Annotated in this window: 49 protein-coding genes and 2 tRNA genes (1 of these 51 running past the window's edge); 18 read left to right on the top strand and 33 right to left on the bottom strand. The window is 67.1% G+C overall.

Translation table 11 applies throughout. From position 1 onward, the window contains the following. The 14 genes from lpxB to rpsB form a co-directional block, all read right to left on the bottom strand. A protein-coding gene (gene lpxB, locus HW466_RS13940) for a lipid-A-disaccharide synthase (RefSeq protein WP_059547264.1) crosses the window boundary here: on the bottom strand, positions 1-953 show its 5' portion. It extends 217 nt beyond the left edge of the window; the window shows 953 of its 1,170 coding nt (coding positions 1-953); its start codon is at positions 951-953; its stop codon lies beyond the left edge, outside the window. Positions 954-956: 3 nt separating this feature from the next. Beyond that, positions 957-1,745, bottom strand: coding sequence for an acyl-ACP--UDP-N-acetylglucosamine O-acyltransferase (gene lpxA, locus HW466_RS13935; protein WP_059450015.1), 789 nt, complete (start codon positions 1,743-1,745; stop codon positions 957-959). 67 nt (positions 1,746-1,812) lie between these two features. Beyond that, a complete protein-coding gene (fabZ, locus tag HW466_RS13930; RefSeq protein ID WP_006495559.1) occupies positions 1,813-2,280 on the bottom strand; it encodes a 3-hydroxyacyl-ACP dehydratase FabZ in 468 nt (155 codons plus the stop codon). Between the two features lie 129 nt (positions 2,281-2,409). After that, positions 2,410-3,489: a UDP-3-O-(3-hydroxymyristoyl)glucosamine N-acyltransferase gene (gene lpxD, locus HW466_RS13925; RefSeq protein ID WP_059450016.1), complete on the bottom strand. Its 1,080-nt coding sequence runs from the start codon at positions 3,487-3,489 to the stop codon at positions 2,410-2,412. A gap of 16 nt (positions 3,490-3,505) precedes the next feature. Continuing rightward, complete coding sequence (locus tag HW466_RS13920; RefSeq protein WP_040144479.1) at positions 3,506-4,003, bottom strand: OmpH/Skp family outer membrane protein; 498 nt, start codon at positions 4,001-4,003, stop codon at positions 3,506-3,508. 64 nt (positions 4,004-4,067) lie between these two features. Then, the gene (bamA, locus tag HW466_RS13915; RefSeq protein WP_059450017.1) at positions 4,068-6,374 is read right to left on the bottom strand and encodes an outer membrane protein assembly factor BamA; all 2,307 of its coding nucleotides are present in this window, start codon (positions 6,372-6,374) and stop codon (positions 4,068-4,070) included. A gap of 64 nt (positions 6,375-6,438) precedes the next feature. Continuing rightward, positions 6,439-7,827 carry an RIP metalloprotease RseP gene (rseP, locus tag HW466_RS13910; protein ID WP_151003809.1) on the bottom strand — a complete coding sequence of 463 codons (1,389 nt, stop codon included), beginning with the start codon at positions 7,825-7,827 and terminating at the stop codon, positions 6,439-6,441. 11 nt (positions 7,828-7,838) lie between these two features. Next, positions 7,839-9,035 carry a 1-deoxy-D-xylulose-5-phosphate reductoisomerase gene (locus tag HW466_RS13905; RefSeq protein ID WP_151003811.1) on the bottom strand — a complete coding sequence of 399 codons (1,197 nt, stop codon included), beginning with the start codon at positions 9,033-9,035 and terminating at the stop codon, positions 7,839-7,841. Positions 9,036-9,050: 15 nt separating this feature from the next. Next, on the bottom strand, positions 9,051-9,872 hold the full coding sequence (locus HW466_RS13900) for a phosphatidate cytidylyltransferase (RefSeq protein WP_151003813.1): 822 nt from the start codon (positions 9,870-9,872) through the stop codon (positions 9,051-9,053). Beyond that, positions 9,866-10,648: a polyprenyl diphosphate synthase gene (uppS, locus tag HW466_RS13895; protein ID WP_059450021.1), complete on the bottom strand. Its 783-nt coding sequence runs from the start codon at positions 10,646-10,648 to the stop codon at positions 9,866-9,868. Before uppS ends, HW466_RS13900 begins: the two co-directional genes overlap by 7 nt. Before the next feature lie 49 nt (positions 10,649-10,697). Further along, entirely contained in the window at positions 10,698-11,258 is a 561-nt protein-coding gene (gene frr, locus HW466_RS13890) for a ribosome recycling factor (RefSeq protein WP_006483822.1), read from the bottom strand. A gap of 102 nt (positions 11,259-11,360) precedes the next feature. Next, a complete protein-coding gene (pyrH, locus tag HW466_RS13885; RefSeq protein ID WP_011885142.1) occupies positions 11,361-12,074 on the bottom strand; it encodes a UMP kinase in 714 nt (237 codons plus the stop codon). A 156-nt stretch (positions 12,075-12,230) separates the two neighbouring features. Then, a complete protein-coding gene (tsf, locus tag HW466_RS13880) occupies positions 12,231-13,112 on the bottom strand; it encodes a translation elongation factor Ts (RefSeq protein ID WP_059503276.1) in 882 nt (293 codons plus the stop codon). 162 nt (positions 13,113-13,274) lie between these two features. Continuing rightward, positions 13,275-14,015 carry a 30S ribosomal protein S2 gene (rpsB, locus tag HW466_RS13875; protein WP_059450023.1) on the bottom strand — a complete coding sequence of 247 codons (741 nt, stop codon included), beginning with the start codon at positions 14,013-14,015 and terminating at the stop codon, positions 13,275-13,277. A gap of 389 nt (positions 14,016-14,404) precedes the next feature. On the opposite strand from rpsB, the gene map reads away from it, so the two are divergent. The 3 genes from map to HW466_RS13860 are packed head-to-tail and all read left to right on the top strand — an operon-like array spanning position 14,405 to position 19,770. Further along, a complete protein-coding gene (gene map / locus HW466_RS13870; protein ID WP_059450024.1) occupies positions 14,405-15,220 on the top strand; it encodes a type I methionyl aminopeptidase in 816 nt (271 codons plus the stop codon). A gap of 55 nt (positions 15,221-15,275) precedes the next feature. Beyond that, positions 15,276-17,852, top strand: a complete 2,577-nt coding sequence (locus tag HW466_RS13865) for a [protein-PII] uridylyltransferase (RefSeq protein ID WP_151006712.1) — start codon at positions 15,276-15,278, stop codon at positions 17,850-17,852. A gap of 16 nt (positions 17,853-17,868) precedes the next feature. Continuing rightward, positions 17,869-19,770 carry a pseudouridine synthase gene (locus tag HW466_RS13860; RefSeq protein ID WP_176316084.1) on the top strand — a complete coding sequence of 634 codons (1,902 nt, stop codon included), beginning with the start codon at positions 17,869-17,871 and terminating at the stop codon, positions 19,768-19,770. 95 nt (positions 19,771-19,865) lie between these two features. Here the strand turns inward: HW466_RS13860 and def are convergent, their stop codons facing one another. The 5 genes from def to HW466_RS13835 form a co-directional block, all read right to left on the bottom strand. Then, positions 19,866-20,399: a peptide deformylase gene (def, locus tag HW466_RS13855; RefSeq protein WP_059448341.1), complete on the bottom strand. Its 534-nt coding sequence runs from the start codon at positions 20,397-20,399 to the stop codon at positions 19,866-19,868. Then, a complete protein-coding gene (gene ligA / locus HW466_RS13850) occupies positions 20,396-22,471 on the bottom strand; it encodes an NAD-dependent DNA ligase LigA (RefSeq protein ID WP_059503280.1) in 2,076 nt (691 codons plus the stop codon). The genes def and ligA overlap by 4 nt, the downstream gene beginning before the upstream one ends. A 175-nt stretch (positions 22,472-22,646) precedes the next feature. Continuing rightward, a complete protein-coding gene (locus tag HW466_RS13845; RefSeq protein WP_174905917.1) occupies positions 22,647-23,939 on the bottom strand; it encodes a cell division protein ZipA C-terminal FtsZ-binding domain-containing protein in 1,293 nt (430 codons plus the stop codon). An 85-nt stretch (positions 23,940-24,024) separates the two neighbouring features. Continuing rightward, positions 24,025-27,537 carry a chromosome segregation protein SMC gene (gene smc, locus HW466_RS13840; protein WP_059448344.1) on the bottom strand — a complete coding sequence of 1,171 codons (3,513 nt, stop codon included), beginning with the start codon at positions 27,535-27,537 and terminating at the stop codon, positions 24,025-24,027. Positions 27,538-27,676: 139 nt separating this feature from the next. Next, positions 27,677-28,618 carry a DMT family transporter gene (locus tag HW466_RS13835; protein ID WP_151004277.1) on the bottom strand — a complete coding sequence of 314 codons (942 nt, stop codon included), beginning with the start codon at positions 28,616-28,618 and terminating at the stop codon, positions 27,677-27,679. A gap of 158 nt (positions 28,619-28,776) precedes the next feature. On the opposite strand from HW466_RS13835, the gene dapC reads away from it, so the two are divergent. The 6 genes from dapC to cls all read left to right on the top strand — a co-directional run bounded on the left by dapC (position 28,777) and on the right by cls (position 34,950). Then, positions 28,777-30,009: a succinyldiaminopimelate transaminase gene (dapC, locus tag HW466_RS13830; protein ID WP_151004279.1), complete on the top strand. Its 1,233-nt coding sequence runs from the start codon at positions 28,777-28,779 to the stop codon at positions 30,007-30,009. Positions 30,010-30,054: 45 nt separating this feature from the next. Continuing rightward, positions 30,055-30,882, top strand: a complete 828-nt coding sequence (dapD, locus tag HW466_RS13825; RefSeq protein WP_006478479.1) for a 2,3,4,5-tetrahydropyridine-2,6-dicarboxylate N-succinyltransferase — start codon at positions 30,055-30,057, stop codon at positions 30,880-30,882. Then, the gene (locus tag HW466_RS13820; protein ID WP_059448347.1) at positions 30,882-31,250 is read left to right on the top strand and encodes an ArsC family reductase; all 369 of its coding nucleotides are present in this window, start codon (positions 30,882-30,884) and stop codon (positions 31,248-31,250) included. Before dapD ends, HW466_RS13820 begins: the two co-directional genes overlap by 1 nt. Before the next feature lie 87 nt (positions 31,251-31,337). Beyond that, positions 31,338-32,477 (top strand): succinyl-diaminopimelate desuccinylase, encoded by a 1,140-nt coding sequence (gene dapE / locus HW466_RS13815; RefSeq protein WP_060348347.1) that lies wholly within the window; start codon positions 31,338-31,340, stop codon positions 32,475-32,477. 11 nt (positions 32,478-32,488) lie between these two features. Continuing rightward, positions 32,489-33,397 (top strand): 50S ribosomal protein L3 N(5)-glutamine methyltransferase, encoded by a 909-nt coding sequence (gene prmB / locus HW466_RS13810; protein WP_059448349.1) that lies wholly within the window; start codon positions 32,489-32,491, stop codon positions 33,395-33,397. A gap of 113 nt (positions 33,398-33,510) precedes the next feature. Beyond that, a complete protein-coding gene (gene cls, locus HW466_RS13805) occupies positions 33,511-34,950 on the top strand; it encodes a cardiolipin synthase (protein WP_151004281.1) in 1,440 nt (479 codons plus the stop codon). 117 nt (positions 34,951-35,067) lie between these two features. Here cls and HW466_RS13800 read toward each other — a convergent pair whose 3' ends face one another. Next, positions 35,068-35,547: a glutathione peroxidase gene (locus tag HW466_RS13800; RefSeq protein WP_059503294.1), complete on the bottom strand. Its 480-nt coding sequence runs from the start codon at positions 35,545-35,547 to the stop codon at positions 35,068-35,070. 136 nt (positions 35,548-35,683) lie between these two features. On the opposite strand from HW466_RS13800, the gene HW466_RS13795 reads away from it, so the two are divergent. Further along, a complete protein-coding gene (locus HW466_RS13795) occupies positions 35,684-37,615 on the top strand; it encodes an ATP-binding cassette domain-containing protein (protein ID WP_059448352.1) in 1,932 nt (643 codons plus the stop codon). A 190-nt stretch (positions 37,616-37,805) separates the two neighbouring features. On the opposite strand, the gene HW466_RS13790 is transcribed toward HW466_RS13795, so the two are convergent. The 3 genes from HW466_RS13790 to alr all read right to left on the bottom strand — a co-directional run bounded on the left by HW466_RS13790 (position 37,806) and on the right by alr (position 40,663). Further along, positions 37,806-38,072 carry a DUF2866 domain-containing protein gene (locus tag HW466_RS13790; protein WP_059770265.1) on the bottom strand — a complete coding sequence of 89 codons (267 nt, stop codon included), beginning with the start codon at positions 38,070-38,072 and terminating at the stop codon, positions 37,806-37,808. A gap of 132 nt (positions 38,073-38,204) precedes the next feature. Next, positions 38,205-39,581 (bottom strand): DNA repair protein RadA, encoded by a 1,377-nt coding sequence (gene radA / locus HW466_RS13785; protein WP_044847946.1) that lies wholly within the window; start codon positions 39,579-39,581, stop codon positions 38,205-38,207. An 11-nt stretch (positions 39,582-39,592) separates the two neighbouring features. After that, positions 39,593-40,663: an alanine racemase gene (gene alr, locus HW466_RS13780; RefSeq protein WP_059448354.1), complete on the bottom strand. Its 1,071-nt coding sequence runs from the start codon at positions 40,661-40,663 to the stop codon at positions 39,593-39,595. 218 nt (positions 40,664-40,881) lie between these two features. On the opposite strand from alr, the gene lplT reads away from it, so the two are divergent. After that, positions 40,882-42,189, top strand: a complete 1,308-nt coding sequence (gene lplT / locus HW466_RS13775) for a lysophospholipid transporter LplT (protein WP_059770269.1) — start codon at positions 40,882-40,884, stop codon at positions 42,187-42,189. A 58-nt stretch (positions 42,190-42,247) separates the two neighbouring features. Next, on the top strand, positions 42,248-43,057 hold the full coding sequence (gene thiD, locus HW466_RS13770) for a bifunctional hydroxymethylpyrimidine kinase/phosphomethylpyrimidine kinase (RefSeq protein WP_059503300.1): 810 nt from the start codon (positions 42,248-42,250) through the stop codon (positions 43,055-43,057). An 18-nt stretch (positions 43,058-43,075) separates the two neighbouring features. Here the strand turns inward: thiD and HW466_RS13765 are convergent, their stop codons facing one another. From HW466_RS13765 to tsaB, 4 genes are read right to left on the bottom strand one after another with little or no spacing between them, the layout of a single operon-like run. Then, the gene (locus HW466_RS13765; protein ID WP_174905916.1) at positions 43,076-44,035 is read right to left on the bottom strand and encodes a DUF1853 family protein; all 960 of its coding nucleotides are present in this window, start codon (positions 44,033-44,035) and stop codon (positions 43,076-43,078) included. Further along, entirely contained in the window at positions 44,032-45,072 is a 1,041-nt protein-coding gene (locus tag HW466_RS13760) for a uracil-DNA glycosylase (protein ID WP_174905915.1), read from the bottom strand. The genes HW466_RS13765 and HW466_RS13760 overlap by 4 nt, the downstream gene beginning before the upstream one ends. After that, entirely contained in the window at positions 45,059-45,559 is a 501-nt protein-coding gene (gene rimI, locus HW466_RS13755) for a ribosomal protein S18-alanine N-acetyltransferase (RefSeq protein ID WP_151007346.1), read from the bottom strand. The genes HW466_RS13760 and rimI overlap by 14 nt, the downstream gene beginning before the upstream one ends. Then, positions 45,556-46,323 carry a tRNA (adenosine(37)-N6)-threonylcarbamoyltransferase complex dimerization subunit type 1 TsaB gene (tsaB, locus tag HW466_RS13750; protein ID WP_059547221.1) on the bottom strand — a complete coding sequence of 256 codons (768 nt, stop codon included), beginning with the start codon at positions 46,321-46,323 and terminating at the stop codon, positions 45,556-45,558. The genes rimI and tsaB overlap by 4 nt, the downstream gene beginning before the upstream one ends. 147 nt (positions 46,324-46,470) lie before the next feature. Between tsaB and HW466_RS13745 the strand changes: the two genes are divergently transcribed. The 3 genes from HW466_RS13745 (at position 46,471) to aceA (ending at position 50,325) form a co-directional block, all read left to right on the top strand. Continuing rightward, complete coding sequence (locus HW466_RS13745; RefSeq protein ID WP_059503307.1) at positions 46,471-46,740, top strand: acyl-CoA-binding protein; 270 nt, start codon at positions 46,471-46,473, stop codon at positions 46,738-46,740. Between the two features lie 359 nt (positions 46,741-47,099). Then, the gene (locus tag HW466_RS13740) at positions 47,100-48,638 is read left to right on the top strand and encodes a DEAD/DEAH box helicase (RefSeq protein WP_059503309.1); all 1,539 of its coding nucleotides are present in this window, start codon (positions 47,100-47,102) and stop codon (positions 48,636-48,638) included. A gap of 379 nt (positions 48,639-49,017) precedes the next feature. After that, positions 49,018-50,325: an isocitrate lyase gene (gene aceA / locus HW466_RS13735; RefSeq protein WP_059547220.1), complete on the top strand. Its 1,308-nt coding sequence runs from the start codon at positions 49,018-49,020 to the stop codon at positions 50,323-50,325. A gap of 220 nt (positions 50,326-50,545) precedes the next feature. Here aceA and HW466_RS13730 read toward each other — a convergent pair whose 3' ends face one another. Together HW466_RS13730 and HW466_RS13725 are read right to left on the bottom strand one after the other, a co-directional pair. After that, the gene (locus HW466_RS13730; RefSeq protein ID WP_059464423.1) at positions 50,546-50,980 is read right to left on the bottom strand and encodes a universal stress protein; all 435 of its coding nucleotides are present in this window, start codon (positions 50,978-50,980) and stop codon (positions 50,546-50,548) included. A gap of 159 nt (positions 50,981-51,139) precedes the next feature. Continuing rightward, positions 51,140-52,045 (bottom strand): LysR family transcriptional regulator, encoded by a 906-nt coding sequence (locus tag HW466_RS13725; protein WP_059503313.1) that lies wholly within the window; start codon positions 52,043-52,045, stop codon positions 51,140-51,142. A 154-nt stretch (positions 52,046-52,199) separates the two neighbouring features. Between HW466_RS13725 and HW466_RS13720 the strand changes: the two genes are divergently transcribed. Both HW466_RS13720 and aceB read left to right on the top strand, forming a co-directional pair. Next, positions 52,200-52,961: a haloacid dehalogenase type II gene (locus tag HW466_RS13720; RefSeq protein ID WP_059448366.1), complete on the top strand. Its 762-nt coding sequence runs from the start codon at positions 52,200-52,202 to the stop codon at positions 52,959-52,961. A 67-nt stretch (positions 52,962-53,028) separates the two neighbouring features. Beyond that, positions 53,029-54,621: a malate synthase A gene (aceB, locus tag HW466_RS13715; protein ID WP_151005928.1), complete on the top strand. Its 1,593-nt coding sequence runs from the start codon at positions 53,029-53,031 to the stop codon at positions 54,619-54,621. A 118-nt stretch (positions 54,622-54,739) separates the two neighbouring features. Here the strand turns inward: aceB and HW466_RS13710 are convergent, their stop codons facing one another. Next, on the bottom strand, positions 54,740-55,153 hold the full coding sequence (locus tag HW466_RS13710) for a gamma-glutamylcyclotransferase family protein (protein WP_151005926.1): 414 nt from the start codon (positions 55,151-55,153) through the stop codon (positions 54,740-54,742). A gap of 313 nt (positions 55,154-55,466) precedes the next feature. On the opposite strand from HW466_RS13710, the gene HW466_RS13705 reads away from it, so the two are divergent. Continuing rightward, positions 55,467-56,345, top strand: a complete 879-nt coding sequence (locus HW466_RS13705; RefSeq protein ID WP_059503315.1) for an AraC family transcriptional regulator — start codon at positions 55,467-55,469, stop codon at positions 56,343-56,345. A gap of 39 nt (positions 56,346-56,384) precedes the next feature. On the opposite strand, the gene HW466_RS13700 is transcribed toward HW466_RS13705, so the two are convergent. From HW466_RS13700 to HW466_RS13690, 3 genes are all read right to left on the bottom strand, one after another. Beyond that, on the bottom strand, positions 56,385-56,849 hold the full coding sequence (locus tag HW466_RS13700; RefSeq protein WP_059503318.1) for a GNAT family N-acetyltransferase: 465 nt from the start codon (positions 56,847-56,849) through the stop codon (positions 56,385-56,387). 316 nt (positions 56,850-57,165) lie between these two features. Further along, positions 57,166-57,242 (bottom strand) — tRNA-Asp (locus HW466_RS13695). Between the two features lie 82 nt (positions 57,243-57,324). Next, positions 57,325-57,400, bottom strand: a tRNA-Glu gene (locus HW466_RS13690). Positions 57,401-57,428 lie beyond the last annotated feature (28 nt).

The following is a 57,428-nucleotide window of genomic DNA, read 5'->3' as shown; positions in this document are numbered from 1 at the left end:
ATGTTCGGCAAGCCGACGTACGGCAGATAGCCCTGACGGCGCATGATTTGCCCGGTCAGCCACGGCACCTTGTACGAAATCACCATCGGCTTCTTGAGCAACGCGGCTTCAAGCGTGACGGTGCCGCTCTTCACGAGGATCGCATCGGCAGCCGTCATCGCGACCTGCGAGCGGCCGTCGGTGATCGTCAGCGCGAGCTGCGGATGCGCGTCGACGAGCGGCTGCAGCAGTTCGCGCAGCGCCGGCGTCGCGGCCGGCATCACGAACCGCACGCCGGGCTCGCGCTGCTGCATCAGCGCCATCGCCGCGAAGAACGTCGGGCCGATCAGCGCGATCTCCGAGCGCCGGCTGCCCGGCAGCACGGCGATCACGGGGCCGTCCACGGGCAGGCCCAGTGCGATGCGCGCGCCGTGCGTGTCGGGCTCGAGCGGAATCTCGTCGGCCAGCGGGTGGCCGACATACGTCGACGCGACGCCCGCCTTGTCGAGGATCGCCGGTTCGAACGGGAACAGGCACAGCATGTGATCGACGGACTTCGCGATCTTCTTGATCCGCCCGCCGCGCCACGCCCAGATCGACGGACACACGAAGTGGATCGACGGGATGCCCGCGTCGCGCGCGGCCTGCTCCACGTTGAAGTTGAAGTCGGGTGCGTCGACGCCGATGAATGCGTCGGGCCGCTCCGCGAGCAGCTGGCGCTTCAACTCGCCGCGAATCCGCAGGATCTCGGGAATCTGGCCCAGCGCCTCGACGTAGCCGCGCACCGTCAGCTTGTCCATCTGCCAGTGCGAGTCGAAGCCGTGCGCGAGCATCCGCTGCCCGCCGATCCCGTAATAGTGAGTCGACGCGGGCAGCCGCTCGTGAAGCCCGCCGAGCAACGACGCCGCGAGCAGATCGCCCGACGGCTCGCCGGCCACCATCGCGAGCCGGAGCTGATTGGTCGGGAGCGACATCGCTTAGCGGATGATGCCGCGTTGGGACGCGTCGATGAACGCGACGAGCGCGGCGACCGCCGCGTCGCCATCGCCGCCCGCGGCCGCCAGCTCGCGCAACTGCACCTTCGCTTCCTCGAGCGACAGGCCGTTCTTGTACAGCAGGCGGTACGCGCTGCGCAGCGCCGAGATCGCGTCGGGCGAGAAACCCCGCCGGCGCAGCCCTTCGACGTTGATGCCGTGCGGCTCGGCCTTGTTGCCGGCCGCGATCACGAACGGCGGCACGTCCTGCACGAGCGCCGATGCGCCGCCCAGCATCGAATGCGCACCAATGCGCACGAACTGGTGCACGCCCGACATCCCGCCGACGATCGCAAAGTCGCCGATCTCGACGTGGCCGGCCATCTGCGCGTTGCTCGACAGAATCACGTTGTTGCCGACGCGGCAGTCATGACCGATGTGCACATAGGCCATGATCCAGTTGTCGTCGCCGAGCGTCGTCACGCCGGCGTCCTGGACGGTGCCGGTGTGGATCGTCGTGAATTCGCGGATCGTGTTGCGGTTGCCGATCACGAGCTTCGTCGGCTCGTCCTTGTACTTCATGTCCTGCGGACGACCGCCGACCGACGCGTAATGGCCGATGCGGTTGTCCTCGCCGAGCGTCGTGTGGCCTTCGATCACGCTGTGCGAGCCGATCGTCGTACGCGCGCCGATCGTGACGTGCGGCCCGACGATCGCGTACGGCCCGATCTCGACGGACTCGTCGATCTGCGCGCCCGGTTCGACGATCGCGGTAGGATGAATCCTGGTCATGCGCCGTTGCCTCTCGATATGATGTGTCGCGTTGCCCGCGTTACGTTACCCATGCGTGCCGCGTCGCTCAGGGCGCCGCGTCGGCCGTCTTGACCGTGCACATCAATTCGGCTTCCGCCGCCACCTTGCCGTCCACTTCCGCCACCGCCTTGAACTTCCAGATACCACGGATGTAGCGTTCGAACGTCACGTTCAGAATCAGCTGGTCGCCCGGTTCCACCACGCGCTTGAAGCGCGCGCCGTCGATGCCGACGAAGTAGTACAGCGTGTTTTCCGGATCCTTCGGCTGCTCTTCCGCGAACGTCAGCAGCGCGGCCGCCTGAGCGAGCGCCTCGAGGATCAGCACACCCGGCATCACCGGCCGCTTCGGGAAGTGCCCCTGGAAGAACGGCTCGTTGATCGACACGTTCTTCAGCGCTTTGATTCCCTTGTGCGGCTCGAGTTCGAGCACGCGATCGACGAGCAGAATCGGATAGCGATGCGGCAGCAGCGTGAGGATCTTGTGGATGTCGAGATTGATTTTTTCAGTGCTCATGATGGTTCGTCTCACGCAGAAGCTGCGCGGTGGTGATGCAAAGGCTGAAGCGGGCCGCCGCGCGGCCCTGTCTGGCAAACCGGGCCGGATGCGCTGGCCGTGCCCGGTTCGTGGTCTCGCATGGTGCGCTCAGGCGTGCGTGCCGCCCTGGGCGGCCAGTGCGGTTTCGAGCGCCTTGATGCGGTCGCGCAACTTGTCGAGGTTGCGCACGAGCGCGGCGCTCTTGTTCCATTCGCCGTGGTCGACGGCCGGGAATGCGCTCGTGTAGATGCCGGCCTTCGGCAGCGACTTCGACACGCCCGAATTCGCGGTGATGATGACATAGTCGCCGAGCGTCACGTGGCCGGCGATCCCGGCCGCGCCGCCGATCATGCAGTGGCGGCCGATCGTCGTGCTGCCCGCGATGCCCGCCTTGCCGGCGATCACCGTGTAGGCCCCGATCCGGCAGTTGTGGGCGATTTGCACCTGGTTGTCGATCTTCACGCATTCCTCGATGACGGTGTCCGCCATCGCGCCGCGGTCGATCGTCGTGTTCGCGCCGATCTCGACGTCCGGGCCGATCGATACGCCGCCGACCTGCGGGATCTTGACCCAGCTGCCGGTGCGCGCATCGCCGTCGCCGACGAAATCCGGCGCGAAGCCGAAACCGTCGGAGCCGATCACCGCACCCGAGTGGATGATTGCGCGCGGGCCGATCTTGCAGCCGTGGTACACCGATGCGTTCGGATAGATGTGAGAGCCCGCGCCGATCGTCGTGCCGCGCCCGACGAACACGTTCGCGTCGAGCTGCACGCCGTCCTCGATCACCGCGCCGGCCTCGACCGTCACGTGCGGACCGATCACCGCGCTCGCCGCGACCTGCGCGGCCCGGTCGATCGTCGCGCTCGGATGCACGCCGGCCGCGCGCGGCGGCATGGCGAGATCGATGAACATCTGCGCGACGCGTGCGAAGTACGCGTAAGGATTCGGCGTCACGATAAAGTTGCGGGGGCCGGCGGCCTCACCGAGCTTTTCGAGATCCTTCGGCGCGATCAGCACCGCGCCGGCACGGGTCGTCTCGACCTGCGACAGGTACTTCGGATTCGCGAGAAACGCGAGTTGCTGAGGGCCTGCCTGGTCGAGCGGCGCGAGGCCGCCCACCTTGCACTGGGCGTCGCCGACGATCTCGCCGCCGAACCGCGTTACGAGTGCCTCAAGCGTCAATGCCATTCGTCGTCTGCTCCGTTCAGTTCGTCGAGCCGGACGCGAGCGCCTTGAGCACCTTGTCGGTGATGTCGATGCGCGGGCTGACGTACACGGCTTCCTGCACGATCAGGTCGTAATTCTGCTGCTCGGCGATCTGCTTGATGACCTTGTTCGCGCGCTCCAGCACCGCCGCCAGCTCCTCGTTGCGGCGCTGGTTCAGGTCTTCGCGAAATTCGCGCTGCTTGCGCTGGAAGTCGGTATCGAGCTGCGCGAGATCGCGCTGCTTCTGCGCGCGATCGGCCGCCGACAGCGACGCACCGTTCTTGTCCAGCGAGTCGGACATCGACTTCAGACGCGCCGCGAGGTCCTGCAGATCCTTGTCGCGCTTCGCGAACTCGGCTTCGAGCTTCGTCTGCGCCGCCTTGGCGGGCGCCGACTCGCGCAGGATCCGATCCGAATTGACCGCCGCGATGCGGGCGACGTCCTGAGCATGCGCCGTCGCCGCGCCCAAGGCCAGCGCAACGGTCAGCGCACACATCACTCGTTTCGAAAACTTACCGGTTAGCAAAATTACCCTCTCGTTGCTGTTGTCATGCGTTCGATCAGAACGCCGTCCCGATCTGGAACTGGAATTTCTGGTACTGGTCGCCTTCATGCTTCTGCAGCGGGAAGCCGAGGCTCAGCTTCAGCGGGCCGATCGGCGAGATCCATGCGAGACCCACGCCGTAGCCGTAACGCAGGCCGTTCGCGCCGGTACTCGTGCCGCCCGGCGCGTTGCCCCACACGTTACCGCCGTCGAGGAACGTGAACACACGCAGCGTGCGGTCGTAACCGGTGCCCGGCAGCGGGAACGTCAGCTCGATGTTGCCGACCACCATCTTCGAACCGCCGATCGGGTCGTTCGTCTTCGTGTCGCGCGGGCCCAGCGAGCTCGGCTCGTAGCCACGCACGGAGCCGATACCGCCCGCGTAGTAGTTCTTGAAGATCGGGTACGGGTTGCCGATGCCGTTGCCGTAGCCGCCTTGCAGGTTCAGCCCCAGGATGAAGCCGCGCGAGAACGAATAGTAGTACTGCGCCTGCAGGTCGGCCTTGTAGTACTGGATCTTGCCGACCGGCACGCCGTATTCGACGTTCGCCTGCGTGAAGTAGCCGCGGCTCGGGATCAGCGCGCTGTCACGCGCGTCGCGCGACCACGCGACCGTCAGCGGCACCGTGTTCGACACGCGGCCGAATTCGTTGACATACGCCTTGTAGCTCGCCGGCGTGTTGTCGTCGGTATCGAGACGGTTCTGCTCGAAGCCCGCGCCGAAATAGACGGTGTCGACTTCCGAGAACGGAATGCCGAATTTCAGGTTGCCGCCCGCGCTGATGATCCGGAAGCTCGAGCTCGTCGAGTAGTAGAGCGGCTGGTACGTGCGGTAGTAGACGTCCGTGATCCGCTTGATGCCGTCGACCGTGAAGTACGGGTCGACCTGCGTGACCGTCAGCGTGCGGTAGCTCTTCGCGGTGTTGACGTTCACGGACAGGCTCGTGCCGGAGCCGAACACGTTGTCCTGCGACACGCCGGCCGACAGCACCACCTTGTCCGTCGACGAGAAGCCCGCGCCCAGCGTAATCGCGCCGGTCGGCTTTTCATCGACCTTCACGTTCACGTCGACCTGGTCGTTCGTGCCTTCGACGGGTACCGTCGTCACGTCGACGTTGGTGAAGTAGCCGAGACGGTTCACGCGGTCCTTCGACAGCGCGAGGCGGTTCGAATCGAACCACGAGCTTTCGAGCTGGCGCATTTCGCGGCGCACGACCTCGTCGCGCGTACGCGTGTTGCCGACCACGTTGATGCGGCGCACGTACACGCGGCGGCTCGGATCGACGACGAGATTCAGGTTCACCTTGTGGTTTGCCTGGTCGATGTCCGGCTGTGCATTGACGGTCGCGAACGCGTAGCCGTATTCACCGAGCTTGTCGACGATCGACTTCGTCGTCTGCTGCAGCTTTTCGGCCGAGAAGCGATCGCCCGGCTTGATCTTGATCAGCTTGTTCAGTTCGGCTTCGCGATCGAGCAGGTTGCCCGACAGCTTGATGCCCGACACCGTGTACGGCTCGCCTTCGTGCAGCGTGACCGTCAGGTACATGTCCTTCTTGTCGGGCGAGATCGACACCTGGGTCGACTCGATGTTGAACTCGAGATAGCCGCGGTTCAGGTAGTACGAGCGCACTGCCTCGAGGTCGCCGGTCAGCTTTTCCTTCGAGTAGAGGTCGTTCTTCGTGTACCAGGAGAACCAGTTCGGCGTCGACAGCTGCATTTCGTCGCGCAGCGTGCTGGTGCTGAACGCCTTGTTGCCGATGAAGTTGATCTGGCGGATCTTCGCGCTCGGGCCTTCGGCGACCGCGAACAGGATCGACACGCGGTTCGCGTCGACCGGCGTGATCGTCGTCTTGACCTCGGCCGCATAGAAGCCGCGCGTCAGGTACTGACGCTTGAGCTCCTGCTCCGCCTTGTCGACGAGCGCCTTGTCGTAGTAGCGGCCGTCGGCCAGACCTACCGCGCGCAGCGCCTTCGTCAGGTTGTCCTTGTCGAATTCCTTCGTGCCGGTGAAGTCGATCGACGCGATGGCCGGCCGCTCCTGCACCTGCACGATCACGACGTTGCCCTGGGTGGCAATGCGCACGTCGTTGAAGAAGCCCGTGGCGTACAGCGCACGAATTGCTTCGGATGCCTTGTCGTCGGTGAAGGTATCGCCCTGCTTGATCGGCAGGTAGGCGAACACCGAACCCGCTTCGACGCGCTGCAACCCCTCGATCTTGATGTCTTGCACCACGAACGGTGCCGCTGCATGCGCCGCGAGGCCGTGCGCGGCGAGCGCGGCCGCTGCAACTGTCTTAGGTACAAAGCGATGAGGTTTGAACAACGTGCATCCCCAATATTTAGCTGCATCAAATCAGGCGGCGGCCGACTGGCCGCCGCCTGACGCTTCAGAAATGGATTAACCGAGCCAGGTCGTTGAACAGCGCGATCGCCGACAACGCGACGATGCAGATCAACCCGGCTCTTTGCAGAATCAGCTGCCAACGCTCCGAGACGGCTTTCCCGGTCGCGGCTTCAACCAGATAATATAACAGATGCCCCCCGTCCAAAACGGGAATCGGCAGCAAGTTCAGCACCCCGAGGCTAATGCTGACAAGGGCGAGGAACGACAGGAAGGCCGACGGACCGAGCCGCGCGCTCTTGCCCGCGTAGTCGGCGATCGTCACCGGGCCGGACAGGTTCTTCAGCGATGCATTGCCCGTGATCATCCGGCCGAACATCTTCAGCGAATAAACGGCGATGTCCCACGTGCGATGCGCGCCGAGCCGCAGGCTCTCGATCGGCCCGTAGCGGACGTCGACCGACGGCGTGTGCATCGACAGCGCCGCGCCGATGCGGCCGATCTTTTGGCCGGTTTCATCGTCGCGCTGCGCCTGCGGCACGATCTGTACGGTTTGCGTCGCGCCGCCGCGCTCGACCTGCAACTCGACTGCCTGGCCGGCGTGATGCTTCACCGCATCGATGAAGCGCGATGCGCCGCCGATCGGCTTGCCGTCGAGCGCCAGCAGCTTGTCGCCGGCCTTCAGGCCCGCCTGCTCGGCCGCGCTGCCGGGCTGCACCGACGCCACCGACAGCGTGCCGCCGCCGGTCTCGAAGCCCAGGTGCATCATGAAATCGTCGTCGAGCTGGCTTTCGGGCACATTGCGCAGGTCGACGCGAAAATCGAACGTCGCCGCGCCGCCGTCGCGCGCGCCCAGCACGACCTCGCGATGATCGAACGCGGCGGACAGCAGCTTCCAGCGCAAGTCCGACCACGAGCGCACCGGCACGGCCTCGCCGCCTTGCGCGTCGCCTTCGCGCACGTCGCGGATCGAAACGATCGTCTCGTTGCCGTCGAACCCGGCACGAGCGGCCACCGTGCCCGCGGCCGGCGGTGCGAGCACCGCCGCGGGCTCGGTCACGCCGGTTGCGAATACCGCGGAAAACAGGACGATTGCCAACAGGAAGTTCGCGATCGGGCCGGCGGCGACGATCGCGATGCGCTTGAACACCGATTGCCGGTTGAATGCCTGATCGAGCTCCTCGGGCTTGATGGCCGGCCCCGGTTCACGCTCGTCGAGCATCTTCACGTAGCCGCCAAGCGGCAACGCGGAGAGCGTCCACTCGGTGCCCGTCCTGCGGCTGACCCACCGCGCGACGGGCTGGCCGAAGCCGATCGAGAAACGCAGCACCTTCACGCCGCACCAGCGCGCGACGCGATAATGTCCGTACTCATGCACGACGACCAGCACCCCGATCGCCACCGCAAACGCGATCAGTTCGACCAGCACGTTCATGAGCACCTCATTCAGACAGCGCGCTCCACGCGTGGCGCAGGCGCTTTCGCAATGATCTCGGCGGCGAGGCGGCGTGCCTCGGCGTCCGCCGCAAGGACGTCGTCGAGCCCGTTCGGGTTACGGTTCGGCAGTGCGTTGAGCACCGCATCGACCGTCGCCGCGATCGCCATGAAGCCGATCCGGCGCTCGAGAAACGCTTCGACCGCAATTTCGTTGGCCGCGTTCAACGCGGCGCTCGCGATACCGCCCTCCTCGAGCGCCTTCAGCGCGAGCGCGAGGCACGGGAAGCGCGTGTAGTCGGGCTTCTCGAACGACAGCTGCGCGATCTGCGCGAGGTCGAGCTGGTCGACCCCGGCGTCCACGCGCTCCGGGAACGCCAGCGCATGCGCGATCGGCGTGCGCATGTCGGGGTTGCCGAGCTGTGCGAGCACCGAGCCGTCGCGGTACGACACGAGCGAATGGATCACGCTCTGCGGGTGGATCAGCACGTCGATCCGCTCGCCCGGCAGGCCGAAGATCCAGTGCGCCTCGATCACTTCGAGGCCCTTGTTCATCATCGTCGCGGAATCGACGGAAATCTTGCGGCCCATCACCCAGTTCGGGTGCTTGCATGCTTCGTCCGGCGTCACGTCGACGAGCATGGCCGGCTCGCGCGTGCGGAACGGGCCGCCCGATGCGGTCAGGATGATCTTCGAGATCCCGCCGTGCTCGTTCTCGTCGCGCGGCATGCACTGGAAGATCGCGTTGTGTTCGCTGTCGACCGGCAGCAGGATCGCGCCATGGTCGCGCACGGCGTCCATGAAGATCGCGCCGGACATCACGAGCGATTCCTTGTTCGCGAGCAGGATGCGCTTGCCGGCGCGCGCGGCCGCGAGGCTCGGCGCGAGGCCGGCCGCGCCGACGATCGCGGCGACGACCGTATCGCAGCCGTCGCTCTTCGACACGTCGACGAGGGCCTGCGGCCCGTGCAGCACCGTGGTCTTGCTGCCCGCCGCCCGCAGTTTCGCCTCGACGTGCGCCGCGGTGTTCGCATCGCCGACCACCGCGATTTCGGGTGCGAAGCGCAGGCACTGCTCGACGAGCTTGTCGCCGTTGCGGTGCGCGGTCAACGCGTAGACGGAGAAACGCTCGGGATGGCGGGCGACCACGTCGAGCGTGCTGTCTCCGATCGAGCCCGTGGAACCGAGCAGTGTCAGACGTTTTTGCATAGCAGAAATAGTGGTTTAACCAAGCAGCAGCATTGCGAGCGGCAGCACGGGCAGCAGCGCGTCGACGCGGTCGAGCACGCCGCCGTGACCGGGCAACAGGCCGCTCGAATCCTTCACGCCCGCCTGACGCTTGAGCAGCGACTCGAACAGGTCGCCGATCACGCTGTAGACGACCAGCAGCGTCAGCGCGGCCCACGCACCGGGCATCCCGTAGCGTGCGGCGAATGCGGAAAACAGGGTCGGTTCTAACCAGTGCGCGGCCATCGCGACACTCGCGACGACCATCACGGCGAGCCAGCCGCCGATCGCACCTTCCCAGCTCTTGCCGGGGCTGATCGTGACGGCCAGTTTACGCTTTCCGAAGGCCTTGCCGGCGAAGTATGCGCCGATATCGGCCAGCCATACGACCAGAAGCAGCGACAGCACGAACGGAACGCCCTGCGCACGCGCTGCGACGACCGCGTGCCAGCAGGCCGCGAACACCACGAGCCCGGCTGCGAGCAGGAACGGCCGCCATACGCGGCCCGCGAGCTCGGGCTTGCGCCGCAGCGAGAACGGGCCGACCAGCAGCCAGAACACGCCGGCCGCCATGAAAAGGGGACGGGACGAGGCCGCCTCGACGCCGAGCGGCGCGGTCGCCGCGAGCGCCAGTGCCGCGACGATCGCGTAGACGATCGAACCGGTCGCGCCGAGCTTGAGCAGGCGCGCCCACTCCCACGCGGCGAACACGAGCACGACGCCGATCAGCGCGCCGAACGCCGCGAGCGGCGCGAACAGCGTCACCGGCAGCAACACTGCCAGCATCACGACCGCCGTGATCACACGGGTCTTCAGCATGAAAGGGAATCGGCGTTCTGCGATTGCGGTTCGAGCTGCGCGCTGGTGCGCCCGAAACGGCGCTCGCGCTCGGTATACGACGCGATCGCGTCGGCCAGCGCCGCGCCGTCGAAGTCCGGCCAGTATTTGTCGGTGAAATAGAATTCGGCGTATGCGAGCTGCCACAGCAGGAAATTGCTGACACGCTGCTCGCCGCCGGTGCGGATGAAGAGATCGGGCTCCGGCGCATAGGCCATCGCCAGGTGCGGCGCGAACGCGTCTTCGGTCACGTCGACCTCGCGGCCCTCGCGCGCGGCCTGCTCGACGAGCTTCTTCGTCGCCTGCAGGATGTCCCAGCGGCCGCCGTAGTTTGCGGCGATCGTCAGGGTGAGACGGGTATTGCGCGCCGTCTTGGTTTCGGCGCGCCGGATCAGTTCGCGGATGCGCGGCTCGAAGCGCTCGAGATCGCCCACCACCCGCAGGCGGATCCCGTTTGCATGCAGCTTGCCGATCTCGCGCTCGAGCGCGGTAATGAACAGCCGCATCAGGAACGACACTTCGTCGCTCGGCCGGCGCCAGTTTTCCGAACTGAACGCGAACAGCGTCAGGTATTCGACGCCGGCGCGCGCGCAGCCTTCGACCACCGCCCGCACGGCATCCACGCCGCGGGTGTGCCCCGCGACGCGCGGCAAGCGGCGTTCGGTCGCCCAACGGCCGTTGCCGTCCATGATGATCGCGATATGACGCGGCACGGCGCCGACGTCAGGCACGCGAACGGTAGAGCTGGTATAGGTCATGGCCGTTGAGACAGTAATGCGGGAAGAAGGCGGCGCGCGAGGACGGTCGTCAGACCGTCATGATCTCGGCTTCCTTGGTCTGCACGAGCTTGTCGACTTCGGCAACGTGCTTGTCGGTCAGCTTCTGCACGTCGTCGCTCGCACGGCGCTCGTCGTCTTCCGAGATTTCCTTGTCCTTCACGAGCTTCTTCAGCGCTTCGTTCGCGTCGCGGCGCAGGTTGCGGATCGCGACCTTGGCCGTTTCGCCTTCGCTCTTGACCACCTTGGTCAGCTCGCGGCGGCGTTCTTCCGTCAGCGCGGGCATCGGCACGCGGATCAGGTCGCCCGCGGTTGCCGGGTTCAGGCCGAGGTCGGCTTCGCGAATGGCCTTCTCGACCTTCGCGACCATGTTCTTTTCCCACGGCTGCACGCCGATCGTGCGTGCGTCGACGAGCGTCAGGTTCGCAACCTGCGAGATCGGCACCATCGAACCGTAGTAGTCGACCTGCACGTGATCGAGCAGACCGGTATGCGCACGGCCCGTACGGATCTTCGCCAGATCGTTCTTGAACGCTTCGATCGAGCGTTGCATCTTCTGCTCTACGCCCTTCTTGACATCAGCGACACTCATTTCAACCTCCAAACCTTCCAACCTTCAAAGAACGCGGGCCCCGCCCGGCGCGCCACGCACCGCGGCCGGCGACCCACGCCGCTTGCCCGCATCCGCGGGAGTTTACACGTGGACGAGCGTACCTTCGTCCTCGCCCAGCACGATACGCTTGAGCGCGCCCGGCTTGTTGATCGAGAACACGCGAATCGGCAGCTTCTGGTCGCGGCACAGCGCAAAGGCGGTGGCGTCCATCACCTGCAGATTGCGGCTGATCGCCTCGTCGAAGCTGATCGTCGTGTAGCGCGTGGCCGACGGATCCTTCTTCGGATCGGCAGAATATACGCCATCGACCTTGGTCGCCTTCAGCACGACCTCGGCGCCCACTTCCGAACCGCGCAGCGCGGCGGCCGTGTCCGTCGTGAAGAACGGGTTGCCCGTGCCGGCCGCGAAGATCACGACCTTGCCTTCCTCGAGCTGGCGGATCGCGCGAGGCCGGATGTACGGCTCCACGACCTGGTCCATGCGCAGCGCGGACTGCACGCGCGCGACGATGCCGGCGTGGCGCATCGCGTCCTGCAGCGCCAGCGCGTTCATCATCGTCGCCAGCATCCCCATGTAGTCGGCCGTCGCGCGGTCCATGCCGGCCGCGCCGCCCGCGACACCGCGGAAAATGTTACCGCCGCCGATCACGACGGCGAGTTGCGTACCGAGACCCACGACTTCGGCGATATCCGCCACCATCCGCTCGATCGTCGCGCGATTGATGCCGAAGGCATCGTCGCCCATCAGCGCTTCGCCGGAGAGTTTGAGGAGGACGCGTTTATAGGCATTGGACATAGGGGCTTCCGAGCGACGAGAGGATGACAACCACGAACTGTAGGGGCGAAATACTGATTCGGGCAAGCGCCGACGACCGGACCGGGTTTCCCGGCCGGCCGGCGGCGCCGCCGGCCGCGGCGGAGCGGACGCCCGCCGCGGATACTGCCTGACTGCTTACTGCTGCTTTGCTGCTGCGACTTGCGCGGCCACTTCGGCGGCGAAGTCGTCCTGGCGCTTCTCGATGCCTTCGCCGACGACGAACAGCGCGAACTTCTGCACTGCCGCATTCGCCGCCTTGAGCATCTGCTCGATCGTCTGCTTGTCGTTCTTCACGAACGTCTGGTTCAGCAGCGACACTTCCTTCAGGTACTTCTGGACGCTGCCGTCGACCATCTTCGCGACGATTTCAGCCGGCTTGCCCGATTCGGCAGCCTTCTGCTCGGCGACGCGGCGTTCCGTTTCGATCAGTTCCGCCGGCACGTCGGCCGACGACAGCGCGACCGGCTTCATCGCGGCGATGTGCATCGCGACGTCCTTGCCGACCTGCTCGTCCGCGCCCGTGTACTCGACGATCACGCCGATGCGCGCGCCGTGCAGGTACGTCGCGATCTTGTTCGCGGTTTCGAAACGGACGAAACGGCGGATCGAGATGTTCTCGCCGATCTTGCCGACGAGTGCCAGACGCACTTCGTCGACCGTCTTGCCGTCGAGCGCCAGCGCCGACAGGGCTGCCACGTCGGCCGGGTTCTGCGTCGCGACGAGTTCCGCGACCGTCTTCGAGAATGCGAGGAAGTCGTCGTTCTTCGCGACGAAGTCGGTTTCGCAGTTCAGTTCGACCAGCGCGCCCGCGTTGCCGCCGACGAACGATGCGACGACGCCTTCGGCCGTCACGCGCGATGCCGCCTTGCTCGCCTTGTTGCCGAGCTTCACGCGCAGCAGTTCTTCAGCCTTGGCCAGATCGCCGTCGGCTTCCGTCAGCGCCTTCTTGCACTCCATCATCGGTGCGTCGGTCTTTGCGCGCAGTTCTGCCACCATGCTTGCGGTAATTGCCGCCATCATTCGCTCCTTGAGTCTGTATTCACAACGCCGCCCGCTTGGACGCGAACGGCCGAAAATCGTTTCCGGACCCGCGCCGATTTCGCGCGATCAGGTCCGGCGCACAAGCTTAAAAAAAGGGGGCCTGTTGAGAGCCCCCTTTTTGCGCCGGCTCGGGGCCAGTTACGCGTTTTCCTCGACGTACTCGTCGTCGCCACGCACAGCTTGGACCACTTCGTTGACCGCGTTCGCACGGCCTTCCAGGATCGCGTCGGCCACGCCTTGCGCGTACAGCGCAACTGCCTTGCTCGAGTCGTCGTTACCCGGGATCACGTAGTCCACACCTTCCGGCGAGTGGTTCGTATCGACCACGGCGATGACCGGCACGCCCAGCTTGTTCGCTTCGGTGACGGCGATCTTGTGGTAGCCGACGTCGACGACGAAGATCGCGTCCGGAATGCCGCCCATGTCCTTCACGCCGCCGATCGACTTCTGCAGCTTGGCGATTTCACGCTCGAACAGCAGCGCTTCCTTCTTGCTCATCTTCTCGAGTTCGCCCGCCTCGACTGCCGCTTCCATGTCCTTCAGGCGCTTGATCGAAACCTTCAGCGTCTTGAAGTTCGTCATCATGCCGCCGAGCCAGCGTGCGTTGACGTACGGCATGCCCGCGCGCTGCGCTTCCTGGGCGATCGTGTCACGCGACTGACGCTTCGTGCCGACGAACAGGATCGTGCCGCGGTTCGCTGCCAGCTGGCGCACGTACTTCTGTGCGTCCGTGAACATCGGCAGCGTCTTTTCGAGGTTGATGATGTGAATCTTGTTGCGGTGACCGAAAATGAACGGAGCCATCTTCGGGTTCCAGAAACGGGTCTGGTGACCGAAGTGGACACCCGCTTCCAGCATTTGGCGCATCGTGACTGCCATGTAAATTCTCCACGAGGGTTGGGTCTTAAGCCGGCTGCCGTACCGCCGCGCGAACGCGCCCCGAAGGACCCTCGTTCCGCGCGGCCGGCACCCTGGTTGCGCCGGCTTGCGATTCGACACGTGCGAAAATGCCCGTGCCGCAAGCCTTTCATCGCCATGCCGCCCGGCACCGCCCCATGACGGTGCACGCTTGGCATTTGGATGTCGACTTAGCCGAAGAGTATAGCACGCCGATTTGTCGGCTCTCAAGTCGCCCGGCACTTTCGCTTGCCGCCCGGCAGCCGGCCGGACAATCCGCGAAAACCCGCATCGGCACCGCCGGCAGGGGCTGCGAGGCCCGCCATAAGGTGCGATAATCCGTCAATTCACCGCATTCCAGGCATACCTCGATGGCTATTACGCTCAAAAACGAACACGACATCGCCGAGATGCGCGTCGCCTGCCGTCTCGCGAGCGAAGTGCTCGACTTCATCACGCCGCACGTCGTCGCAGGCATCACGACCGCCGAACTCGACCGGCTCTGTCACGAATTCATGCTCAACGAGCAGGGTACGATCCCCGCGCCGCTGAATTATCAGCCGCCCGGCTATCCGCCGTACCCGAAGGCGACCTGCATCTCGGTCAACGACGTGATCTGCCACGGCATTCCGGGTGAGAAGGTGCTCAAGAACGGCGACGCGCTGAACATCGACATCACCGTGATCAAGAACGGCTACTTCGGCGACACCAGCCGGATGTTCATCGTCGGCGAGGGCTCGATCCTCGCGAAGCGCCTCGTGCAGACGACCTACGAGTGCATGTGGCTCGGCATCGACCAGGTCCGGCCCGGCGCCCACCTCGGCGACATCGGCCACGCGATCCAGAAGCATGCGGAAGCGCAGGGCTACAGCGTCGTGCGCGAATACTGCGGCCACGGCATCGGCACGGTGTTCCACGAGGATCCGCAGGTGGTCCACTACGGGCGCCCGGGCACCGGCATCGAGCTGAAGGCCGGGATGATCTTCACGATCGAGCCGATGATCAACGCCGGCAAGCGCGACATCCGCACGATGCCCGACCAGTGGACGGTCAAGACGCGCGACCGCAGCCTGTCCGCGCAGTGGGAGCACACGGTGCTCGTCACCGAGACGGGCTACGAGGTGCTGACCGTGTCCGCCGGCACGCCGGCGCGCCCTGTGTTCGCGCAACCGGCCGCCGCGGTCTGAGCCGCCGCGCCAGCCCCGCCCGCCCCACCGACCTGCTGACCCGAACGGCCCGCCCATGAGCGCTCACGCCGCCCCCTCGCCCGAAGCGCTGTCGCGGCGCGCCGAATTCAAGGCCGCCAAGGCCGACATGCTCGCGCGCTTTCGCAGCGCGGCGAACGTCGCATCGCTGATGCACGCGCTGTCGAAACTCACCGACGACGCGCTCAAGCGCGTGTGGGACGACTGCGCGCTGCCCGCGACGCTCGCGCTGGTCGCCGTCGGCGGCTACGGGCGCGGCGAGCTCGCCCCCTACTCCGACGTCGACATCCTCGTGTTGCTGCCCGATGCGCACGACCCGTCGCTCGACGCACGCATCGAGCGCTTCATCGGAATGGCATGGGATCTCGGCCTCGAGATCGGCAGCAGCGTGCGCACGGTCGCGCAGTGCATCGAGGAAGCGTCGCAGGACGTCACCGTGCAGACGTCGCTGCTCGAGGCGCGCCGCATCGTCGGCAGCACCGCGCTGTTCGAGCGCTTCACCGTCCGGTATCACGAGGCGCTCGACGCGCGCGCGTTCTTCACCGCGAAGGTGCTCGAAATGCGCCAGCGCCACGCGAAGTTCCAGGACACGCCGTACAGCCTCGAGCCGAACGTGAAGGAAAGCCCGGGCGGGTTGCGCGACCTGCAGACGATCCTGTGGATCGCGCGCGCGGCCGGTTTCGGCAGCAGCTGGCGCGAACTCGACACGCGCGGCCTCATCACCGATCGCGAGGCGCGCGAGCTGCGCCGCAACGAAGGATTCCTGAAGACGTTGCGCGCGCGGCTGCACGTGATCGCCGGCCGCCGCCAGGACATGCTCGTGTTCGACCTGCAGACGCAGGCCGCCGAGAGCTTCGGCTACCAGTCGACGCAGGCCAGGCGCGCCAGCGAGCAGCTGATGCGCCGCTACTACTGGGCCGCGAAAGCGGTCACGCAGCTGGCGACGATCCTGATCCAGAACATCGAGGCGCAGCTGTTTCCCGCGACGAGCGGCATCACGCGCGTGCTGTCGCCCGATCGCTTCGTCGAAAAGCAGGGCATGCTCGAGATCGTCGACGACGGCGTGTTCGAGCGCCATCCGGACGCGATCCTCGAAGCGTTCCTGCTGTACGAGACGACCCGCGGCGTGAAGGGCCTGTCCGCCCGCACGCTGCGCGCGCTGTACAACTCGCGCGAAATCATGAACAACACGTGGCGGCGCGATCCGCAGAACCGCCGCACGTTCATGCAGATCCTGCAGCAGCCCGAAGGCATCACGCACGCGTTCCGGCTGATGAACCAGACGAGCGTGCTCGGCCGCTACCTGCTGAATTTCCGCCGCATCGTCGGCCAGATGCAGCACGACCTGTACCACGTGTACACGGTCGATCAGCACATCCTGATGGTGTTGCGCAACATCCGCCGCTTCGCGGTGGCCGAGCATGCGCACGAATACCCGTTCTGCAGCCAGCTGATCGGCAATTTCGAGCGCCCGTGGGTGCTGTATGTCGCGGCGCTGTTCCACGACATCGCGAAAGGCCGCGGCGGCGACCACTCGACGCTCGGGATGGCCGACGCGCGACGCTTCTGCCGCGAACACGGGATCGACGGCGACGACGCGGCGCTGATCGTGTGGCTCGTCCAGCATCACCTGACCATGAGCCAGGTCGCGCAGAAGCAGGACACGAGCGACCCCGAGGTCATCAAGCGCTTCGCCGAAGTCGTCGGCAACGAACGCTACCTCACCGCGCTCTACCTGCTGACCGTCGCCGATATCCGCGGCACGAGCCCGAAGGTGTGGAACACGTGGAAGGGCAAGCTTCTCGAAGACCTCTACCGGATCACGCTGGCGGTGCTCGGCGGCGCGAATCCCGACGCGCATTCGGAACTGAAGTCGCGGCAGGAGCAGGCGCTCGCGCTGCTGCGCCTCGAAACCGTGCCCGAAGACGCGCACCGCGCGCTGTGGGATCAGCTCGACATCGGCTTTTTCCTGCGCCACGACGCGGCCGACATCGCCTGGCAAACGCGTGTGCTGTACCGGCACGTGAACGCCGAAACCGCGATCGTGCGCGCACGGCCGTCGCCGATCGGCGACGCGCTGCAGGTGCTCGTGTACGTGAAGGACCGCCCCGACCTGTTCGCGGGCATCTGTGCGTACTTCGACCGCAACGGGCTGTCGGTGCTCGATGCACGCGTCAGCACGACGCGGCACGGCTACGCGCTCGACAACTTCATCGTCACGCAGACCGAACACGACGTGCGCTACCGCGACATCGCGAATCTGGTCGAACAGCAACTCGCGACGCGCCTTGCCGAAGCCGCTTCGCTGCCGGAACCGTCGAAGGGCCGCCTGTCGAGGCTGTCCCGGACGTTTCCGATCACGCCGCGCGTCGACCTTCGGGCCGACGAGCGCGGCCAGTACTACATCCTGTCCGTGTCCGCCAACGACCGGCCGGGCCTTCTCTATTCGATCGCGCGCGTCCTGGCCGAGCATCGGGTCGGCGTCCACGCGGCGCGGATCAATACGCTCGGCGAACGCGTCGAGGACATCTTCCTGCTTGACGGTGCCGGCCTGTCCGACAACCGCCTGCAGATCCAGCTCGAAACCGAATTGCTGCGCGCGATCGCAGTCTGAATGAATCACAGCGTTTATGCGCACCAAATTGACCGTCAAGAATCCGCGGCCGGCGTCGCCGACCCGCGCACCCGTCCGCTCCGGCAGCCTCGTCGCCCGCAAGGCGGTGCGCCCGGCCGCGCCGTCCGCGGCCGACAAGCCGCCGCGCCCGAAGAAGGCCGCCGCACCGGCCGCCGCCGGCGAGCGCGCATTCAAGCCGCGCGGCGCGGAGGGCCCGGGTGCGGATCGCGCTCCGGCGAAGCGCGCACCGCGTGATGGCGCCGCCGAACGCGGTTATCGCAGCGATGCGAAGCCGGGCGGCCGCGCCGAAGGCGGTGCACGTGCGCCCTATCGCGACAAGGCAGCCGGTGAAGGCGAAAAGCGCAGCTTTGGCGAACGCCGTACGTCGTCCGATCGCCCGGCGCGGCGTAGCGACGACGATACGCGCCCGCGCCGCGCAAGCGGCGAAGGCGCTGCACGCGCACCGTATCGCGACAAGGCGGCCGGCGCAGGCGAAAAGCGCAGCTTCGGTGAACGCCGTACGTCCTCCGATCGCCCGGCGCGGCGTAGCGACGACGATACTCGGCCGCGCCGCGCAAGCGGCGAAGGCGCTGCACGCGTACCGTATCGCGACAAGGCGGCCGGCGCAGACGAAAAGCGCGGCTTCAGCGAACGTCGCACGCAATCCGATCGCCCCGCACGCCGAGGCGACGACGATGCGCGCCCGCGCCGCGCAGGCGCCGAAGGCGCTGCTCGCGCACCGTATCGCGACAAGGCGCCCAGCGCAGGCGAAAAGCGCAGCTTCGGTGAACGCCGCACAGCGTCCGATCGTCCCGCACGCCGAGGCGACGACGATGCGCGCCCGCGCCGCGCAGGCGCCGAAGGCGCTGCTCGCGCACCGTATCGCGACAAAGCAGCCGGCGCAGGCGAAAAGCGCATCTTCGGTGAACGCCGTACGTCGTCCGATCGCCCCGCACGCCGAGGCGACGACGATGCTCGCCCGCGCCGCGCAGGTGCCGAAGGCGCTGCACGCGCACCGTATCGCGACAAGGCAACCGGCTATGCCGAGAAGCGCGGCTTCGGCGAGCGCACCAGCTCCGACCGCCGCTCGACCGGCGCCGCACTGAAAACCGCCCAACCGGTCAAGCGCCGCGCCGCCGACGTCGACCACGGCGACGAAACGGGCCTGATGCGCCTGTCGAAGCGCATGTCCGAACTCGGCCTGTGCTCGCGCCGCGAAGCGGACGAATGGATCGAAAAGGGCTGGGTGCTCGTCGACGGCGAACGCATCGACACGCTCGGCACCAAGGTCCGCCCGGACCAGAAAATCGAGATCGACGGGCGCGCGAGCGCCGCGCAGGCCGCGCAGGTGACGATCCTGCTGCACAAGCCGGTCGGCTATGTGTCGGGTCAGGCGGAAGACGGCTACGAGCCGGCGTCGGTGCTGATCACGCGCGCGAACCAGTGGAGCGGCGATCGCTCGCAAGTGCGCTTCTCGCCGCAACATCTGCACGCGCTCGCGCCCGCCGGGCGGCTCGACATCGATTCGACCGGCCTGCTCGTGCTGACGCAGAACGGCCGGATCGCGAAGCAGCTGATCGGCGAGCAGTCGGACATCGACAAGGAATACCTGGTACGCGTGCGCTACGGCGAACGACTGATCGACATCGACCAGCACTTCCCCGCGGAATCGCTCGCGAAGCTGCGTCACGGCCTCGAGCTCGACGGCGTCCCGCTGAAGCCCGCGATGGTGAGCTGGCAGAACGGCGAACAGCTGCGTTTCGTGCTGCGCGAAGGCAAGAAGCGTCAGATCCGGCGCATGTGCGAACTGGTCGGTCTCGAAGTAATCGGCCTGAAACGCGTGCGGATGGGCCGCGTGATGCTCGGTGCGCTGCCGCAAGGGCAATGGCGCTACCTGTCGGCCGACGAGTCGTTCTGACGGCAGGCACGCGCTCGCGTGCCGCGCAATGCAAAAAAGCCCGCGCAAGCGGGCTTTTCGTTTCGGCACGGCGGCGGCGCGCGGCCGCCCGAACGTCAGTCGTCGTCGGCCGGATCAAGACCGGGAAACAGCACCTCGGTGAAGCCGAAGCGCGTGAAGTCGGTGATCCGCATCGGATACAGCTTGCCGATCAGGTGATCGTATTCGTGCTGCACGACCCGCGCGTGAAAGCCTTCGGCGACACGGTCGAGCTTCGCGCCGAACTGGTCGAAGCCGCTGTAGCGCACCTTCGCATAGCGGCTGACGACACCGCGCATGCCCGGCACCGACAGGCAGCCTTCCCAGCCCTCCTCCATGTCCGGCGGCATGTACTCGACCTTCGGGTTGATCAGCACGGTCTCGGGCACGGGCGGTGCGTCCGGATAACGGTTGTTGCTGCCGAAGCCGAAGATGATGATCTGCAGCCCGACGCCGATCTGCGGCGCGGCAAGCCCCGCACCGTTCGCGTGATGCATCGTCTCGAACATGTCCGCGACGATCTCGTGCAGCTCGGGAGTATCGAACCGCTCGACCGGCTTGGCGACTTCGAGCAGGCGCGGATCGCCCATCTTCAGGATCTCGCGAATCATGGCGTGTTGCCCTCCAGGAGTTGGTGCAGTCCGTCTTCGTCCAGCACGGGGATGCCGAGTTCCTCGGCCTTCGCGAGCTTGCTGCCGGCGTCGGCGCCCGCGACCACGTAATCCGTCTTCTTCGATACCGAGCCCGCGACTTTCGCGCCCGCCGCTTCGAGCATTTCCTTCGCCGCGTCGCGCGTGAGCGTCGGCAGCGTGCCCGTCAACACGACCGTCTTCCCGGCGAGCACGCCCTGCGGCGCCTTCGGCGCGGGCGGGCCTTCGGCCCACGTGACCTTGCCGGGCGCACGCAGCTGTTCGATCACCGTGCGGTTGTGCTCTTCCGCGAAGAACTGGTGGAGCGACTCGGCCACGATCGGCCCGACGTCGTTCACTTCGAGCAGCTCCTCGATCGATGCGTTCATGATCGGGTCCAGCGATCCGAAGTGCTTTGCAAGATCCTTCGCGGTCGACTCGCCGACATGGCGGATCCCGAGCCCGTAGATGAAGCGCGCGAGCGTCGTATGCTTCGCCTTTTCGAGCGAGTCGAGCAGATTCTGCGCGGACTTCTCGGCGAACCGGTCGAGCTCCGCGAGCGTCGCGAAACCGAGATTGAACAGGTCGGCCGGCGTGCGCACGAGGTTCAGCTCGACCAGCTGATCGATGATCTTCTCGCCGAGCCCGTCGATGTCGAGCGCGCGGCGCTGCGCGAAGTGCCACAGCGCCTGCTTGCGCTGCGCCGGGCAGAACAGGCCGCCCGTGCAGCGCGCGATCGCCTCGTCGGGCAGGCGTTCGATTTTCGAACCGCACACCGGGCACTCGGTCGGCATCACGAACTCGGCCGCGTCGGCAGGCCGGCGGTCGAGCACCGCGCCGACGACTTCGGGGATCACGTCGCCCGCGCGCCGCACGATCACGGTATCGCCGATCCGGATGTCCTTGCGGCGCACTTCGTCCTCGTTGTGCAGTGTCGCGTTGGTTACCGTGGCACCGCCGACGAACACCGGCTCGAGCCGTGCGACCGGCGTGATCGCGCCCGTGCGGCCGACCTGCACGTCGATCGCGACGAGCTTCGTCAGCGCTTCCTGCGCGGGGAACTTGTGCGCGAGCGCGAAGCGCGGCGCGCGCGACACGAAGCCCAGGCGATCCTGCTCGTCGCGCCGGTTGACCTTGTAGACGACGCCGTCGATGTCGTACGGCAGCGACTCGCGCTTCTCGCCGATCTTGCGGAAGAAATCCAGCAGGCCGTCGGCGCCGCGCACGACCGCGCGCTCGCGGTTCACCGGCAGGCCGAGCGACTCGTACCAGTCGAGCAGCGCGCTGTGCGTGTCCGGCATCGGCATTCCGTCGAGCACGCCGATCCCGTACGAGAAAAACGACAACGGACGCTGCGCGGTGATCTTCGGGTCGAGCTGGCGCAGGCTGCCGGCCGCCGCGTTGCGCGGATTCGCGAATTCGCGCTGCTCGGCCGCGCGCTGGCGTTCGTTCAGGCGTGCGAAATCGCGCTTGAACATCAGCACCTCGCCGCGCACGTCGAGCACGGCCGGCACGTGCCGGCCCTTCAGCTTCAGCGGAATCGAGCGGATCGTGCGGACGTTCTCCGTCACGTCCTCGCCGGTCGTGCCGTCGCCGCGCGTCGCTGCCTGAACGAACACGCCGTTCTCATAGCGCAACGAGATCGCGAGCCCGTCGAACTTCAGCTCGCATGCGTATTCGACGGGGTCCGTCACCGAGCCGGCGAGATCGGTCGTCTTGTCGAGCGCATCGGCTACGCGCTTGTCGAACGCGACGATGTCCTCGTCGGCGAAGCCGTTGTTCAGCGACAGCATCGGCGCATCATGGACGACCGGCGTGAAGCCGCTCGCGACTTCGCCGCCGACGCGCTGCGTCGGCGAATCGGGCGTCACGAGTTCGGGATGATCGGCTTCGAGCTGCTGCAGCTCGCCAAAGAGCCGGTCGTATTCGGCGTCGGGCAGATCCGGCTGGTCGAGCACGTAATAGGCGTAGTTCGCCCGCTCGAGTTGATCGCGCAGCCACGCGGCACGCGCGTCGGGCTGGCTGGCTGGCGGTTCGGCTTGGGTTCGGGCCATGCTGGCGGCAATTCGTTCTGGAAAATCGGATGTTCGATTATCTCAGTTTGACGTCGCGGCGGGGGCGCACGATGCGTGCCTCGCGGCGGGCCGCTGCAGTGCATGCCGACGGTGTATGTGTGCACTGCAACGACGACGGGCGACGGCACCGCAGACCGTCGCCCCTTGAAACGCGTTACTGGCTGAAGAGGCGGCGCGTGACCGGCGAACCGGCCGGGATGCCCGCTTCCTCGAGCTTCGCGTACAGCTTCATCAGTTGCTGGTCGATCGCCGCCAGCGTCGATTCCGGCAGCGGCCGGCGCGAATCGTCGACGACTCGTGCGCCGATCCGCTCGGACAGCGACTTCGCGTAGTCGCACATCAGCCGGAACGGCAGGATGTCCTCCTCCGCCACCGGCACGTCGAGCACCAGCGTGATCATGTTGCCGCCCTTGTACGTCAGGTCGTCACGCAGGAAGTTCGTGTCGCCGAACTGCAGCATGAATACGGGGTTCTGTTTCGCGTCGAGCTTCACGAAGCGCGTGCCGTCGCGCGACAGCAGCAGCCCGTCCTGCGAAGCCACGGCCTGCACGTAGTTCGCCGACCACGGCGCGCCGTCCGACATCACGTTGATCGACAACTGCGCGTCGCACTGCGCGGCAAAGCCGTCGAGCTCGCGCGCCATCGCGACCGTCTCCATCATGTCCGGGAATTCCGGCGCGCCGTCGATCGCGTCGGCGAACTGCTGGACGCCCGTCACGAATTCGGAGAATTCGAGCTCGTTCAGCGCCCCGCTACGGTTCGCGAGCTGCGCGGCCGCGCGCAGTTCTTCATAGCGCACGCCGTTCTGCAGCAGCTCCCACTGGCCGCCTTCCGGCTTGCCCTCGATATGCACGGGCTTGGTGCCCGCGCGGCGCAGCCGTTGCGCGACCGGCAGGATCTTGTCGCCCGGCAGCGGCGCGCCAAGGCGAATCGGCACGATGCAGTCGATCCGGCGGTCGACGATCGCGGGCGGCGCCGACGAAATCGTCGTCGCGGCGGGCAGCACGGGTTCGGCCGGTTCGTTCGAGGCATCGGCGGCCGGTGCCTCCTGTGCGGCGGCAACCGCACCTTCGTCGACCTGCTCCGCATGCCCGCTCGACGCCGACGGCACGTCGCCGCCGGTGGCCTCGGCCTGCAGGTCGGCCGGCGTGTCGGCAGGCGCCACGCCGCCGAAGGTCGGCTCGACGCGCGCGGCTTCGGCCGGCGCGCCCGCGGCCGCAGCGGCCGGTGCCGGCGCAGCGGATTCGCGGCGCACGGGCTGGCGCACCGGCTCGATAAACGGCAACTCTTCGTCGCGCTCGGGGCGATTCATCGCCTCGGCCGTTTCCTCCGGCATCGGGCGCGGCATCCTGCGCCGCACCTTCGCGCCCTGCCATGCGTTGTAGACCACGACGCCGCCCACCACGACGGCGCCCGCGCCGATCAATCCGAGTGTCAACTCGTCCATGCACGCTCCATCAGCAATTCTTGTTCGTCGGACCCGCGAACGGGCGCCCATGCGCCGCGCGAACGCGGTCCGGTTTCGTCAAACGTCAATTCTGGGCAAAACCCGCGGCGGTTTCCATGTCCACCGCGACGATCCGCGACACGCCCTGCTCCTGCATCGTCACGCCGATCAGCTGCTGCGCCATCTCCATCGCGATCTTGTTGTGCGAGATGAAGAGGAACTGCGTCTTGTCGGACATCGCGCGCACCAGATTCGCGAAACGCTCGGTGTTCGCGTCGTCGAGCGGCGCGTCGACCTCGTCGAGCAGACAGAATGGCGCCGGGTTCAGCTGGAACATCGCGAACACCAGCGCGGTGGCGGTCAGCGCCTTCTCGCCGCCCGACAGCAGGTGGATGGTCGCGTTCTTCTTGCCCGGCGGCTGCGCCATCACCTGCACGCCCGCATCGAGGATCTCGTCGCCCGTCATGATCAGCTTCGCCTGGCCACCGCCGAACAGGCGCGGGAACAGGTCGCTGAAGTGACGGTTGACCTCGTCGAAGGTGCCCTGCAGCAGCGTGCGGGTTTCCTGGTCGATCTTGTGGATCGCATCCTCGAGCGTCGTGATCGCGTCGGTCAGGTCGGCCGACTGCGCATCGAGGAACACCTTGCGCTCGCTCGCGGCCTTCAGCTCGTCGAGCGCGGCCATGTTGACCGGGCCCAGCGCGTTGATCGCGTTGTTCAGGCGCGTGACCTCGCCCTGCAGGTACGACGGCTTCAGGTCCGGCGTGAGCTTTTCGCGCAGCGCTTCCTCATCGACCTCGGCCGCCGTGAGCTGCTCGGCGAACTGCTCGACGGCCAGGCGCGCGGCCTGCTCCTTCAGCTGCAGCTCGGTGATGCGGTCGCGCAGCGGCTGCAGTGAACGCTCGGCGACGAGACGCTGCTCGTCCGATGCACGCAGCTTCGCGGTCAGGTCGTCGAGTTCGATCCGCGCGGCCTGCAGCGCCTCTTCCTTCACCGCGCGAATTTCGAGCGCGTCCTGCAGGCCCGTGTGCGCGGTCTGCTCGTTGATCGTTTCGAGTTCGGCGCGCGCGTCTTCCAGCGACGCGGCAACGCGCTCGCTCTGCTCGTGCGCGACCTGGATGCTGCGCTTGAGCTCGTCGATCCGCGTGACCGCGTTGCGCGCGGCGAAGCGTGCGTCGTTCGCGCCGCGCTCGAGGTCGCGCGCTTCCTGGCGCGCCTGCGTCAGCGATTCGTCGAGCGCCTCGAATGCGAGCTGGTTGTCCTCGAAGCGCGCCTGCAGCTCAGCGAGTTCGCCGTCGAAACGCTCGAAGTTCGCTTCCGATTCCGCGCGCAGTGCACGCTGCTCGTCGATCTGCGCGCCGATTTCCTCCAGCTCCTCGCGGATCTGCGTGCTGCGCTGCGTGTAGCGCTCGTGCGCCTGCGCGAGCTTGAGCACGTCCATCTGCAGCGCATGCACGCGCTGCGTCGCGCGTTCGGCCTGCGCGCGCACGTCGCCGAGCGCCTGCGTGGCCTGCGTGTGCGCCGCCTCCGCGCGCACGGCCGCGGTGCGCGCCTCGTCGGCGAGCAGCGCCTGCGCGCGCACCTGGCGCGTCAGGTTCTCGATTTCCTGCTGACGGGCCAGCATTCCGGCCTGCTCCGAATCGGCCGCGTACAGCTGCACGCCGACACGCGTGACGACGTGGCCGGCCTTGACGACGAATGCGCCGCCGGCCGGCAGTTGCGCGCGCATCGCGAGCGCCTGCGCGACGTCGTCGGCGACGTACACGTTGCCGAGCCAGTCGTTCAGCACCGCACGAATGCCCGCATCGTCGATGCGCACGAGCGACAGCACCGGACGCAGCCCGGCCGCGGCCGCGGGCGGCTCACCGGCCGCGGGCGGCGCGTAGAACGCGAGCTTCGCGGGCGGCGCATCGGTCGCGAACGCCTTCACCCAGTCGAGATTCGACACTTCGAGCGCCGCGAGGCGCTCGCGCAGCACAGCCTCGAGCGCGGCTTCCCAGCCGGCCTCGACGTGCAGCTTCTTCCACAGACGCGGCAGCGCGCCGAGCTCGTGCTTGTCGAGCCACGGCTGGATCTTGCCTTCGGTCTGCACGTTCTCCTGCAGTTGCTTGAGCGCGGCGAGCCGCGCCTCGAGCTGGTGAATCTGCGCGCTTTCGGCCTGCACGCGCTCCTGCGCGGCACGGCGCTCGCCGTCGAGGCGCGGCAGCGCTTCCTGCGCATCAGCCAGACGTGCCTGGGCCTCGGCGAGGATCTCTTCCTGCTCGGCGAGCTGCATGCGCAGCTCCTCGAGCTGCGCTTCGTCCGGCGCGTCGAGCCCGCCCGCCTCGGACTTCAGGCGTTCATGGCGCTGCTGAAGCTGCTGGAGCTGCTGGTCGGCATTGCGCTGGTGCGCGGCCTCGAGCTTCAGCGACTGCTCGGTCTGCGCGATCCGCGCGCGTTCTTCGTTGAGCTGCGCCTGCGCATCGCGCCATTTCGCCTCGAGCGCCGGCAGCGCGTCGTGTTTCGCGGCCGCGTTGTCCTCGGCGAGCGCGGCCTTCTCGTCGGCCATCGCCCGCGCCTCTTCGGCTTCCTCGAGCTCGTCCTGCGCCTTCTCGGCCTGCGCGCGCCATTGCTCGCGCTGCGCGTTCAGCGCGGCGATCTGCGCCTGTACGCGGTTGCGCGATTCGACGATGAACTTGATCTCGGCCTCGAGGCGGCTCACTTCGGCGTTCGCCTCGTAGAGCGCGCCCTGTGCGCCCTGCATCGCGTCGCTCGCCGAATAATGCGCGACCCGCAACGTCTCGAGCTGCGACTCGACTTCGCGCAACTTCGCCGTCTGCGCCTCGAGGTCGATCTGCGCCTGCTCGATCGCGCGCTGCTGCTTCTGCTGCTCGCCCGCGGCCTCGTTCTTGCGCAGCAGCCACAACAGGCGCTGCTTCTCCTCGCCGTCGGCGACGAGTTCCTTGTATTTTGTCGCGACGACGGCCTGCGCCTCGAGCTTCTCGAGGTTCGCGCCCAATTCGCGGACGATGTCCTCGACGCGCGTCAGGTTCTCGCGCGTGTCGTGCAGGCGGTTCTCGGTCTCGCGACGACGTTCCTTGTACTTCGACACGCCCGCGGCTTCCTCGAGGAACACGCGCAGTTCCTCCGGCTTCGCCTCGATGATCCGCGCGATCATGCCCTGCCCGATGATCGCGTATGCGCGGGGCCCGAGGCCCGTGCCGAGGAAGATGTCCTGGATGTCGCGGCGGCGCGCCGGCAGGTTGTTGATGTAGTAGCTCGACGTGCCGTCGCGCGTCAGCACGCGCTTCACGGCGATCTCGCCGTACTGGCCCCACTGGCCGGCCGCGCGGCCGTCGGAGTTGTCGAAGATCAGTTCGACGCTGGCCCGGCTGCCGGGCTTGCGGGCGGTCGAGCCGTTGAAGATGACGTCCTGCATCGACTCGCCGCGCAGCTCGGACGCGCGCGACTCGCCGAGCACCCAGCGCACGGCATCGATGATGTTGGACTTGCCGCACCCGTTCGGGCCCACCACGCCGACAAGCTGGCCCGGAACCTGGAAATGCGTGGGATCGACGAAGGATTTGAAGCCAGCGAGTTTGATCGAGCTCAGACGCACGGCGGTATCGGATGTGAAGAAGGTGTGAAACGGACGGGGCCGCGACGCGCGGGGCCGGACGGCCCGTGCGCGCGATGCGCCCCGGAATTCAAAAGCGGGGCCGCGCGCATCCAGCGTTGGGCCCCGCAAACGGCTTCCATCATACCATCGCGCGCGCGCCGTCCCGCCCGTCGCCGGGTTTGCCCGATGCCGGCGCGGCACGATGCACGCGGCTCGACAGCAGCGTCGCCAGCACGATGCACGCGCCGCCCGCCCACTCGCGCGCGCTCGGCAGTTCGTTCGCGAACACCCATGCGGACAGCGCGGTGATCACGATTTCGAACAGCATGATGATCGACGCGCGGTTCGCGGGCACGCGCGCGAGGCCATATTGGACGAGCAGGTTGTTCGCCGCCATCGTCACGCCGATCGCGGCGACGATCATCGCGGCGATGCCGAGCTGGCCGCCTGCCGGTGCGGCCGGCAGCCCCTCGAACAGCGACGCGATCGCGCCGAACACCGCCGCGCCGCCGAACAGCGTCGCGGTGCGCATCTCCGCGCGCATCTCCGGCAGCTCGCGGCTCGCCTTGATCACGAGCACGTTGCTCATCGCGAAACTCAGGCCGGCCGCGAGCCCTGCCCATTCGGCCGGGTTGGCCGGCAGCGGCATGCCGAGATTCGGCGACCACAGCATCAGCATCGCGCCACCGATCGACAGCGCCGCGAGCCCCGCGCCGGCCCAGGTCAGCCGCTCGCGCAGCAGGAAATGCGCGTAGATCGCGGTCCATGCGGGCGTCAGATAGAACAGCAGCATCACGCGCAGCACTTCGCCGTGGATCGTGCCCCACACGAAACCGAGGTTCGTCACGCCCGCCGTGATCGCGATGCCCGGCAGCACCCAGTGCCAGCGCAGCGTCGCGATGGTGCGGTGCCGCACGACGATCACGAACACGAACGCGACGAGGCTGGTCAACGCGCTCGCCAGAGTGCCGGTCACGCCGAGCGATGCGAGGATCCGCAGCGGATACCAGATCAGGCCCCATACCGATGCGCCGATCAGGATGGCCAGCGTCGGCAGGCTGCCGCGTACCGCGTTGTTCATTTGCTTCGATACCCTTTGTTCGACCGGCCCGGCCGCCGTTCCGGCGGGCCGTGACCGCATTGCGTCACGCTATAATTGTCCGTTGCGACCCGCGCGCCGTCGGCGCCCGTTCGCAGCCGTGCGGCAGCCGCGCCGCCCCTTTCGCTCCAACCGGCCGTGTGGCCGCTTCGCCCGTGAACCCTCGACTCGACTCGCTCCAGCCCTACCCCTTCGAAAAGCTGCGCGCCCTGTTCAAGGACGTGACGCCCTCCGCCGGCCTGAAACCGATCAGCTTCGGCATCGGCGAGCCCAAGCACCCGACGCCGGCGCTGATCCGCGATGCCGTCGTGGCTTCGCTCGACGGCCTCGCGTCGTACCCGGCCACGGCCGGCTCGGACGCGCTGCGCACGTCGATCGCGCACTGGCTGGAACGCCGCTACGGGCTGCCGTCGATCGACCCGGCCACGCAGGTGCTGCCCGTGTCGGGGTCGCGCGAGGCGCTGTTCTCGCTCGCGCAGACGGTGATCGATGCCCGCCCGCGCGCGGACGGCAAGAAAGCGATCGTACTCTGTCCGAATCCGTTCTATCAAATCTACGAAGGTGCGGCGCTCCTGGCCGGTGCCGAACCCTATTTCGCGAACAGCGACCCGGCGCGCAACTTCGCGTGCGACTACGCGGCCGTGCCCGATGAAGTCTGGGCGCGCACCCAGCTGCTGTACGTGTGCTCGCCGGGCAACCCGACGGGCGCCGTGCTGACGCTCGACGACTGGCGCGAGCTGTTCGCGCTGTCCGACCGCCACGGCTTCGTGATCGCGTCCGACGAGTGTTATTCGGAGATCTATTTCGACGAAGCGGCGCCGCCGCTCGGCGGCCTCGAGGCCGCTCACCGCCTCGGCCGCGGCTTCGAGCGGCTTGTGATGCTGTCGAGCCTGTCGAAGCGCTCGAACGTGCCGGGCATGCGCTCGGGCTTCGTCGCCGGCGACGCCGCGCTGCTGAAGAAATTCCTGCTGTACCGCACCTACCACGGCGCCGCGCTGTCGCCGGTCTGGCAGCACGCGAGCATCGCCGCGTGGAACGACGAGGCGCACGTGCGCAAGAATCGCGCGCAGTACCTGCAGAAGTTCAGCACCGTCACGCCGATGCTGGCCGACGTGATCGACGTGAAGCTGCCCGATGCCGCGTTCTACCTGTGGGCCAATGTCGCGCGCACCGGCCTGTCGGACACCGAGTTCGCCCGCCGCCTGTACGCCGACTATAATGTGACGGTTCTGCCCGGCTCGTACCTGGCGCGCGACGCGCACGGCACGAATCCGGGCCGCGATTTCATCCGGATCGCGCTCGTCGCGGGCACCCCCGAATGCGTCGAGGGCGCGCAACGCATCGTCGATTTCTGCCGGGCTCTCGCGCGGTAAGTCGTCCATCCCGATCAATTCCATTCATCTCCTGCGAAAACGAACATGTCGCAACAACTTCAGCAAATCATCGACACCGCCTGGGAAAACCGCGCCGAGCTGTCGCCGAAGGCCGCGCCCGCCGACGTCCGCGAAGCCGTCGCTCACGCGATCGAGCAACTCGACAAGGGCGCGCTGCGCGTCGCCGAGAAGATCGACGGCAACTGGACGGTCCACCAGTGGCTGAAGAAGGCCGTGCTGCTGTCGTTCCGCCTGGAGGACAACGCACCGATGCCGGCCGGCGGCTACTCGCAGTTCTACGACAAGGTGCCGTCGAAGTTCGCGAACTACACGGCCGAAGACTTCGCCGCGGGCGGCTTCCGCGTCGTGCCGCCGGCCATCGCGCGCCGCGGCTCGTTCATCGCGAAGAACGTCGTGCTGATGCCGTCGTACACCAACATCGGCGCGTACGTCGACGAAGGCACGATGGTCGACACGTGGGCGACCGTCGGCTCGTGCGCGCAGATCGGCAAGAACGTGCACCTGTCGGGCGGCGTCGGCATCGGCGGCGTGCTCGAGCCGCTGCAGGCGAACCCCGTCATCATCGAAGACAACTGCTTCATCGGCGCGCGCTCGGAAGTCGTCGAAGGCGTGATCGTCGAGGAGAACTCGGTGATCTCGATGGGCGTGTACCTCGGCCAGAGCACGAAGATCTACGATCGCGAAACGGGTGAAGTCAGCTACGGCCGCATTCCGGCCGGCTCGGTCGTCGTCGCCGGCAACCTGCCGTCGAAGGACGGCTCGCACAGCCTGTATTGCGCGGTGATCGTGAAGAAGGTCGACGCGAAGACCCGCGCGAAGGTCGGCCTGAACGAGCTGCTGCGAGGCGACTGATGGCCAAGCCGCGCACCGTGGTCGTCTACGGCATTCCGAACTGCGACACCGTGAAGAAGGCCCGCGTGTGGCTCGACGATCACGGCGTCGAGTTCGAGTTCCACGACTTCAAGAAGCTCGGCGTCAGCGCACCGCTCGTCGAAGACTGGCTGAAGGACGTGTCGCTCGACGCGCTCGTGAACAAGCGCGGCACGACGTGGCGCGGCCTGGACGACGCCATGAAGGCAGCCGCGGAAACGAAGTCCGGCGCGGTCGCGCTGATGATCCACAAGCCGTCGGTCATCAAGCGCCCCGTGCTCGTCATCAACGGCCGCGTGAAATCGCTCGGCTTCGCCGCCGATCAGTACGCGGCGCTGTTTGCCGCATAGGGCCGCCCGCGCGGCGCTTGGCGCTGCACGACGCCCCATCGCTGCCGGCCACCGCGCCGGCATTTTTTATCGAAAGTGGTCCGAACCATGTCCGCCACCCTAGCCCTTACCGAACAGCTGATCGCCCGCGCGTCCGTCACGCCCGACGACCAGCACTGCCAGCAGATCATGACCGAGCGCCTCGTCGCGCTCGGCTTCGAATGCGAGACCATCGCGTCGCACGGCGTGACCAACCTGTGGGCCGTCAAGCGCGGCACCGACGGCCGCGACGGCAAGCTGCTCGCGTTCGCGGGCCACACCGACGTCGTGCCGACCGGCCCGCTCGAGCAATGGACCTCTCCGCCGTTCGTTCCCGCGCATCGCGACGGCAAGTTGTACGGCCGCGGCGCGGCCGACATGAAGACGTCGCTCGCGGCATTCGTCGTCGCCTCCGAGGAATTCGTCGCGGCGCACCCCGGCCACCGCGGTGCGATCGCGTTTCTGATCACGAGCGACGAGGAAGGCCCGGCCACCGACGGTACCGTGAAGGTTGTCGAGCTGCTCGAAGCACGCGGCGAGCGTCTCGATTACTGCATCGTCGGCGAGCCGACGTCGACCACCGAACTCGGCGACGTCGTGAAGAACGGCCGCCGCGGCTCGATGTCGGGCGAGCTGATCGTCAAGGGCGTGCAAGGCCACATCGCCTATCCGCACCTCGCGAGGAACCCGATCCACCTGCTCGCGCCGGCGCTCGCGGAGCTCGCCGCCGAACAGTGGGACGAAGGCAACGAATACTTCCCGCCGACCACCTGGCAGGTGTCGAACCTGCACGCAGGCACCGGCGCGACCAACGTGATCCCCGGCCACGCGGACCTGATGTTCAACTTCCGCTTTTCGACGGCCAGCACGGTCGAGGGCCTGCAGGCCCGCGTGCACGCGATCCTCGACAAGCATGGCCTCGAGTACACGCTGAAGTGGTCGGTGAGCGGCCTGCCGTTCCTCACGCCGCGCGGCGACCTGTCGAACGCGCTCGAGAACGCGATCCGCGCCGAAACGGGCCTCACGACCGAACTGTCGACGACGGGCGGCACGTCCGACGGCCGCTTCATCGCGCGCATCTGCCCGCAGGTGATCGAATTCGGCCCGCCGAACGGCAGCATCCACAAGATCGACGAACACATCGACGTGCGCTTCGTCGACCCGCTGAAGAACGTGTACCGGCGCGTGCTCGAACAACTGATTGCCTGACGGAGCCCCGCATGACGACACCTTTTGCAACCGTTCGCGACCTGCTGCGCTATGCGGTCACGCGCTTCTCGAAGGCGAAACTCGCGTTCGGCCACGGCTCGGACAACGCGTACGACGAAGCCGCCTACCTCGTGCTGCATACGCTCGACCTGCCGCTCGACACGCTCGAGCCGTTCCTCGACGCGCGCCTCTTGCCCGACGAAATCGCGGCCGTACTCGCGGTGATCGAGCGACGCGCGACCGACCGCGTGCCGGCCGCGTACCTCACGCATGAAGCATGGATGCATGGTCACCGCTTCTACGTCGACGAACGCGTGATCGTGCCGCGCTCGTTCATCGGTGAACTGCTCGACGACGGGCTGCAGCCGTACGTCGCCGATCCCGAGCAGGTCGGCGCGGTGCTCGAGCTGTGCACCGGCTCCGGCTGCCTCGCGATCCTCGCGGCGAGCGCATTCCCGAACGCCGAGATCGACGCGGTCGACCTGTCGGACAAGGCACTCGAAGTCGCGGAAATCAACGTGCGCGACTACGGCCTCGAAGACCGCATCGGGCTCTACCGCGGCGACCTCTACGCACCGCTGCCCGCGTTCCGGACCGATCCCGACTCGCGCTACGACGTGATCCTGACGAACCCGCCGTACGTGAACGCTTCGTCGATGGCCGCGCTGCCGCCCGAATACCGGCACGAGCCCGAGATGGCGCTCGCGGGCGGCGACGACGGCATGGACATCGTGCGGCGCATCGTCGCCGAAGCGCACAAGTGGCTGCACGACGACGGCGTGCTCGTGGTCGAGATCGGCAACGAGCGCGAGCACGTCGAGGCCGCGTTCGGCGGCCTCGAGCTCACGTGGCTGCCCACCAGCGCAGGCGACGACGCCGTGTTCCTGATCCAGGCATCGGACCTGCCGCGCAAAGCCTGACGACACGCCGCGATCCAACCGTGCGGTACGGCACACCGTTGTCCCGCACGGTTGGGTAAGATGCGCGTAAGCGGCCGTCGCGCCGCACGACTTCAGGAGTCCGTCACGCGCCCATGACCCTCGACTGGCTACATCTCGGCACCCTGATCCTGGCCATCCACGTGCTCGGGATCATCGGGGCGTGTCATGCGATCATGAACACGCGCACGTCGCAAGGCGCGATCGCGTGGGCCGTGTCGCTCGCCGCGATGCCGTACCTGACGCTCATTCCCTATCTGTTCCTCGGCCGCAGCAAGTTCTCCGGCTACGTCGACGCACGGCGCCACGAGCTGGAGGCGCTACGCACGCACACGCCGCTCGCGCCGTGGACCGATGCGGACGCAACCGACGGGCCGGCCGCCGAAGCGATCGGCCGCGCCGCCATGCTCGCGCTCACACGGCTCGGCGGAATGCCGTTCGTCGGTGGCAACGCGGTGCGCACGCTCGTGAACGGCGATGCGACCTTCTCGGCGATCCTGTCGGCGATCGACACCGCACGTGATTACGTGATCGTCCAGTTCTTCATCGTGCGCGACGACGCACTGGGCCAAATGCTGCGCGACGCACTGCTCGCCCGCGCGGCGGCCGGTGTGCGCTGCTACGTGCTGTACGACAGCATCGGCAGCTTCGACCTGCCGCACAGCTACGTCGACACGCTGCGCCGCGGCGGCGTCGAGGTCCATCCGTTCGCAACCCACCGCAAGTTCGTCAACCGCTTCCAGCTCAACTTCCGCAACCATCGCAAGATCGTCGTCGTCGACGGCAATCGCGCATTCGTCGGCGGCCACAACGTCGGCGTCGAATATCTCGGCGCGAATCGCCGCCTGTCGCCATGGCGCGACACGCATATCGAGATCCGCGGGCCGGTGGTCGCCAGCATTCAGTACGTGTTTGCCGAAGACTGGCACTGGGCCACGCAGACGCTGCCGCCGCTCGCAGCACCGCCGCAGGCGCTGCCCGACGACGCGATGCATTGCCTCGCCGTGCCGATGGGGCCGGCCGACAAACAGGAAACCGGCTCGCTGTTCTTCGTCGAGGCGATCAACGCCGCGCGCGAACGCGTGTGGATCACGACGCCGTATCTGATACCCGACGAAGCGGTGATCGCCGCGCTGAAGCTGGCGGTGATGCGCGGCGTCGACGTGCGCATCCTGATCCCAAGCCGGCGCGACCACTACGTCGTGTTCGAGGCGTCGAAGCTCTATGCGCGTGATCTCGTCGACGCGGGCGTCAAGGTGTTCCGCTACCGGCCCGGATTCCTGCACCAGAAGGTCGTGCTGATCGATCGCGTCGCCGCCGCGATCGGCAGCGCGAATCTGGACAACCGCTCGTTCCGGCTCAACTTCGAAATCATGGTGCTGACCGTCGATCGCGCGTTTGCCGACGAGGTCGAGGCCATGCTCGACGCCGATTTCGCGCAAGCCTACGAAGTCGATGCGAACGAATATCGGCACTCGCCCGCGTGGCGGCGCATTGCGATGCACGTGGCACGCCTGTTCGCACCGATCCTGTAGCAGCCGAGCGAGCGCCCGACGCGCGCTGCACGGAAGCGGCACACGCTTTCGCGGCGCTCGGCTCGCCACCACGGCCACTGCCCGTTCGGTCCGGACGGCCCGCCCGGCTGCGACGCGTTACAACAGCTTCTCGATATCCGCGGCGATTTCCTCGGGCTTGGTCGACGGTGCGTAGCGCTTGACGATCCGCCCGTCACGGTCGATCAGGAATTTCGTGAAATTCCACTTGATCGCCTTCAGGCCGAGGATGCCGGGCGCCTCGTCGGTCAGGTAGCGGTACAGCGGATGCGCGTGGTCGCCCTTCACGTCGATCTTCGCGAACATCGGGAACGTGACGCCGTAGTTGCGCTCGCAGAACGCGCCGATCTGCGAGGCGTCGCCCGGCTCCTGCTTGCCGAACTGGTTGCACGGGAAGCCGAGCACGAAGAAACCGCGCGCCGCGTACTGGTCGTACAGCTTCTGCAGGCCCGCATACTGCGGCGTGAAACCGCACTCGCTCGCGGTATTGACGATCAGCAGCACCTTGCCGCGGTACGCATCGAGCGACGCCGGCTGACCGGCGAGCGTCTCTGCGCTGAACGAATACAGGGTGGACATCGGGCACTCCTTTTACGAAACCGGATCGACGTGGAGTCTAGGCCAAATCGCGCCGTTGCGGCACCTGCCGAACGGCCGATATCCGGGGCGACGCGCGTGCAGTCTAGAATAGCGGTTTTGGTCAGTCATTCCCGCCGTGATCCGTTTCAATCAGTTCAGCCTTGCGCGCGGCACCAAGCCGCTGTTCGAGTCAGCCTCGTTCGTGCTCAATCCCGGCGAGAAGGCCGGCCTGATCGGCGCGAACGGCGCCGGCAAATCGACGCTGTTCTCGGTCCTGCGCGGCGAGCTGCATTCCGACGCCGGCGATTTCGCGATGCCGCCGTCGTGGCGGATCGCGCACGTGTCGCAGGAAACGCCTGCGGTCGACCGTTCCGCGCTCGACTACACGCTCGACGGCGACACCGCGCTGCGCGAGATCGAGGCGCGGATCGCCGCCGCCTCGGCCGCACATGACGGCGCCGCCGAAGCCGACGCGCATGCGGCCTTCGCCGACGCCGACGGCTATACCGCACCCGCGCGCGCCGAAGCGCTGCTGCTCGGCCTCGGCTTCACGCTCGCGCAGACGCGCGAATCGGTCGCCAGTTTCTCCGGCGGCTGGCGCATGCGGCTGAACCTCGCGCAGGCGCTGATGTGCCGCTCCGACCTGCTGCTGCTCGACGAACCGACCAACCACCTCGACCTCGATGCGATCGTCTGGCTCGAAGACTGGCTGCACCGCTACGCCGGCACGCTCGTCGTGATCTCGCACGACCGCGAATTTCTCGACTCGATCTGCAACGTCACGCTGCATCTGGAAAATCGCCAGGTGAAACGCTACGGCGGCAATTACTCGCAGTTCGAAGTGCTGCGCGCGCAACAACTGGCGCTGCAGCAAAGCGCATACGAAAAGCAGCAGAAAACGATCGAGCACCTGCAGAGCTTCGTCGACCGCTTCAAGGCCAAGGCGACCAAGGCCAAGCAGGCGCAAAGCCGGATGAAGGCGCTCGAGAAGATGGAGCTGATCGCGCCCGCGCACATCGCCTCGCCGTTCACCTTCGAGTTCCGCACACCCGACGCCGCGCCGAATCCGATGATGGTGATGGAGGATGTCCGCTGCGGCTACCACGCCGACGACGGCGGCGAGATTCCCATCGTCGAACGCGTGACGCTGTCGATCCAGAACGGCCAGCGCATCGGTCTGCTGGGCGCGAACGGCCAGGGCAAGTCGACGCTGATCAAGACGCTGGCCGGCACGCTCGCGCCGCTGTCGGGCCAGGTGCGCGACGGCAAGGGGCTGACGATCGGCTATTTCGCGCAGCACCAGCTCGAAACGCTGCGCGAGGACGATTCGCCGCTCGCGCATCTTGCACGGCTCGCCCCCGATACGCGAGAGCAGGAGCTGCGCGATTTCCTCGGCGGCTTCAATTTCTCGGGCGATATGGCGACGAGCCCGGTGGGCCCGTTCTCGGGCGGCGAAAAAGCGCGGCTCGCACTCGCGCTGATCATCTGGCAGAAGCCGAACCTGCTGCTGCTCGACGAACCGACCAACCACCTGGACCTCGAAACGCGTCACGCGCTGACGATGGCGCTCGCGCAGTTCGAAGGCACGCTGATCCTCGTCTCGCACGATCGCCACTTGCTGCGCGCGACCACCGACCAGTTCATGCTCGTCGCGAAGCACCGTCTGCAGCCGTTCGATGGCGACCTCGACGATTACCGCGATTGGCTGCTGCAGCATGCGGCCGAGCAGCGCGCGGCCGCGAAGGCCGACAGCGCGGCGGCAGCGGGCGCGGATCCGGGCGTCAATCGCAAGGATCAGAAACGTCAGGCGGCCGAGGAGCGCCAGCGGCTGTCGCAGTTGAAGAAGCCGCTGCAGAACCGCATCACGAAACTCGAAAAGGAAATGGAAACGTTGCACGCGGAGAAGGCGCGCCTCGACGCGTTCGTGGCCGATCCATCGAGCTACGAGGCCGCGCGCAAGACGGAACTGACCGACGCGATCCGCAAGCTCGGCGAGGTCAATACGCGGCTCGAGACGGTCGAGGCGGACTGGCTCGCAGCGCAGGAAGAACTCGAGCAGATCGGCTGAACGCTGCCTCGGGCGCCGTCGGCCGATCGTTGCATTGGCCACGCGCGGCATCGCCGTGCTGGGTGAGCGCGCGACGCACCGCCCCGGCTGCGCCTGGCTCGGAAACGACAAGGCCGGGCACCCTGGCCCGGCCTTGTCGTCATTGTCGCGTTCGCCGTCGTCGCATCAACTGCCCGTCGGCGCCGCCCGTTCAACGCCGTGGCAACGTATCGCGCGGCATCTGCTCGTCGTCGCCCATCAGATGGCGCCGCCCTTCGGTCGGCCGGCGGATCGCCGCGGCGACCTCCGCCTCCGTCACGTCTTCCGACACGACCCGGCGTGCCAGGCGCCCTTCGTCGTCGATCCACTCGACGATTCGGCATCCACCGCCCCACGGCTGAACGATCGGCTCCGACACGCGGCAGCCGCGCAGGTTGTAACTGCGTCCGCCCGACGTTTCCCCATACTGTTTGAACATAGGTTCCCTTCGCATTGCGCGGTTCGACAATGCGCCCAAGGATAGGGAAAAGCGATGTCCGGCGGGTTACATCAGCCTACATATTCTTTACAACGAATTACGCGACAGATCGCCGTCGGCCGGCGCGCACGATCATTCGAGATCGCGCACGCGGTCGATCGCCTGTTCGATGCGCTCGACGGCCATCACGTTCAGCCCTTCGATCGGCTGTTTCGGCGCGTTCGCCTTCGGAATCAGCGCCGCCGTGAAACCGAGCTTCGCCGCCTCGCGCAGCCGCTCCTGGCCGCGCGGCGACGGCCGGATCTCGCCCGCCAGCCCGACTTCGCCGAATACGATCAGGCCCTTCGGCAGCGCCTTGTTGCGCATCGACGAATGGATCGCAAGCAGCACCGCGAGGTCGGCGGCTGGTTCGGTGATCTTCACGCCGCCCACCGCGTTCAGGAATACGTCCTGGTCGAAACACGCGATGCCCGCGTGCCGGTGCAGCACCGCGAGCAGCATCGCGAGCCGGTTCTGTTCGAGGCCGACCGCGAGCCGGCGCGGGTTCGGCACGTGAGCCGTATCGACGAGCGCCTGGATTTCGACGAGCAGCGGGCGCGTGCCCTCCTGCGTGACGAGCACGCAGGAACCGGGCACGACCTGTTCGTGCTGCGACAGGAACAACGCGGACGGATTCGCGACACCGCGCAGCCCGCGCTCGGTCATCGCGAACACGCCAAGCTCGTTGACCGCGCCGAAGCGGTTCTTGAACGCGCGCACGAGCCGGAACGACGAATGGGTGTCGCCTTCGAAGTACAGCACCGTGTCGACGATGTGCTCGAGCACGCGCGGGCCGGCGAGGTTGCCCTCCTTCGTCACGTGCCCGACCATGATGATCGCCGTGCCGGACTGCTTTGCGATGCGCGTGAGCTGCGCCGCGCACTCGCGCACCTGCGCCACCGAACCGGGCGCCGACGTCAGCGCTTCGGAATAGACGGTCTGGATCGAGTCGATGACGGCGACGTCCGGCCGCTCCGCGTCGATCGCGGCCTGGATCTTCTCGAGCTGGATCTCGGCGAGCAGCTTCAGCTCGGCCGCGGGCGCGCCGCCGTCGAGCAGCGCGAGCCGTTGCGCGCGCAACGCGATCTGCGCGGCCGATTCCTCGCCGCTGATATAGAGCGCACGACGCTCGCTGGCGATGTCCGCGAGCGACTGCAGCAACAGCGTCGACTTGCCGATGCCCGGATCGCCGCCGATCAGCACGACGCCGCCCGGCACCAGCCCGCCGCCCAGCACGCGGTCGAATTCGCCGATGCCGGTGGAAAAGCGCGGCACGTCGGCCGCCTCGATGTCGACGAGCCGCTGCACGGGCGCGCGCTTCGCGAGCGACTGGAAGCGATGCGCGGCGGGCGACTCGGCGACCGATTCGACGAGCGTGTTCCAGGCCTGGCACGACGGGCATTGCCCCTGCCACTTCGGAGTTTGTCCGCCGCACTCGCTGCAGACGTAGACGGTTTTCTGTTTGGCCACGCGTGCTGCCCTTATTCCGCGCGCACCGGTACGCGGCTCGCGACCGCGCACATCAGTTCATAGCCGATCGTCCCGCAATGGCGCGCGACGTCGTCGATGGGCAGTGCGTTGCCCCACAGCTCGACCCGCGCGCCGACGCCGGCTTGCGGGCACGGCGTCAGGTCGACGGTAATCATGTCCATCGACACGCGGCCGACGATCCGCGTGCGGATCCCGTCGACGATCACCGGCGTGCCTTCCGGCGCGACGCGCGGATAACCGTCCGCATAGCCGCACGCGACGACGCCGATGCGCATCGGCGCCGGCGCGGAGAACGTCGAGCCGTAGCCGATCGCCTGCCCCTTCCCGATCGTCTGCACGGCGATCAGCTCGGACGCGAGCGTCATCGCGGGCTTCAATCCGGTATCGGCAATATCGGCCGACTGCCCCGACGGCGATGCGCCGTACAGCACGATCCCGGGCCGCACCCAGTCGAAATGCGTATCCGGATGCCACAGCACCGCCGCCGAATTCGCGAGACTGCGGGCACCGGCAATGTTTTCCGCACCGCGCTCGAACGTCGCGAGCTGCTCGGCCACGCCGCGCTCGTTGTCGGCATCCGAAAAATGGGTCATCAACGTGATCTGGCCGATGCCGGGGCACGCACGGGCGCGCTCCCACGCGGCGCGGTATTTCTCGGGCACGTAGCCGAGCCGGTTCATCCCGCTGTTCATCTTGAGCTGCACGTTGACGGGCTTGGACAACCGCGCCGTCTCCAGCATCCGCATCTGCTCGTCGTTGTGGACGGTGGTCGTCAGGCTGTAGCGGTCGATCACGTCGATGTCGGTCGAGCGGAAGAACCCTTCGAGCAGCAGGATCGGGCCGGCCCAGCCGAGCTCGCGCAGCTTCACGGCCTCGTCGAGGTCCAGCAGGCCGAAGCCGTCGGTGCCGCGCAGGCCGGGAAACACGCGCGCGAGACCGTGGCCGTACGCATTGGCCTTGACGACCGCCCAGACCTTGGAGGGGCCGGCATATCGGCGGACGACGGAGAGATTGTTCGCGAGAGCGGCGGTATGGATGGTGGCGGAGATCGGGCGCGGCATGGGAAATTTACGTAAAGACGCTTGCGAATCATCAGCTTACCGCGCCTTTTGAGCACCGAAGCCGACAATTTGCGGAACGATCGGGGAATCTTGCTAGTCCGAATTGCCGTATTTTCGTGTTATAAAGCCGTGCGCACAACCCATTTCGAACGGAATAAGCCGATCGCATACCAGGCGGCCTACGCGGCCCTGCCGCAGCGACGAAAGCATCGCATCAGATGAAAAAAGGTTTTTACACCATCATGGCCGCGCAGTTTTTCTCGTCGTTGGCCGACAATGCGCTTCTCATCGCCGCCATCGCCCTGCTGAAAGACCTCCACGCCCCCAACTGGATGACACCGCTGCTCAAGCTGTTCTTCGTGTTGTCCTACGTGGTGCTGGCGGCCTATGTCGGTGCGTTCGCCGATTCACGCCCGAAGGGCCGCGTGATGTTCATCACCAACTCGATCAAGGTGGTCGGCTGCATGATCATGCTGTTCGGCGCCCATCCGCTGATCGCGTACGGAATCGTCGGGTTCGGCGCCGCCGCGTATTCGCCCGCGAAATACGGCATTCTGACCGAGCTGCTGCCGGCCGACAGGCTCGTCGCCGCGAACGGCTGGATCGAAGGCACGACCGTCAGCTCCATCATCCTCGGCACCGTGCTCGGCGGTGCCCTGATCAGCCCGCACATCGCGTCGCACGTGATCGCGCACACGCCAGCGTGGATCGCCACGCCCGCCGAAGCGGCGATGGTGATCATCATGGCGATCTACGTGATCGCCGCCATCTTCAACCTGCGGATCCCCGATACGGGCGCGCGCTACCCGAAGCAGGAGCGCGGCCCGGTCAAGCTTCTCACCGACTTCGCCGACTGTTTCATGGTGCTCTGGCGCGACAAGCTCGGGCAGATTTCGCTCGCGGTCACGACGCTGTTCTGGGGCGCGGGCGCGACGCTGCAGTTCATCGTGCTGAAGTGGGCCGAAGTCTCGCTCAACATGTCGCTGTCCGAAGGCGCGATCCTGCAGGCCGTGGTCGCGGTCGGCGTCGCGGGCGGCGCGATCGCCGCCGCCGCGCGGATCCCGCTGAAGAAGTCGCTCACGGTGCTGCCGGTCGGCATCGTCATGGGCATCGCCGTCATGCTGATGGCGTTCTACACGCGCGACCTGTTCCCGTCGCACTGGGCCGTGCACTTCGGCCACCTGCGCCTGCCGGCGTACCTGATCGTCGCGTACATCTTCCTGATCTGCGTCGGCGCGCTGTCCGGCTACTTCGTGGTTCCGATGAACGCACTGCTGCAGCATCGCGGCCACGTGTTGCTGTCGGCCGGCCACTCGATCGCGGTGCAGAATTTCAACGAGAACCTCTCGGTGCTCGTGATGCTGTGCCTGTATGCGGTACTGGTCTGGCTCGACGTGCCGGTCGGCGTCGTGATCGTGCTGTTCGGCACGTTCGTCTGCCTGACGATGTGGCTCGTGATGCGCCGCCATCAGGCGAACCAGCGTCAGTTCGACTCGGTCGCGCTGATCGGCGAATCGCGGCACTGACGCTACACTTCCCGTTTTCGTCCGTCGGCGCCGGTCTTCGAACCGACGCCTTGCCATCATGACGCACCCGATACCCAACGTCCTGACGATCGCCGGCTCCGACTCGGGCGGCGGCGCGGGCATCCAGGCCGACCTCAAGACGTTCTCCGCGCTCGGTGCGTACGGCGCGAGCGTGATCACCGCGCTGACCGCGCAAAACACGCGCGGCGTGACCGGCGTGCACGCGCCGGACGCCGCGTTCGTGACCGCGCAGCTCGACGCGGTGTTCGACGACATCCGCATCGACGCCGTCAAGATCGGCATGCTCGCGAACGCGGCGATCGTGCACGCGGTGGCCGACGCGCTGCGGCGTTACGCGCCGCGCTTCGTCGTGCTCGATACGGTGATGATCTCGAAGAGTTCGCACGCGCTGCTCGCGCCCGATGCGGTCGACGCGTTGCGCGACATGCTGCTGCCGCTTGCGACCGTCGTCACGCCGAACCTGCCCGAAGCGGCCGCCCTGCTCGGCGATGCGCCCGCGACGACCGAGGACGAGATGGTCCGGCAAGGCCGTGCGCTGTTGCAGACCGGTGCGCGCGCCGTGCTGATGAAGGGCGGCCACCTGCCCGACGCGGCCGCGAGCCCCGACTGGCTCGTCGACGCGGCGCATACGGTGCGGTTCGACGGCGCGCGGGTGCCGGTCAGCAACACGCACGGCACCGGCTGCACGCTGTCGTCGGCGATCGCCGCACTGCTACCGCAACAACCTGATCTCGAGTGCGCGGTACGCGAAGCGAAGGCCTATCTGAGCGGCGCGATCGCCGCGAGCGGCCAGCTCGACGTCGGCCACGGCGTCGGGCCCGTCCATCACTTCCATCGCTGGTGGTAAGCGCCGGCCGACACGGCGTCAGTGGTCCTGCGCGGCGAATGCCCGCGCACGCGCCGGCCAGTCGTCCGGAACGATGAAGCCGCGCGCCGTCTCGCGCCATACGCCGTCTCCATCCTGCCGGTGCACGCCGATCAGCGCAGGCGCCTGGCGCGCCGTCAATACGGACGGCAGCGCGTGCGACTGCGCCAGCGGTTCGGGCGCGGCGTCGGCTGTCACCCGCCGAGGCGCTAGCCACGCCAGCCGCGGCAGCACGTTCCAGGCTGCACCGTCGGGCTGCGCGGCCGCCCACGCCGGCCACTGCGCATGCGTGAGCCAGAAACCGCGCGGGTGATCGGCCGCGATTTCGGCGGCGACCGGCGCCTGCGGCACGCCGTGCGGATAGAACAGCCAGCCCTTGATGAACATCTGCGCATCGGACGGCGCGCCGTATCCGAGCAATGCGAACCCGTGGCGATCGCTCAACCGCAATTGATGCTCGAGCAAGCGGCTGCGCTTGCGGTCGAGGCGGTCGACGAGATTCGGCCCGACGAAATCCGCGAGCGATGCGTCGCCGTCCACTGGCGCGCATAGATAGCACTTCACCGCGAGTTCCCAGTGCAGGCGCTGCCCGCCGGGCGCATCGACGAGAAAATCGACTTCGCCGAGCGTCTTGCCGTTGCTGCGCAGCGGCAGATTGGCCGCGACGAGCCGCAGCGACGGCCCGTGCGTGAGGAAATATTCGAGCAGGCATTCGGCATAGCGGCCGAGTCGCACGGGCCGCAGCGCGTCCAGCGCGCGGTGCAGCGGCTGCGGCGCGGCGTCGAGCGCGACGAGCCATGCTTCGACGGCCACCCGCTCGACCGCGTCCGTCCATGGATGTGCAAGCGGCGCGCCGGGGGCCGCCGTGAGCAGGCTCGGGCTCGCGAGAAGCCAGCCCAGATCGCGAACCGCGGCATCGTGCAGCGTATCGACGAACGCGAACGCCGCGCCGCGCGTCATTGTCCGGCCGGCCCGATCGCGTCGGCACTCTCCGCCTGCCGGAACGTATCGCGCGCCAGGCACAGGTCGGCCCACGCCTTCGATTTGTCCTGCAGGCTGCGCAGCAGATACGCAGGATGGTAGGTGACGATGACCGGCACGCCTTCGTACGCGTGCACGCGGCCGCGCAGCGACGCAATGCTGGCGTCCGTCTTCAGCAGCGTCTGCGCGGCGAAGCGGCCGAGCGCGACGATCAGCTTCGGCTTCACGAGCGCGACCTGGCGCTGCAGGTAAGGCTCGCAGCGCGCGACCTCGTCCGGCTCCGGATTGCGGTTGCCGGGCGGCCGGCACTTGATCACGTTCGCGATGTAGACGTTCTCGCCGCGCTTGAGCGCGAGCGACTGCAGCATGTTGTCGAGCAGCTTGCCGGCCTGGCCGACGAACGGCTCGCCCTGCTTGTCCTCGTTCTCGCCGGGCGCTTCGCCGATCAGCATCCAGTCGGCCTCACGATCGCCGACACCGAATACGGTATTGGTGCGCTTCTCACACAGGCGGCAGCTCGTGCAGCCGGCAACGCGCGCGGCCAGCGCATCCCAGTCGAGCATCGCCACCGGCTCTGCGGCGGGACGCGGTTCGGTCGTCGGCAGCGGAGCGCCGGACGGCGCCGCGTCGAACCACGCGAAATCGTCTTCGGTGACAGGCGGCATGTCGTCTGCGGCCGGCGCGGGCCGGGTGGACGCGCGCTCGCCATCGCTCGCGACACGCGCGGCCGATCGGGCTTCGCCTGCCAGTGCCGCATCGCGCGCGGCTGCACCGGCCGGCGGCGTATCGTCACGTGCGGACGCGCGCGTCGCCGGCGGCTGCGCGTCGCGACGCTGCTCCGCGACCGTCCCGGGCGTTGCCGCGACCGTTGCGGTCGCAACGGCGGGCGCGTCGGCCCGCGCGCCGGATGCGGCCGCCGGCGCTGCACCCGCTTCTTCGCGTTGCTCACGCTGCCCGCGCCGCACCCATATTTGCGCGAGCCCCATTTCCTCGAGCGCTGCTTCAGCCCACGCCATGCGCGCCCCCTTCGTCCTTGTTCAGCGTCAGACGCATCACGATCGCGTCTTCCCTGCCGCGATGCCGCGCCGGATAGTAGTTCTTGCGCCGGCCGATCGTCACGAAGCCGAAGCGCTCGTACAGATGGATCGCGCGCGGATTCGACGGCCGCACCTCGAGCAGCACGCCGTCGAGCCGTTCGGCGCGCGAGATCCGCACCGCTTCGCGCAGCAGCGCGAGGCCCGCGCCCGACTGCTGGGCGGCCGGCGCGACGCACAGGTTTAGCAGGTGCATCTCGTCGATCACCGGCATCAGCACGCAATAGCCGACGAGCGTGCCCGTCACGTGCCGCAGGCACACGCCGAAATAGCCGTTGCGCAGCGAATCCTCGAAATTGCCGCGGCTCCACGGGAATTCGTACGCCGCCTGCTCGATCGCGACGACTTCGTCGAGATCCGTATCCGTCATCGGCGCCAGATAGCGATCGCTCAACAATACGCCTGTCATCCTTTCGCTCCGCCCGTCTGCGCGGCGCGCGCCGCGGTGCGTTCCGCGGTGGTCTGCGCAACCTTGTCGCGCACGTACTCCGGCGCAGCCTGGTCGGCCGGCACCGTACGGCCGGCACGGAATGCCCGCAGCGCGGCATGCGCGACCGCCAGCGCATGCGGCAGCGCGTCGCCGTCGATCACGGCCGCGGCAGCCGCGGCCGGCAGTTGCGCGCCGAATGCGGCCGCCGCGTTGCCCGCGAGCGTAAACGGCGCGTCCGGCACGCCGACGGCACCGGGCGCGTCGAGCGACGCCGGGTGCAGCGTGCGCCAGTCGCCCGCGTGGTCGTCCCACGCGAAGTCGGCCCAGTACGCTTCGTCCATCCGCGCATCGAGCGCGGCCAGCACGCGCGTCGTGCCGGGCGCGCGCAGCCGCGCATGCTCGGCGCACGCGAGCAGCGTGCTGACCGGCACGACCGGCAGCCCGCGCCCGAACGCGAGACCCTGGGTAATGCCGGTCGCGGTACGCAGCCCGGTGAACGAGCCGGGGCCCGCGCCGAACGCGATCGCGTCGCAATCGGCAAATGCGAGCCCCGATTCGGCGAAAAGCTCCTGGATCGCCGGCAGCACGCGCGTGCTCGACACGGCGCCCGTCAGCTCGTGGCGGACCCAGGTTTGCGGGGGGGAAGCGGCGTCATCGGCGAGAACCGAGCGCAGCAGCGCGACCGAGCAGTATTCGGTCGACGTATCGATGGCGAGGAGCACTGTTTGCGTCATGGCCGACATTGTAATGCGGCACCGCGCTCCGACGGGCGATCCGACCAGGCCGCGATGCGCGCGCCGCGCGGCCGGCGGTTTGGAAGGATCGCTCGACCCCGCGCGGCGCGGCGCTTGTTAAGATCGCCCGACTGGAAACCCTTACGGAGACACACGATGAGCGAACTCACCGCCCAATTCGACCAGGCCCAGGCCGACGTCAAGCAACTGACCGAGCGACCGGGCAACCTGACGCTGCTGCGCCTGTACGCGCTCTTCAAGCAGGCGACCGACGGCGACGTGCACGGCGACAAGCCGGGCTTCACCGACATCGTCGGCAAATACAAGTACGACGCATGGGAAGCGCTGAAAGGCACGTCGCAGGACGCGGCGAAGCAGCAATACATCGAGCTCGTCGAATCGCTGAAGAACGGCACGGCGTCCTGACCTGCCGCCGGCCACCGCAATAGACAATCAAATCAGTGGCGCAGCGCAGCAAAACTCTTTATAATGCTGCCTGCGTCATCCCCGCGCTCGGCTCGCAAGCCGTTCCGGCACGACGCCTCGTAGCGTTAAGCTCCAATCCGGTTTAGAACCTGTCCCCTCCTGCTTCGACCCTCGCGGTCGTCACTTATCAGGCTGGCGGCCCCGCTCCAGAAGCGCGCCGCACCCAAAACAGCTTCTAATGCCTCATCCGCCGAATGGTCGGCGGATTGCACCCGTTTCCCGATTTGCTCGCTGAATCCGACGACTTGGGTATGCGCGATTGGCGCCGACGTTTCACCCACTGTGTTTCAAGGATTGTTATGACTTCGAGCATCAACACCAGCCCGCTCAACGCGATCGCCGACCAGGCGCTCGGTCTCGACGCCGCCGCACCGGCCGCGGTCGAACCGGCGTCGGACGAGCCGACTTTCGCGTCGCTCGGGCTGTCGCCGGAGATCGTCTCCGCGCTGCAGGCCGCCGGCTACGCCAAGCCGACGCCGGTCCAGCAGCGCGCGATTCCGGCCGGCATCGCCGGCCGGGACCTGCTGGTTTCGAGCCCGACCGGTTCGGGCAAGACGGCCGCATTCATGCTGCCCGCGATCGAACGTTTCGCGCAGCTTCAGAAGGCGCAGGCGCAGCAACCGCGCGCGCCGCGCGAACCGAACCAGGGCGACCGCCGTGCGCGCCGCCCGCAACCCGTCGCCCGTCCGGGCCTGCTCGTGCTGACGCCGACCCGCGAACTCGCGATGCAGGTCACCACGGCCGCGTCGACCTACGGCAAGCATCTCAAGCGCCTGCGCACCGTCAGCATCCTCGGCGGCGTCGCTTACGGCCAGCAATTGATGCTGCTCGCGAAGAACCCCGAGATCCTGGTCGCCACGCCGGGTCGCCTGCTCGACCACCTCGAGCGCGGCCGCATCGACCTGTCCGAACTGAAGATGCTCGTGCTCGACGAAGCCGACCGCATGCTCGACATGGGCTTCATCGACGACATCGAAACGATCGTCGCCGCGACGCCCGAGTCGCGTCAGACGATGCTGTTCTCGGCCACGCTCGACGGCAAGATCGGCTCGCTGACGAGCCGCCTGCTGAAGGATCCGGAGCGCATCGAGATCACGGCGAAGATCGAGTCGCGCGCGAACATCGCGCAGACCGTGCACTACGTCGACGACCGCGATCACAAGGATCGCCTGCTCGATCACCTGCTGCGCGACGACGCGCTCGACCAGGCGATCATCTTCACGGCGACCAAGATCGACGCCGACCAGCTCGCCGGCCGCCTTGCCGACGCCGGCTTCCAGTCGGCCGCGCTGCATGGCGACCTGCCGCAGGGCGCGCGTAACCGCACGATCCGTGCGCTGCGCGAGCGCCGCGTGCGCGTGCTGGTTGCGACCGACGTCGCGGCGCGCGGCATCGACATCCCGGGCATCACGCACGTGTTCAACTACGACCTGCCGAAGTTCGCGGAAGACTACGTTCACCGCATCGGCCGTACGGGCCGTGCCGGTCGCTCGGGTACCGCAGTGAGCCTCGTGCATCACGCCGAACAGGGCGCGCTCAAGCGCATCGAGCGCTTCGTGCGCTCGCCGCTGCCGGTCAACGTGATCGAAGGCTTCGAGCCGCGCAAGGCTCCGCCGCGCAACGATCGCGGCATGGGCGGCCGCGGCCGTCCGGGCGGCGGTAACGGCGGTCGTCGTTTCGGCGGCAAGCCGGGCGGCGGTCATGGCGGCAACGGCCGCAGCTACGGCGGCGGCAATGGCGGCGGCTGGAGCGGCAAGCCGGGCGGCAGCCGTGACGGCGGCCCGCGTCGCGATGGCCAGCGCAGCAGCGGCCCGCGTCGCAGCAATTCGGCGTCGTAAGCACGCCCGGGCGGCCCTGCGCCGCCCCGCTCATCCGGCAGACCGGCGCATCCGCGCCGGTTTTTTTTCGCCCCGCACCAAATTTCACGATGTGGAAAATTTTTTTGCGTCGTAAAAAATCATGCTGCGCGGCACAACCTGGCAATTGCGAGATGGGAAAAGCCGTTTCTTATTGCGAAACAAAAATGGCAAACCATTGATTAATAACGATTAAAAAGTTTCGAATTCGCTGCAACAAGCTCTGTTTCGCTCCGGCCGGTTTGCCTAGACTCTTATACAAGACTTCGCGAAACGGCACGCGCCTCGCCCCGTTTCGACAACGGCATCAGCACCGTTCGATTCGACCGATTCGGCAACACACCGCATCAAGGAGCTCATCATGTCGCGACAGCAACAGGCACAGGAACTGCAAAAGCAATGGGAAACCGATCCGCGCTGGAAGGGCATCAAGCGCAGCTACACGGCCGAGGACGTCGTTCGCCTGCGCGGCTCGATCGTCGTCGAGCACACGCTGGCCAAGCGCGGCGCAGAAAAATTGTGGAACCTCATCAATGAAGAGCCGTTCGTCAACGCACTCGGCGCACTGACGGGCAACCAGGCAATGCAGCAGGTGAAGGCCGGCCTGAAGGCGATCTACCTGTCCGGCTGGCAGGTGGCCGGCGACGCGAACGTCGCGGGCGAAATGTACCCGGACCAGTCGCTGTACCCGGCGAATTCGGTGCCGCTCGTCGTCAAGCGCATCAACAACACGCTGACGCGTGCCGACCAGATCCAGTGGTCGGAAGGCAAGAACCCGGGCGACGAAGGCTACGTCGATTACTTCGCGCCGATCGTCGCGGATGCGGAAGCCGGCTTCGGCGGCGTGCTGAACGCATTCGAACTGATGAAGGCGATGATCGAGGCTGGCGCATCGGGCGTCCACTTCGAGGACCAACTCGCGTCGGTGAAAAAGTGCGGCCACATGGGTGGCAAGGTGCTCGTGCCGACGCGCGAAGCGGTCGCGAAGCTCACGGCCGCGCGTCTCGCCGCCGACGTGATGGGCACGCCGACCGTGCTGGTCGCGCGCACCGACGCGGAAGCCGCGGATCTGATCACGTCCGACATCGACGACAACGACCAACCGTTCCTGACCGGCGAGCGCACGGTCGAAGGCTTCTTCCGCACGAAGCCGGGCATCGAACAGGCGATCTCGCGCGGCCTCGCGTATGCGCCGTACGCCGATCTCGTCTGGTGCGAAACGGGCAAGCCGGATCTCGAGTACGCGAAGAAATTCGCGGAAGCGATCCACAAGCAGTTCCCGGGCAAGATGCTGTCGTACAACTGCTCGCCGTCATTCAACTGGAAGAAGAATCTCGACGACGCGACGATCGCGAAGTTCCAGAAGGAACTCGGCGCGATGGGCTACAAGTTCCAGTTCATCACGCTGGCCGGCTTCCATGCGCTGAACTACTCGATGTTCAATCTCGCGCACGGCTATGCGCGCACGCAGATGAGCGCGTTCGTCGAACTGCAGCAGGCCGAGTTCGCGGCGGCGGACAAGGGCTTCACGGCCGTCAAGCATCAGCGCGAAGTCGGCACCGGCTACTTCGACGCGGTCACGCAGACGGTCGAGCGCGAAGCGTCGACGACCGCGCTGCACGGCTCGACCGAAGACGAACAGTTCTTCGACGGCAAGAAGGTCGCGTAACGCGAAAAAGCGTCACGCCGATGCCCGCTCTTCACACGATGGCGCGGCAGCGGCGGCACCGAACGACAATCAGGGAGGAGACGGCAGGCGCGCGGTGACCCGTGCGACCCGCCGCGCGGCCTGCGGCCGCCAGCATCGATGCGCGCCGGCTTCGTCCGGCGCGCCTTTTTTCAGCGGCGCTGCCATGCCGCCGCCCGCGCGGCCATACACGGCGCCGCGACTACCGATAGACGATCACCGGAATTTTCGTATGGGTCAGCACGCGCTGCGTTTCGCTGCCGATCAGCAGGCTGCCGAGCCCGCGGCGCCCGTGCGACGCCATGAAGATCACGTCGCAGCCGCCGCGTTCGGCCGCCTCGATGATGCCGAGATACGGCGACGGATGCACGCTGGTCCAGGTGTCGCAGGCGACGCCGGCCGCCTTCGCGGCCGCCTGCACGTCGTCCAGGTGCGCGCGCGCCTCGCGCTCGCTGCGCGCCCGGAAATCGGCGGGCGGCTCGATGATCACTTCGGAAAACGGCGAGTATGGATACTGCGGCAGGCACGCATAGGCCGTGACCTGCGCGCCGACCGCGCGCGCCAGGTCGATCGCGCCGTCGATCGCCTTCTGCGACAGCTCGGAACCGTCGGTTGGAACGAGGATGTGCCGGAACATCGCGCCCTCCTGCGTCAGTCGCACCGCGCGCGCCGCGAGCCCGTGCGGGCCGGCCCCGGCGCATCGCGCATGCCAGTTTCGATTGTAGTGCGCGAAACCGGGCGGCCGGCACCGGCAGCGGGTTCGCCCTCATATCGGAAACGCGCGGACGCGCGCGCCCTACTCGCCCCAATACCCGGGCCGCTCGTACGTATGTTTCAGGTAGTCGAGAAACAGGCGCACGCGCAGCGGCAGATGGCGGCGCTGCGGAAATACCGCGTGGATGCCGATCGGCGGTGCCGCGAACGCATCCAGCACGCTGACGAGACGCCCGGCCGCGATGTCGTCGCCGACCTCCCACCACGACCGCCATGCCAGGCCGTAACCGGCGAGACACCACTCGTGCAGCACCGCGCCGTCCGAGCATTCCATCGTGCCGCTCACGCGGATCGACACGACCTTGCCGTCCTCCTGAAACGACCAGCCGCGCTGCTGATTCGCGTTCGCGGCGAGTGCGAGGCAGTTGTGGCGCGCGAGCTCGGCGAGCGTGGCCGGCGTGCCGCGCCGCGCGAGATACGCGGGCGACGCCACGCACACGCGCCGGTTCTCGCCGAGCTTGAGCGACACCAGCGACGAATCCGGCAACTCGCCGAGCCGCACCGCGCAATCGAATCCTTCGTTGACGAGATCGACCATGCGATCGGACAGGTCGAGCGTGACCGACACGTCCGGATGCGCGCCGCTGAATTCGGGCACGAGCGGCGCGACGTGGCGCCGGCCGAAACCGGCCGGCGCGGAAATGCGCAGATGACCGCTGGCCTTCACGCCGCCGGCGGACACGCTCGCCTCGGCGTTCTGCATGTCGTTGATGATCCGCTGGCAATCCTCGAGGAAAGCCGAACCCTCGAACGTCAACGTGAGCTTGCGCGTCGTGCGCACCAGCAGCTTGACGCCGAGCCGCTCCTCGAGCGCGTCGAGGCGGCGGCCGATGATCGCGGGCGCGACGCCTTCGGCATGCGCGGCCGCCGACAGGCTGCCCTTCGCCGCGACCGCGGCGAACGTTTCGATCTGTTTGAACCGGTCCATGACTCGCCAGGGCGGCAGTTCCCGCCCTTCAATTCGCTTGAGCGCTCAAGATTATGTATATGAAAGTAAAAGATCAAGTGATGATTAGCCTCTTTTTTAGCATCTGTTATCACGAATAGAATCGACTCGACCTCTGAAACCGGAGCGCAAGGCTATGTCGGCCACAACGACACTCTCCTCTCCCGACGCAATTCTCTTCGACGCATTCGGCACGTTGTTCGACGTGCATGCGGTCGTGGCCGCGGCCGAGCAAATGTTTCCGGGCCACGGGGACCGGTTGTCGCAGCTCTGGCGACGCAAGCAAATCGAATACTCGCAGTTGCGCACGCTCGCCGATCCGTCCGGCGCCCGCTATCGCCCGTTCCGCGACATCACGCTCGACGCGCTGCGCTTCGCCGCGCGCGTGCTCGGCCTCGCGCTGAACAGCGCGGCCGAGAAGCGGCTGATGGACGAGTACGCGTGCCTGTCCACCTACCCCGACACGGTGCCCGCGCTGCGCAAGCTGCGCGCGCTCGAGCCGCGCCCGCCGCTCGCGATCCTGTCGAACGGCAACCCCGAGATGCTCGACATCGCGATCAAGAGCGCCGGCATGACCGGCCTGTTCGATCGCGTGCTGTCGGCCGACGCGGTGCGTGCGTACAAGCCGAGCCCGGCCGCATACGCACTCGGCACCGCCGCGTTCGGCGCGAACCCGCGCGACATCGTGTTCGTGTCGTCGAACGCCTGGGACGTCGCGGGCGCCGCCTGGTTCGGCTACACGACCTTCTGGCTCAACCGCACGGGCGCGCCCGCCGAGGAACTCGGCGTGCCGCCCGACGGCACCGGCAGCGGCATGGCCGACCTGCTCGCATTCCTCGCCACCCCGGCTCCGTCCGGCAGACCCGCGAACCGCGCGCGCCCCGGCCCGGGCGCATGACGTTCGCGGCGCTGCCGCCTTCCCCCTTCACCGAAACCGCAACTGACCGACCAAGGAGATGAGACTCATGAGCACCCCGATCACGCTGCCGCAAGGCATGGCGATCACCGGCGAAATCAAGCCGGGTTACGAAGCGATCCTGACGCCTGAAGCGCTCGCACTCGTCGCGGCGCTGCACCGCGCATTCGAGCCGCGCCGCCAGGCGTTGCTGCAGGCCCGCGTCGAGCGCACCAAGCGCCTCGACGCCGGCGAGCGCCCGGATTTCCTCGTCGAAACGAAGGCGATCCGCGAAGGCGACTGGAAGGTCGCGCCGCTGCCGGCCGACCTGCAATGCCGCCGTGTCGAGATCACCGGCCCCGTCGAGCGCAAGATGATCATCAACGCGCTGAACTCGGGCGCCGATTCGTACATGACGGACTTCGAGGATTCGAACGCACCGAGCTGGACGAACCAGATCGACGGTCAGATCAACCTGAAGGACGCCGTACGCCGCACCATCTCGCTCGAGCAGAACGGCAAGTCGTACCGGCTGAACGACAAGGTCGCGACGCTGATCGTGCGTCCGCGCGGCTGGCACCTCGACGAGAAGCATGTGACGGTCGATGGCCAGCGCGTGTCCGGCGGCATCTTCGATTTCGCGTTGTTCCTGTTCCATAACGCGAAGGAACTGATTGCACGCGGCTCGGGCCCGTACTTCTACCTGCCGAAGATGGAAAGCCATCTCGAAGCGCGCTTGTGGAACGACATCTTCGTCGCCGCGCAGGAGGCGGTCGGCGTGCCGCGCGGCACGATCCGCGCGACGGTGCTGATCGAGACGATCCTCGCGGCGTTCGAGATGGACGAAATCCTGTACGAACTGCGCGAACACAGCTCGGGCCTGAACGCCGGCCGCTGGGACTACATCTTCTCGGCGATCAAGAAGTTCAAGAACGACCGCGACTTCTGCCTGGCCGACCGCTCGAAGATCACGATGACGGTGCCGTTCATGCGGGCGTATGCATTGCTGCTGCTGAAGACCTGCCACAAGCGCAACGCGCCGGCGATCGGCGGAATGAGCGCGCTGATTCCGATCAAGAACGATCCGGAAGCGAACGAAAAGGCGATGGGCGGCGTGCGTTCGGACAAGCAGCGCGACGCGACCGACGGATACGACGGCGGCTGGGTTGCGCACCCGGGCCTCGTGCCGATCGCGATGGAAGAATTCGTCAAGGTGCTCGGCGACAAGCCGAACCAGATCGCGAAGCAGCGCGACGACGTCCAGATCGAAGGCCGGAACCTGCTCGACTTCCAGCCTGAAGCGCCGATCACCGAAGCCGGCCTGCGCAACAACATCAACGTGGGCATCCATTATCTCGGCGCCTGGCTCGACGGCAACGGCTGCGTGCCGATTCACAACCTGATGGAAGACGCGGCCACCGCCGAGATTTCCCGTTCGCAGGTGTGGCAGTGGATCCGCTCGCCGAAGGGCGTGCTCGACGACGGCCGCAAGGTCACTGCCGAGCTCGTGCGCGAGTTCGCGAAAGCCGAACTCGAGAACGTGAAGCGCTCGGTCGGTGGCAACACGCAGCCGTACGAGCGCGCGGCGGCGATCTTCGAACAGATGTCGACTTCGGAAGGCTTCACCGAATTCCTGACGCTGCCGCTGTACGAGGAAATCTGACGACGCGGACGCGCTCGCCCGCTCCGCACGCCGCCGGTCGCCCAACACGGCGGCATGAAAAAAGCGCCCCGCGGGGCGCTTTTTCGTTTTGCCGTGGAGCCGTTCGCCGCGCGGGCGCTCAGGCGGCTTCCCGTTCGCGGCGGTGCTGAACCCAGTCGCCCGACGCAATGCGCGGACGGCCGGCTACCGCATGCGCGGCGACCGGATAGTAGACGCACGCATACTTACGACCGCCAAGCTCGACGGTCACCGGCTCCTGCCGGAACAGTGTGTCGACGCCCGGGTAGATGCGCTCGATCTCGTCGAGCACGGGCACCAGTTGCTCGTCGATCTCGTAGACGTCGCCCCATACGAGCGACTGGCCGGCCGGCGCGGCGACCATGCCCGGATACGTGCCGAAATCGTACAGTTCGCCCGGCAGCGCGGCCGCACCGAGCAGCGTCGGCGCGGCGACACCGTGCCGCGCGGCCGCATGGCCGATGTCGTTGGCTTCTCCCGCTCTCAACGTGCCGTAGACGAATACGTAGCGCATCGTGGTTCTCCTCTTCTATTCAGGTATTGCCGGGCCGGGCCGTCGCCGTCGCGGTCGCGCCGCCAAGGCCGGCGTCGCCGGGGCGCCGCTCGCGCGAGGACGCGCCCGCATTGATAGACCGCGCCGGCGGCCGGATGGTTCTGTTCGGCACGACGCGGCGTGCTCGCCCGAACGCGGCTTGCGTCGGCCGGAATGCGTGCGGCCCCACACAAAGTTCATTTGAGCGGTGCATCATCGGCCGAAAAACCGCCGCATGCGCCAGCGCGGCGCCTTCTAGAATAACGGCATCGCCGCCGCGCCGACCGAATCGTCCATGAATCCGCCAGCCCAAGCCGACGCATCGAATCCGTACGATGTCATCGACATCCCGCCCGAGTTCGCGCCGACGCGCGTCCATCCGATGCGCGTCCGGGCGCGGCAGGTCGATGCCGGCCGCCGGATCCCGCTGCATACGCACGCGTGGGCGCAACTTGCGTATGCGTCGCGCGGCGTGCTGCGCGTTGCGACGACCGGGACGACCTGGATGGTGCCGCCTTCACGGGCGATCTGGGTGCCGCCGCACGTCACGCACGAAGTCGTGATCGTCGAGGAAGCGTATCTGCGCACGTTGTATATCGACGAGTCGGTCGTGCCGGCCGGGCTCGACGCATGCCGGGTCGTCGAAGTGACGGGCTTGCTGCGTGAACTGATCGTCGCGCTCGATGCGCGCGACCTGAGCGGCGAGCGCGAACGGCTGCTGGGCGGGCTCGTGCTCGACGAGCTGCGCCGCGCCGAGCCGCTGCCGCTCGCGGTGCCGATGCCCGACGAAAAACGGCTTCGCATGCTGTGCGAGTCGGTGCTCGCGCAACCGGCGCACGCGGAATCGCTCGAACACTGGGCAAGTGAGGTCGGCGCGAGCACGCGCACGATTTCGCGGCTGTTCAAGCAGGAGCTCGGCGTGAGCTTTTCGCAGTGGCGACAGCAGGCGCTGCTCGCGCGCGCGATTCCGCTGTTGAACCAGGGGCGTCCGCTATCGCATATCGCGCGCGAACTCGGCTACCAGAGCCAGAGCGCGTTTTCGGCGATGTTCCGGCGCGCGTTCGGCGAGAGCCCGCGCGCGTTCATGCTGCGCGGCTACGAGCATCGCGGCGCGGAAGGCAACGTCGCCGCCGACGACATCCCGGACGACGACGCGTTCGGCACCGCACGCTGACCGTCGTCGCGTTGCCTCGGGCCTCGTGCCGTTACGCGTTCAAACCGCGCGCACCATGTGACGGATCGATCCGAGCTGAGCGAGCCGCGGCCCGGTGACGCGGTATCCCAGGCGCTCATAGAGCCGTGCGGCCGGATTGTCGACGAACACGCGCAACTGAAGTTCGCGCAGCCCGCGGGCGCGCGCCCAGCGGTGCGACATGTCGAGCATGTAGGTGCCGGCCCCTTGCCCGCGATGGCCGGCGGCGATCTGCACATCGCGGATGTGCAGCGAGTCGCCCTCCTCGGTCACGCGCAGCACGCCGATCCGCTCGCCATCGGCTTCCAGAATGAAGTTCTCGGATTCGCGCCAGCTCGCATAGAACAGGTCGCTACGCCAGACGAGCCCATGGCGCTTGTAATAGCCGCCCATGTTGCCGTGCGTGAGCGCCTCGGCAAACGGAAAATCGCCAGGCTCTGCTGGCCGGAGCTGATACAACAAACGCAGGTCGGTCGGATCGAGCATCGCGCGGGGGTCAAGTACGCATCCCGCCACGATAGCGCAGTCGCGGGTGGATGCAATCGCGAATTTCTCGTAGCGATGCACGGATCGACGATGCAAATGAAAAAGCCTGCACAAGGCGGGCTTTTTCATTTTTTGGCGGAGCGGACGGGACTCGCCTACACACTGCAGGCCGCGGCTGCGCGTGCACGCGCAGCCCTTCGAGTCCCGCCGGAAGCCGCGCAGGCGGCTTCCTCCGCTCCGCAGTCACACGCCCGCGAGCGGGCGCGATCGACGATGCAAATGAAAAAGCCCGCACAAGGCAGGCTTTTTCATTTTTTGGCGGAGCGGACGGGACTCGAACCCGCGACCCCCGGCGTGACAGGCCGGTATTCTAACCAACTGAACTACCGCTCCAGCTTTCTTCACTCTCGCCCGCAGGACTCGTTCACGTTCCTGCAAGCGTTGCGACACTTCGACTACGAAACGCCGCTGAATCTGGCGTCCCCTAGGGGATTCGAACCCCTGTACTCACCGTGAAAGGGTGATGTCCTAGGCCTCTAGACGAAGGGGACATAATCTTTTCAGATCTGTCTGACTTTC

It is taken from the genome of Burkholderia territorii, from assembly GCF_902833055.1.
GTDB lineage: Bacteria > Pseudomonadota > Gammaproteobacteria > Burkholderiales > Burkholderiaceae > Burkholderia > Burkholderia territorii.
Note: the sequence above shows the minus strand (reverse complement) of the source record. Positions and strands in the feature narration are given on the sequence as shown.

Bases quoted from the DNA above. Each gene is read 5' to 3' on its own strand.
- lpxA (WP_059450015.1), bottom strand. From the start codon at position 1,745: ATGACCAGGATTCATCCTACCGCGATCGTCGAACCGGGCGCGCAGATC.
- fabZ (WP_006495559.1), bottom strand. From the start codon at position 2,280: ATGAGCACTGAAAAAATCAATCTCGACATCCACAAGATCCTCACGCTG.
- lpxD (WP_059450016.1), bottom strand. From the start codon at position 3,489: ATGGCATTGACGCTTGAGGCACTCGTAACGCGGTTCGGCGGCGAGATC.
- HW466_RS13920 (WP_040144479.1), bottom strand. From the start codon at position 4,003: ATGTGTGCGCTGACCGTTGCGCTGGCCTTGGGCGCGGCGACGGCGCAT.
- rseP (WP_151003809.1), bottom strand. From the start codon at position 7,827: ATGAACGTGCTGGTCGAACTGATCGCGTTTGCGGTGGCGATCGGGGTG.
- HW466_RS13905 (WP_151003811.1), bottom strand. From the start codon at position 9,035: ATGCAAAAACGTCTGACACTGCTCGGTTCCACGGGCTCGATCGGAGAC.
- HW466_RS13900 (WP_151003813.1), bottom strand. From the start codon at position 9,872: ATGCTGAAGACCCGTGTGATCACGGCGGTCGTGATGCTGGCAGTGTTG.
- uppS (WP_059450021.1), bottom strand. From the start codon at position 10,648: ATGACCTATACCAGCTCTACCGTTCGCGTGCCTGACGTCGGCGCCGTG.
- frr (WP_006483822.1), bottom strand. From the start codon at position 11,258: ATGAGTGTCGCTGATGTCAAGAAGGGCGTAGAGCAGAAGATGCAACGC.
- pyrH (WP_011885142.1), bottom strand. From the start codon at position 12,074: ATGTCCAATGCCTATAAACGCGTCCTCCTCAAACTCTCCGGCGAAGCG.
- tsf (WP_059503276.1), bottom strand. From the start codon at position 13,112: ATGGCGGCAATTACCGCAAGCATGGTGGCAGAACTGCGCGCAAAGACC.
- rpsB (WP_059450023.1), bottom strand. From the start codon at position 14,015: ATGGCAGTCACGATGCGCCAAATGCTGGAAGCGGGTGTCCACTTCGGT.
- map (WP_059450024.1), top strand. From the start codon at position 14,405: ATGGCTATTACGCTCAAAAACGAACACGACATCGCCGAGATGCGCGTC.
- HW466_RS13865 (WP_151006712.1), top strand. From the start codon at position 15,276: ATGAGCGCTCACGCCGCCCCCTCGCCCGAAGCGCTGTCGCGGCGCGCC.
- HW466_RS13860 (WP_176316084.1), top strand. From the start codon at position 17,869: ATGCGCACCAAATTGACCGTCAAGAATCCGCGGCCGGCGTCGCCGACC.
- def (WP_059448341.1), bottom strand. From the start codon at position 20,399: ATGATTCGCGAGATCCTGAAGATGGGCGATCCGCGCCTGCTCGAAGTC.
- ligA (WP_059503280.1), bottom strand. From the start codon at position 22,471: ATGGCCCGAACCCAAGCCGAACCGCCAGCCAGCCAGCCCGACGCGCGT.
- HW466_RS13845 (WP_174905917.1), bottom strand. From the start codon at position 23,939: ATGGACGAGTTGACACTCGGATTGATCGGCGCGGGCGCCGTCGTGGTG.
- HW466_RS13835 (WP_151004277.1), bottom strand. From the start codon at position 28,618: ATGAACAACGCGGTACGCGGCAGCCTGCCGACGCTGGCCATCCTGATC.
- dapD (WP_006478479.1), top strand. From the start codon at position 30,055: ATGTCGCAACAACTTCAGCAAATCATCGACACCGCCTGGGAAAACCGC.
- HW466_RS13820 (WP_059448347.1), top strand. From the start codon at position 30,882: ATGGCCAAGCCGCGCACCGTGGTCGTCTACGGCATTCCGAACTGCGAC.
- dapE (WP_060348347.1), top strand. From the start codon at position 31,338: ATGTCCGCCACCCTAGCCCTTACCGAACAGCTGATCGCCCGCGCGTCC.
- prmB (WP_059448349.1), top strand. From the start codon at position 32,489: ATGACGACACCTTTTGCAACCGTTCGCGACCTGCTGCGCTATGCGGTC.
- cls (WP_151004281.1), top strand. From the start codon at position 33,511: ATGACCCTCGACTGGCTACATCTCGGCACCCTGATCCTGGCCATCCAC.
- HW466_RS13800 (WP_059503294.1), bottom strand. From the start codon at position 35,547: ATGTCCACCCTGTATTCGTTCAGCGCAGAGACGCTCGCCGGTCAGCCG.
- HW466_RS13790 (WP_059770265.1), bottom strand. From the start codon at position 38,072: ATGTTCAAACAGTATGGGGAAACGTCGGGCGGACGCAGTTACAACCTG.
- alr (WP_059448354.1), bottom strand. From the start codon at position 40,663: ATGCCGCGCCCGATCTCCGCCACCATCCATACCGCCGCTCTCGCGAAC.
- lplT (WP_059770269.1), top strand. From the start codon at position 40,882: ATGAAAAAAGGTTTTTACACCATCATGGCCGCGCAGTTTTTCTCGTCG.
- thiD (WP_059503300.1), top strand. From the start codon at position 42,248: ATGACGCACCCGATACCCAACGTCCTGACGATCGCCGGCTCCGACTCG.
- HW466_RS13765 (WP_174905916.1), bottom strand. From the start codon at position 44,035: ATGACGCGCGGCGCGGCGTTCGCGTTCGTCGATACGCTGCACGATGCC.
- HW466_RS13760 (WP_174905915.1), bottom strand. From the start codon at position 45,072: ATGGCGTGGGCTGAAGCAGCGCTCGAGGAAATGGGGCTCGCGCAAATA.
- rimI (WP_151007346.1), bottom strand. From the start codon at position 45,559: ATGACAGGCGTATTGTTGAGCGATCGCTATCTGGCGCCGATGACGGAT.
- tsaB (WP_059547221.1), bottom strand. From the start codon at position 46,323: ATGTCGGCCATGACGCAAACAGTGCTCCTCGCCATCGATACGTCGACC.
- HW466_RS13745 (WP_059503307.1), top strand. From the start codon at position 46,471: ATGAGCGAACTCACCGCCCAATTCGACCAGGCCCAGGCCGACGTCAAG.
- HW466_RS13740 (WP_059503309.1), top strand. From the start codon at position 47,100: ATGACTTCGAGCATCAACACCAGCCCGCTCAACGCGATCGCCGACCAG.
- aceA (WP_059547220.1), top strand. From the start codon at position 49,018: ATGTCGCGACAGCAACAGGCACAGGAACTGCAAAAGCAATGGGAAACC.
- HW466_RS13730 (WP_059464423.1), bottom strand. From the start codon at position 50,980: ATGTTCCGGCACATCCTCGTTCCAACCGACGGTTCCGAGCTGTCGCAG.
- HW466_RS13725 (WP_059503313.1), bottom strand. From the start codon at position 52,045: ATGGACCGGTTCAAACAGATCGAAACGTTCGCCGCGGTCGCGGCGAAG.
- HW466_RS13720 (WP_059448366.1), top strand. From the start codon at position 52,200: ATGTCGGCCACAACGACACTCTCCTCTCCCGACGCAATTCTCTTCGAC.
- aceB (WP_151005928.1), top strand. From the start codon at position 53,029: ATGAGCACCCCGATCACGCTGCCGCAAGGCATGGCGATCACCGGCGAA.
- HW466_RS13710 (WP_151005926.1), bottom strand. From the start codon at position 55,153: ATGCGCTACGTATTCGTCTACGGCACGTTGAGAGCGGGAGAAGCCAAC.
- HW466_RS13705 (WP_059503315.1), top strand. From the start codon at position 55,467: ATGAATCCGCCAGCCCAAGCCGACGCATCGAATCCGTACGATGTCATC.
- HW466_RS13700 (WP_059503318.1), bottom strand. From the start codon at position 56,849: ATGCTCGATCCGACCGACCTGCGTTTGTTGTATCAGCTCCGGCCAGCA.